The following is a 54,989-nucleotide window of genomic DNA, read 5'->3' on the forward strand; positions in this document are numbered from 1 at the left end:
TTGCCCAAAATAAGACGTTCAAAATAATGGGATTGCAAAAGCATAGCAAGGTACTGAATGAAACAGTAGAGAAGCTTTCGGACGAGAGCTCATACAAACAACTGTTTCATGCATACCGTGACGAAGAGGCATTACCTTCGGGAGAAGTACTGAAGGACATCATAGACCTGTGCCGCGCAATCCTGTTTCCGGGTTACTACGGGAATGCACGGATCAGCAAGCAAACCCTCCGTTTCCATACCGGAGTAAACGTAGAAACCCTGCACACCCTACTCTGCCAGCAGATCTATGCAGGACTTTGCCTGGCCGACACAAGTTGTACATCCTGTCCGGAAGAGAAAATACAAGCCCATGCGGAGGAACTTACCGAAGCATTTATCTCTACCCTGCCGGAAATGCGAAGCCTGCTCGCGACCGATGCCGAAGCCGCCTTCAACGGCGACCCTGCAGCACAGAACATCAGCGAAGTCATATTCTGCTATCCCGGATTCCGGGCAATCTGTAACTACCGCATCGCACACCAGCTCTATAAGCTACGTGTCCCTTTCATCCCCCGTATGATCACCGAAATGGCTCATTCCGAGACAGGTATCGACATCCATCCGGGAGCTGAAATCGGACACTATTTCTCTATCGACCACGGAACAGGAACCGTGATAGGCGAAACCAGTATCATCGGGAACCGCGTACGTATCTTCCAGGGCGTCAGCCTTGCCGGAGAGAAACTGCCCCCCGACGAAAACGGGAATGCTATCCGCGGCGTAGCCCGTCATCCGATTCTGGAAGACGACGTAACCGTCTATTCCAATGCCACTTTGCTGGGCAGGATACGGATCGGCAAGGGAGCTACGGTCTGTGGTAACGTATGGATCACCGGAGATATACCTCCCGGCGATGTTATAACACAAAATAAAGTAACTAAATAATATCTTTTCTTACAACGCACACAAATGAATAACGAGACATTTGAAATGGTGGCCAAAACCCTGTACGGGTTAGAAGAAATACTGGCCGGTGAGTTATTAGCTATAGGTGCCAACGACATAGAGATTGGCCGTCGTATGGTATCCTTCACAGGAGATAAAGAAGTCCTTTACAGGGCGAACTTCTGTTGCCGCACCGCCTTACGCATCCTGAAACCTATCTATCACTTTAAAGCAAAAGATGCCGATACGGTTTATAAGGAAGTAAAAAAGGTCGCATGGGAAAACTACATGTCACTGGATAAGACCTTTGCGATCGACTCCGTGATCTACTCGGAAGATTTCAATCACTCCAAATTCGTGGCTTACCGTACCAAAGATGCAATTGTCGACTACTTCATGGAGAAGCACAACAAGCGCCCGTCCGTACGTGTGAATAACCCCGACTTATATATCAACATACATATCTCCCACAACGATTGTACCTTGTCTATCGACAGTTCCGGCGAGAGCCTCCACAAACGCGGCTATCGTGTGGAACAGACGGAAGCACCGCTGAACGAAGTGCTGGCTGCCGGTATGATCCTGAAAACAGGCTGGAAAGGCGAATCGAACTTCGTCGATCCGATGTGTGGTTCCGGTACCTTGCTGATCGAAGCAGCCATGATCGCCCTGAACATCGCTCCGGGTATCCACCGCAAAGAGTTTGCTTTCGAAAAATGGATCGACTTCGACCAGGAACTGTTCGACCGTATCTATAACGACGAGAGCAAGGAACGCGAGTTCACCTTCAAATGCTACGGCTCGGATATCAACCCGGCGGCCATCGAGATCGCCCAGAAGAATATCCGCAGCGCCGGACTGGCTAAATATATCGACCTGAAAGTGTTGCCTTTCCAACAATTTACGGAAGCACCACAGCCGGGTATCATGGTAACCAACCCTCCTTATGGCGAACGTATCTCCACCCGCGACCTACTAGGTCTCTATACGATGATCGGCGAACGCATCAAACATGTATTCACCGGTTATAAAGTATGGATACTAAGTTACAAAGACGAATGCTTCGACAAGATTGGCCTGCGCCCTAATGAGAAAATGAAACTGATCAACGGTTCGCTCGATTGTGAATACCGTTGCTACGATATCTTTGAAGGAAAGAACAAAGACTATAAGAAAGCACTGAGCGAAGAAGGAGAAACACCATCCGACTCACGGCCCAAGACTGAGTTCCCAAGAAAAGAGTACGGAAGCCGGAACAACGACCGCCCATTCTCTTCAACACGCCCCAACATGAAGTACGACCGTATGGATAGTCCTGCCCGCCGCTTTGCCGCCGCTCATAGCGAAGATGAAGAAGAACGCGCAGCAGCAACACCCGGAAAACGTTATTTTGGAGAAGAGCGCAATGACGGGCGTCCGATGCGTAAGCAGTTTGGAGGCGAGCGCCCGGATCGCAAGCCTTTTGGCGAAAGACCGGCAAAGATGCGCTATAAGACGGAAGACGGAAAAAACGGCGACCGGAAGAGGTTCGACTCCAACCGGAAGCGCTTCGATGACCGTCCGGACAAACGGAATTTCGGCGACAGTTCCTTCAAGAAAACATTTAAAAAGAGAGAGGATGATTCAGAAGATTAAATCATCACTGCTACTTTGTGCATTTGTTTTATCTACACCTATAACATTGATGGCACAGGACAAACAGTTCACCTTACACGACCTGATCCCCGGGGGGAAAACGCACAGCCGTTTTGTTCCTGAGAACCGGTCGGGGTTACAATGGGCCGGCGACATGTATATATATGTAGAGAAGAACAGTGTAATAGGAGCCAAGCCAAAGCACTATCCCGAAATACGCGTCAGCCGCTCCGGACTGAACCAGGCGTTGCAGGCTGCCGGCCTCGATTCCGTGGCCCGTATGCCGTCGTTCTCGGTTCCTTATAAAGGGAAACAGATATTGGCCTTTACCCAGAAACAGCATCGTATCCATTACGATATGCAGGAAGGGAAAGTCGTTGCCGATTATCGACTGGATAAAGCAGGAAGCAATTACGAGTTCTGCCCGGCAAACAGTTACCTGGCATTCACGGACGGAAATAATATCAAAATCCTTTCACCGGACAATCAGACCAGCATTGTTACACGTGAAACAAAAGACGGTATTGTCTGCGGACAGGCCGTTCACCAGCGGGAGTTCGGTATTAACAAAGGGTTGTTCTGGTCGCCGAAAGGCTCTGCCTTAGCCTTTTACCGGATGGATGAAAGCATGGTAACCGATTATCCCATCGTAAATATCGATGCCCGTTGTGCCAAAGCGGAACCGCAAAAGTATCCGATGGCAGGCATGAAGAGCCATGAAGTAACCGTCGGCATCTATAACCTGGCGAACGGGGAAACTGTCTGGCTGCAAACCGGAACACCGAAAGAGAAGTATCTGACAAACATAGCCTGGAGCCCGGACGAGAAAAGTATCTATATCGCCGAGCTGAACCGCGACCAGAATGAAATGCACCTGGTCCGTTATTCCGCCCTGACCGGCGAGAAGGAGGCCGACCTGTTCACTGAAAAGAACGACCGGTATGTAGAGCCGCAACACCCGGTGCTCTTCCTCCCCAACGACCCGGATAAATTTATCTGGCAGAGCCAGCGCGACGGCTACAACCATCTGTATCTGTATGATACCAGTGGTAAGCTGCTCAAACAACTGACCAAAGGAGACTGGATCGTAATGAATGTTTTGGGCTTCGACCCGAAAGGTGAAAACCTGTTCATCACGTCCACACAACCACATCCGCTGAGTTCGTTTAGTTACGGGACACCGCTAAACATCAACGGCTGGCGATTGGAGATGAAGAAAGGAGAGACTCATCTGATATCCGGAGGCACAGGCTTACGGGGGGTACACAACCTCTCGATCAGCCCGGACGGGAAATATGCCATCGACAATTATTCCACTCCCGATGTTCCCCGAAAGATAGAGATCGTACAGACGAAAAACAGAAAGACGATAGAAACCCTACTGACAGCTGAAAATCCGTACGAAGGTTATGCCCTACCCGAGATCGAAGTCGGTACTATCAAAGCAGCCGACGGTGTAACGAATCTCAACTACCGCCTGGTCAAACCGGTCGGACTGGATGAAAACAAAAAATATCCCGCCATTATCTATGTGTACGGCGGTCCGCATGCCCAACTGATTACCGGCGACTTTATGAACGGCGTACGGGGATGGGATATCTATATGGCCCAACGCGGATACGTCATGCTGACGGTAGACAGCAGGGGATCGGCCAACCGCGGATTTGAATTTGAAAGTGTTATCCACCGCAACCTCGGTGTCAACGAGATGGCGGACCAGGTCAAAGGGGTAGACTTCCTCAAATCGCTCCCGTATGTGGATGCCGGCCGTATCGGTGTGCATGGCTGGAGCTACGGCGGTTTCATGACTACCAACCTGATGCTTTCATACCCGGAAATATTCAAGGTAGGCGTTGCAGGCGGTCCGGTGATCGACTGGAGCAACTACGAGATCATGTACGGCGAACGGTATATGGACCGTCCGCAGGATAATCCCGAAGGATATAAGAATGCCAACATGAAGCTGAAGGCAGGCAACCTGAAAGGACACCTCCTGATGATCCACGGCGACATCGACCCTGTGGTTGTATGGCAACACAGCCTGGGCTTCCTGAAAGCCTGCGTGGATGCCGATACGTATCCGGACTATTTCGTCTACCCGCGCCATCAGCACAACGTGACCGGCAAAGACCGCCCGCATCTGTATGAGAAGATTACGCGATACTTTGACGACTACCTTAAATAGTTGACAGTTGACAAGTGACAGTTGACAGTTAAGTTTCAAGGATGGCTTTAAGCTCAGTTCAATTGCCGTCTGCTTGAACTGAGGCTAAACATTCGATATTGCAATATAACAATAATAATAAATTACAACGATATGAACATTCTGTTATTAGGCTCCGGCGGCCGCGAACATGCAATAGCCTGGAAAATTGCTCAAAGTCCGAAAACGGACAAGTTATTCATTGCTCCCGGCAACGCAGGTACGGCTCAGGTGGGAACCAATGTAGCTATCAAGGCAGACGATTTCCAGGCCATCAAAGACTTCGTATTGGCCAACAATGTGAATATGGTAGTTGTAGGTCCGGAAGACCCATTGGTAAAAGGTGTTTACGACTTCTTCAAAAACGACGCTTCACTGGCAGGTATCCCTGTGATCGGCCCGTCGAAGGAAGGCGCGCAGCTGGAAGGCAGCAAGGATTTCGCCAAAGCATTCATGATGCGCCACAACATTCCGACTGCCCGCTATAAGAGTATTTCAAGCGAAAATCTGGAAGAAGGATATGCATTCCTTGAATCGCTGGAAGCTCCTTATGTGCTGAAAGCCGACGGACTGGCAGCCGGAAAAGGAGTGCTGATCCTCAACACACTGGAAGAAGCGAAAAAGGAACTGGCCAACATGCTGGACGGTATGTTCGGCGATGCCAGCAAGACAGTCCTTATCGAAGAGTTCATGACAGGTATCGAATGCTCCGTATTCGTCATGACCGACGGCACAAACTACAAAGTGCTCCCGGTAGCCAAAGATTATAAACGTATCGGCGAAGGCAACACCGGCCTCAACACCGGCGGTATGGGTGCTGTTTCGCCCGTTCCTTTCGCCGACGAAGCATATATGGCAAAGGTAGACGAACAAATCATCCGCCCGACCATCGAAGGACTGAAGGCGGAAGGTATCGACTATAAAGGTTTCATCTTCCTCGGCCTGATCAACGAAAACGATCCGAAGGTGATCGAATACAATTGCCGCATGGGCGACCCGGAGACGGAAGTAGTCATGCTCCGTATCCAAAGCGACCTGGTAGACCTGCTGGAAGGGATAGCCGAAGGTAACCTCGACAGCCGCACCCTGGTTCACGACCCGCGTGCAGCCGTTACAGTCATGCTGGTAAGCGGCGGTTACCCCGAAGCGTATGAAAAAGGCAAAATAATCTATGGACTGGATGACGTGCCATCCGACAATATCCTCTTTCATGCCGGCACCATCGCTGCCAGCGGACGTATCCTGACCAACGGTGGACGCGTCATCGCCGTCAGCTCATACGGAGCCAACAAGGAAGAGGCCCTTGCCCGCTCATTTGCCGGAGCAAAGACCATCCTATTCGACCGGAAGTATTTCCGTAAAGACATCGGGTTCGATCTGTAAGTAAGTTTAAATATTATCAAAAGTGAGCCATTTCAAAAGTTGACAGTTGACAAGTGACAGTTGACAGTTATGTCGGCTTTCAGCCGATTTATTTACCGAACGCGAAGCCCAACTGTCACTTGTCAACTGTCATCTGTCAACTGAAAAATGTTTCACATTTTTCTAATTCAGAATGAACAATACATACCATTACTCCCGCAGGCACAGTATATCAGGCACAGGCACTTTTGTGGTTGTGCTGGTGGCTTGTATTGCCTGCTGGATCGTAAGCTATTTCAACTCGGTCGGCTATCCGGTATACGGAGAGGTGACAGCCCCTCCCCTGTGGAATGCTATCTGCCAGGTATTGCCCGGCAAGGCTTTCACGTATACCATCGGTATGCTGTTGATGTTCGGGGGAGCCTTCCTGCTCCACCGTGCCAACTATATCCTGGTGCTGATCCGCGAAAAGACGCTGCTGCCTTTCCTGTTCTACGTACTGTTCATCAGCACCAATCCGGACTTCCTACCGTTGAAGTCCACCTCGCTCGGTGTATTCTGCCTGATACTCGCCATCTACCAGCTATTCACCTCCTACCACGACCCCCATGCCAAAAGCAACGCCTACAATACCGCCTTGCTGATCGGGATCGGGAGTTTGTTGTGGGTGCATATTCTTTGGTTCATTCCCATCTTCTGGATAGGGATGTATAATTTCAGGACACTGAATATCCGGACATTCCTTGCCTCCCTGCTGGGAGTAGGTACCGTTTACTGGTTCCTGTTCGCCTGGTGCGTCTGGTTCCGTGACTTTACGCCGTTCACCATCCCGTTTGCGGGCTTGTTTAAAATACGTTTCCTGATGGCTACGGGAATAGGGCTGCTCGACTGGATAGGTATTGCGGCCGTTGCCCTTTTAACAGCGGTTTCCGCCATCAATATCATTACGCACGAATATGAGGATGTTTTACGTACACGCCAATTCTTATCCTTCCTTATCGTCCTGTCGATATGGGCATTCGGGCTCTATTTCCTTTACGAACAAGCATCGGAAGAGTTTCTGGAAACAGCCTGTGTCCCGGCTTCGATACTGATCGCTCACTTCTTCACCGTGATGCGGGGCAGGATCGTCTTCTGGACATTCTATGCAACAATCGTGCTTTATTTTATCCTCTTATTTTTACGTATATGGAATTTCTGATAGAATACGGATATATCGGGGTGTTTATCGCCTCTTTCCTCGCTGCCACCATCCTGCCCTTCAGCAGCGAAGTCGTACTGACCGGCGTACTGCTGGCAGGTTCGGCCTACTGGCCCTGTATGGTAGCCGCGACCTTGGGTAATTTCCTGGGCGGCATGAGTTGTTACTGGCTCGGTATGCTGGGTAAAGTGGAATGGATTGAGAAATACCTCAAACTAGATGCCAAAAAGCTGCAAAAGGTACAAGAATGGATTGCGGGAAAAGGCTCGTGGATGGGCTTCTTCGTCTTCCTGCCGGGCATCGGTGACTTCATCGCAGTGGCACTGGGTTTCCTCCGCGCCAACATCTGGATCGTCGCCATCTCCATGTTCCTGGGCAAAGCCATCCGCTACTGGGTGTGGATGGAGTTCGTGTATAAGGTGCAAAGCATGTTTTAAAGGACTATAGTGAGAGGATACCCGACACTATAATCCTAATCTACCTGACACTATAAACCTATAGTGTCCAGCACTACTATGTTATCCGTAGCTTGAAAATTATTCAGCCAGCCACTGGTTCAGTTGAGTCAAGATCTTTTCCTTGATGTCTTCCGGCATATTACCGATACGTGAACGGTGGCTACCACGGGACTGGAAATAGACTTGCTCATTCTTCTTCCCTTTGAAAACCGGGGCATGGGCAGCGCTCCACGGATCGATCTCGCCATAGATGAAGATCATCTTCGGATCATTGTCTTTCAGGAAGTTATATATCTTATGATAAAGAGCCGGACGGAATTCTACCTTGTCTACCAGTTCTTTCGGAAGCATGATGCGGTTGAGGTATCCTTTGCTGCTCTCTATGGTCAGGTACTTTTTAAAGGGTTTGGTGTCATAACCGTAATAGCCCAGTTCGCGGGCAGCCTGTACAAAGAAAGAGATATTCGGCTGGTTCTCGGCAAAATAGTCGGGACTGCTGATATCCATCAGATGTTTGAACAGCGCTTCCGTATCGGCATGCACAGAAGGAATTACGGAAACCGATGTCCCCCACTGCCACAAGGCGAAAGGATATTCCAGTACGCAATAATCCAACACTTCTGCCATCGGGATACGGTATTCCAAGCCTTTTTCTTTGGAGAGCGCTTCGAGTAAAGGGAGCATTTCAGCTTTGCGGCTCAACACTTCTGTTTGAAAATTCTTTATCCTGTTACGTTCTTTCTTTGTGCCGACTTTACGGAGGAACGGTTCGTGACGACCGTCTTCCACTCCCTTACACAGCGGACCGACATACGGAACGGAGATATCGACATCATCGGGAAAGAAAGCACGGTAAAGCATGGTGGTCTGGCCGCCCTTGCTGATACCGGTACTGATCCATTTGCCGGTATAAAGCTGTTTGAATGTCTGGTTGACGTTATGCAGGTCGTAAGCGGAATTTTCGGCAGTCAGGTAATCCCAGTTGCAAGGTTCGGGAGTAGACTCCAGGAAATAACGGTACTCCACAAAGACCAGGTTGGCGTTCAACAGCTTCGTCAGCTCTTCCTCATATTTGGGATTGAGGGCATAGGCACCGCCGTAACCTTCCGTTACCAGGACAGTCGGACGATCGAAACCGACATGACCGATAACGACACGCTGGGTAAAGGTACCTGCTTCCGGGTGCTTCGGGTCGATGGGTTGGGTGATACGTACCAGGTACTTCTCCGGATAGACATCCGATTGGAGTTGTTCGATGTTACTGATCCCTTTCAGGGAGGCAAGCTTCTCTTTCAAATCGCCCGGTGAGGCAAAAGCCACCAGGGTACACAGAAAAGAGAGGAGCAGAAGATGAAATGTTCTTCTCATGGTTTATCTTTCTTGTTGTTTATAATTCTTCGTTTATTAGCGATCGTACGGATCAATCCTTCATATTTCGCCCGTTTTACGGCCGACCTGGCAAAGATACGATTATAATCTTCACGGGTAAAGTCCGCCAGGTCTTCTTTTTTAAAGGAAAGGAAAGCAGGCGACGGGGTAAAAGCCTCTTCACGGGTAGGAACAGCAAAACGGTTCCAGGGGCAGACCTCCTGGCAGGTATCGCAGCCGTAAAGACGGTTGCCCAGGCGGGAGGCAAGCTCCGAAGGGATATCGCCTTTATGTTCGATAGTGAGGTAAGAGATACATTTGTTCGCATTCAGATGGCCGGCAGACTCCAAGGCACCCGTCGGACAGGCGTCGAGACAACGGCGGCAGTCGCCGCAACGGTTCTCCTGAGGGCTGTCGTAATCGAGCTCCAGCGTAGTGACGATCTCACCGAGGAAGAAGAAAGAGCCTTTGCCGGGGATGATAAGATTGGTGTTCTTGCCGATCCAGCCAAGGCCGGCTTTCCAGGCCCAATAACGTTCGAGAAGGGGGGCGGAGTCGGTGAAGGCACGGGCTTCCGGAGCGAGTTCTATAGACGGAAGAAGTTCTTCCGTGATATATTGCCAGAGTTGGCGGAGTTTGTCTTTCAGTACGATATGGTAGTCTTTTCCGTAGGCGTAATAGGAGATACGGGGAGCATCGGGAGATTGTTTCTGTGCCGGATAATAATTAAGAGCGACAGAGATGACGGAACGGGCACCTTCGACCAATCCGGCGGGATTCAGACGGATATCGCGGTAGTTCTCCATATATTTCATCCCTGCATGATACCCTTCAGCTATCCAGCGGTCAAAAAACAAAGCTTCGGTGTCTGCGGAAGAGACCTCAGCTATTCCGCAGGCATCGAAGCCCAATTCTTTCGCTTTCTTCTTTATACTGACAGATAGATTCATTATCTACTCGAATACCTTGAACACATACCCTTCTTTCTGTAGCCATTCGATGGCACGGGGCATCGCTTCACGCATGTTCGTTTCGGCTTTGAGGGAGTCGTGGAAGACGATGACAGAGCCGTTGCGGGTATAGTTTTTTACCACGTTGAAGACACCGTTCGGCGTCATATGCGGACTGTAATCGCGTGTCACCACGTCCCACATGATAATCTTGTATTTCTTCCGCAAGGCTACCACCTGCGGGAAACGCATATGACCGTGCGGCGGCCGGTACAGGTCGCTGTGGATATATCCGGCAGCCTGCTCGATGTCATCCAGGTAATTCTTCGTCCAATATTGAAGTCCCTGAATATGATGGAAGGTGTGATTGCCTACCCGGTGTCCGCGATCGAGCACCATCTGATAAACTTCAGGGTGTTTGCGGACATTGTCTCCTACACAGAAGAAGGTCGCCTTCACACCATATTTGTCGAGTATATCCAAAACCCAAGGGGTAACCTCGGGAATAGGGCCGTCGTCGAAGGTGAGATATACACACTTCTCCTTGGCCGGTATCCGCCAGATTACCCCTGGAAACAGGACCCTGTAGAACCAGGGCGGTTGTTCTATAAACATATATTACTTATTTCCGCGAACCGAACCGTAAGCCATCCGGTAGTTGTCAAACTCTTCCTGATACTTCTTAGCAAATTCGGGGTTATAATGTTTGCTGACTGCCAGAACTTGGTTCATGACTGCCAGGTTATGTTCCAACTCTCTTGTCACAGAAGCCAACTGAGACGGTCGCAGACGGAAGAACCAGTCGATATTCCGCATGGCATTTTCTGCAATGACGGCAAAAATCTCTTCAGCCTTTTCTGTCTCATCCAGCGCATAATACAACTCACCGGTAGAAAGAGCCGTATAATCCAACGGAACATTTTCCGGCGGCAATACTTCCATACTCTTATTCAACACGTTCAACGCTTTCTCATTCTTGCCTTCCTTCAACAGGTCTTCAGCCAGTTTATTGAACAATGCCATACGGTAGCTCTTACACATACGCATCACGTTCTCATCGATATAAACACCCGGTTTATCTACACCACCCCATTTGAATTTGTTCATCACATTGTCGTACATCTTCTCTGTGTTGGTGTTTTTGTCCGCTTGCTTCGGAACGATCTGGTAAGCCAGACCTGTCTGTTCAAAGTAACCGTCCAGGCCGACGAACTGGTCGGGGTTCACTGTGATCGCATAGTAGATAGGACGTTCCCAGTTGTTGGTTTGCAACATATCCAGGATGATCAGTTCCTGTTTACCCAGCGCTGTCTTTCCTTTCAGGTTGATAGTCATCTCTGTCAGCAGATCGGTAGAGTCGGCAAGACCTTTCGCCAGTGCCGTAGCCGAATCGACTTTATAGATCAGTGTCTCTGAAGGAATATAATCGAGTTCCTGATTGAATCCCGGTATCTTCTTGAATTTCGGGTCATTGCTGCGTACGAAATTCAAACCTGTACTCAGGTCGATAGGTTTATCCATCATCGGAACGATATAGGCGGCATCACGTGTGCCTTGTATATAATCCGCACGATCCCATGAGATAGGCAGCGGAGCCGATTCGTAAGCCCGTTTCTTCATCTGGTCGATATACCAGTCTGTCTGCAGGTAACTGGTGTTACATACGCGGACATCGGTACGGATACCTTCCACTTCCTGTGCATACCACAACGGGAATGTATCGTTATCGCCATTGGTGAAGATCACTGCATTCGGTTCACACGATTCCAGATAGTTGGCACCGAAATCACGGCAAACGTAGCGTCCTGAACGATCGTGATCGTCCCAGTTCTGTCCTGCCATCTGGATAGGAACGAACAGGCATAATACGGTTGCAATGGAACCGGCAGCCACAGCAGGCAACTTTCCATACTTCTCGATCAGCTTGGCCAGTGCCGCGACACCGAACCCGATCCAGATACAGAACGCATAGAAGGAGCCTGCATACGCATAGTCTCGTTCACGCGGCTGATACGGTGTCTGATTCAGATAAAGCACGATAGCGATACCTGTCATAAAGAACAGGAAGAAAGTGATCCAGAAACTCTGGATACCCCGCTGACCGGAATAAGCCTGATACAACAAGCCCAGGATACCGAGCAGAAGCGGCAGCATATAATAGACATTATGTCCTTTATTATTCGCGATATCGGACGGCATGTTATCCTGCGGGCCGACAAGCACCTCGTCGATCGCCTTGATACCGGTGATCCAGTTACCGTTCATCACCTCGCCATTTCCCTGAATATCGTTCTGACGTCCGGAGAAGTTCCACATAAAGTAACGCCAGTACATGAAGTTCAGCTGGTAAGCGAAGAAATAACGCAGGTTTTCGGCAAACGTCGGTTTCATCACTGTCACATTCTCACCGCAACGGTTGAACTTCACCGGCTCCCCTCTGAACTGCGACCATTCCTTATAGGCCCCCACATGTGAATCGACATTGCTGTACATACGCGGGAAAAGCATATTCAACTCATCCACATATTCGTATTCAACATCGTGACGGGAAACGAAATATTTATCTTTCTCTTTCGGATCTTTCTTGATCACGCGGCTCCAAACGGCTTCACCTTCCTTGGTGACAGGAGCACAGTTACCACCCTGGTTCTCACGTTTTACCTCCGAGGCAAATGTCTGTCCGTAGATCAACGGTGTCTTACCGTATTGTTCGCGGGCCAGATAAGAACGCAGCGTGAAGATATCGCTCGGCGCATTCTGGTTCATCGGGGTATCTGCCGTTGCACGGATCATCGTCAGTGCATAAGAAGAATAACCGACAACGATCACCATCAGGCAAACCAATATAGTATTCAGCAATTTGATATTGACTTTCTTGCTCATGAACAGGTAAGCCGTCAATGCAGCTGTCAGGATCACAGCGATCACATAACCGCTACCGATAAACGGAACACCTACCAGCACGATCGCTACGATAAAAGCAATCTTCATACGCGTCGGATTTATCTCATCGCGCATCGTTTCCCAGATGGCCCAGATCAAGACGCCCGACAAAGCAATCACATACGCGAAGACGCCCGAATTGTAAGGCATACCCAGTACATTTACGAACAACAGTTCGAAATAACCGCATACCTCGACCAGTCCCTGAACGACCCCATACATCATCAATCCGACGATAGCAAAAGAAACCAGCAACGCATAGATGGTCCCTTTCATTGTAGGATTCGGGAATTTCTTATAATAATAAACCAGGACAATAGCCGGGATACAAAGCAGGTTCAACAGGTGGACACCGATACTCAACCCCATCAGGTAAGCGATCAGTACGATCCAACGGTCGGCATGCGGACGGTCGGCCGCCTCTTCCCATTTAAGGATCAACCAGAAAACCAATGCCGTGAACAGAGAAGAATAGGCATATACCTCACCTTCTACCGCACTGAACCAGAATGTATCGCTAAAGGTATAAGCCAACGCACCTACCAGACCGCTACCCATAATAGTGATCATTTTACCTAATGAGATTTCGTCCTCATCGTTCACCATGATCTTACGGGCCAGGTGCGTAATACTCCAGAACAGGAATAAAATGGTCAGCCCACTGAAGAGTGCCGACATCGAATTCACCATTTTTGCCACCATGGAAGTATCCGACGCAAGTTGCGTGAACAGGTTAGCCGTCAACATAAAGAACGGTGCTCCGGGCGGGTGCCCTACTTCCAGTTTAAAAGCTGAAGAAATGAACTCACCACAATCCCAGAAACTGGCAGTGGGTTCGATAGTCATCAAATAAACGGTAGAGGCGATCAGAAAAACAACCCACCCCAACACGTTGTTGATTAGTTTATACTTTCTCATGTTTGTATAAAGTGTGATAATTAAATTGTCAATATATGCTATCCTCACACGGACAGTCGGCCGCAAAGGTAAGCATTTACGTTTAATACCAACGCCTTAATACTCCATAAATTGTATTGAAGAGATTAGAATTATATTAAAAAAAACCTGATTTTTAAGTGACTGAAGATGACAATTGTATGACAGAAATGTCAGATAGCAAAAACCGCCATTCCATCGTTCATAACACCTCTCTCTTCAGAAAATCAGCAAGGTGAAGATGAATGATTCCTTCTACATCACTCCCTCTGTTAAATTCATCCAGGCTAACTACATATTTCGGATAGTTATCCTGGATAGTCATCAGATTACCAAACTCACGTTCACGCGTTTTTTCATCCGAGATAAGATAAGCATTACCCAATGCTTTCAGATAAGCAAATAAGTCTTCATCATTTCGGATCATGCGGAACTCTTAAAAGGTTTTATTCTTTTACTATATGTTCTATAATCTTCATATTTTTATAAGTTATGATTAAAAGTCCTTATTTCATTCTTCGACGATCATCCAATCCCCGATCGTCCGTGTGGCACTGTCAAAATTAATACCGACCTTCACAATGCGCCGCCCGTCTTTGTTATAAGGAATCGCATATTGCCTGCTCTCGATTTGAGCCAAAGCCTCTGCTGCTGTTCCGTCATATTTAAATTCTAATACATAGATAGCATCCCGCATTTTTATAACTACATCCGCACGACCGACAGCACTCTTTACTTCCGTTTCCACATACATCCCCATCAGGCGGAACAACAGGTAAAAGATAGTCTGATAATGTTTTTCAGTCTTGTTCTCCAAATCGTTCGGGATAGAAGCAAAGAAAGAGCGGGTACGCTCCAGGCAACTCTCGATATCACCTTTGCGCAAATCGCGTATAAACGAAACGACATAAAAAGTATTGCTCTGCCCCGGCAACCCGATATAGGCGGGAAGCAACGATTCGATAAAACCTTTACGCACCTCGCCATTGGGATATGCCAACCAATAAGTTTGAAAGTCCGGATCATATCCTTTTATCGTTAAATAACCGCTCTGATAAAGAACAGGTATAGGACTCGTGATACGTTCCGTCGGTGCGTCAAACTGCTCATCGGTAGCTTCCACCCCATCCAGTTCACGAACATCGAAGTCCACTTCCTGTAATAAATCGATGAGAAAGGTAGGTGTACCCGTAGAGAACCAATAATTCTTGTATTCTTTCGAATCAAAAGCATTGAACAAGCTGAACGGATTGTAAATATCCTCACACCGTTTGCTGAAATGATAGCCATCATATTGCCGCTTCAAATGATCGCGAGCCTCTTCAAAAGTCTCCCCATTAGCCGCAGCCATCCATTCAATATCAGGTTCCAGTTCCGTCAGCAACTCCTGTTCGGTAATACCGCATATCGTACTGAATTCATCGCGCATACTGATATTTTTCAAGTTATTCAGTTCACTGAAGATACTCATCTGGCTAAACTTGCTGATACCTGTGATAAAGAGGAATCGCAGGTATTGCCCCAGTCCCTTGAGCGGACTGAAAAACTTCCGCATCTCATTTCTAAGTTCTTGCTGCAAGGGTATATCGGAATTACTATCCAATAAAGGAGCATCGTATTCATCTACCAATACGGCAATAGGCTTACCGGTCTGCTCGTATGCTCTTCTTATAATCCCCTGCAGACGGGCCGCAGGCGTTGTTTCCTCTTCTTCCTTCCCATACTCCTTTTCCCAACGCAACAAAAAGAGATTCAACTGTTCCTGCAAATCGAACAGATTCGTATATTTCGTTAAACTGAAATCTATGTGCAGGATAGGATATATCTCCCAGCTTTTTTCCAATCGCTCCATAGCCAGTCCGGAGAAAAGTTCTTTTTTCCCCTGGAAATAAGCCTCCAGCGTAGAAACCAGCAGACTCTTCCCAAACCGTCGCGGGCGGCTCAGGAAATATACACTATCGGTATTCGCCAACCGATAGACCAGTTCGGTCTTGTCCACATACACACAATTCCGTTTCCTCAACTGCTCGAAATTCTGGATCCCGATCGGATAACGCCTGTAGTTCGCTTCCATATTCTTCAGTTTACTTATTTTGATATGATAACAAAGATAGTAATTTCAGGCATAAAAGACAAGTAATCTTTTCTTGACGATAAATCAACGTCAAATCCGATACTCGTACATTTGGGAATTCCCCGCCTTACCATTGAAAAACAGCACTTCCATAAGCACCTCCACCCAAATCATCTGCATTGTAGCTCCAACGAGTATTATTTCCATCAGGGTTATTGGCATACCACCAGTTTGTAAGTGTGGAGCCAACCGTCCCCGTCCAGCAAATATAATTCTCACCCTCCCTGAGCTCACCGGTTTTACAATGAAAGTTTAGCACATAGGGAGAAGCAGATCCGGGATACATACTGATATCTGTTCTTACCTGTGCTCCGCCGGTAAAAACAGCACTTCCTCCCTGATCGGAATCGATAGTCATATATGCGTCAGCACGTGTAGTTATTATATCTGGCTCATTCGAACTGATCTCATATTTAAGATTAGGTGCAGTTTTTTTAATAAGGGCGCCCTGACGTTCTGTAACCATCAGAACCTGTGAACACAAAGGATCATTCAATGCTTTCTTTATCTGTAGATTTATATCATACAACTCTCCTTTTAATTTTGAAATATGCCCCGGATAAATTCTCAACGGATCGGTCACCTCCTTACCTGCACTTAGTTCAAATTCATCTGATTCATTCACTAATATATAAGGCCGCAACAATGCGTAAGTCTCATCATAGCTCCTTGAAGAGTACATCTTTTCATCCTCATCAAACCTACACGCACTTAAAACAGCACACACCGCAACCAACAAAAGTAATAAAGGGAATTTCAAATTTAGAGTTTTCATGATCTGCCTTGTATTTAGGTTTACATTATGTAAGATGAGATTATATTCAAAACCGCTGCATACGTTGAAAATAAAAATATTCAGTTACTTTTTGAGTATATCTGGAGTCAACACAGCCCAATATTCATACAAAATTTTCGAGTGTAGAAGAATATTTTTATCTTTTGGGAGATATTTTCGAGTATGGAAGAATATTTTGCATTAATGCAGCGGTATAATTTCTGGAATGGGAATGTACCGGAATTAGGGTTTATCAGGTATAGTTATACTGATAAGATATATGGAAAGTGGTGCTTTACCGGAATTGTTTGTTTTACCCAACAATGAGACTAAACGGAATTATATTGTGCTATTAAGGATACTGTTTCTAATTATATAGGATACATCAAAGATACTTTTTTGATTCATAAGGCAGAGCGATATGATATAAGAGGTAAAGATACAATTTCCGGTAACTGTAAATATTATATTAACGACCTGTCTTTTAAAAATTATCTTTATCCCGGATTTGCTTATGGTACAGGATACAACGAACAGACAATCCGTCGCGAATATGCATCTTTAGAAGCCATTCCTGATAATTATGAAAAATATGTAGTTTCCCTTGATGATATTTCATTCCCTTTAAATCAGGGGATAAAACATATTCAGGCATGGAAACTGGTGAATGAGATTTATTAAAAGACAGCTTCTTAGTTAAGCACAAATTTACCGGGAACCATAAACCTCATTCGCTATCTGATAATTATTTCTTTATCTCTTTGCGAGCCTGGTCCAACATGATAGCTTTTCGGATCTTAAAATTTACTCGCAGAGATCCGGAAATATCCGCCCTTTGAAACCGTTTGATATCGGAGCCAGGACATGGAGGGCTGTTTCCCCTTTTCGTTTACTGATCAGACTATTATCTAAAGCAAAGAGGAATATACTTTTTCCTGTTTGATTCTTAAGCAACCGGACAATAACCTCTTTTCCACCCTCTTCTTCATTCTTCACATATAACAGATAGTATTCATCCGTTTTTTCCTTTTTAATAAGATTACCTTTTAGAGATATAGGATACAATGTTTTCTCATAAAAGGCTTTACAATCAGATTCATTCCCTGTCAAGCCTTGCAGAAAAAGGAATAATAAAAGTAATAGCTTCATATCAACACCAGTTTATAATTAGAAATTCTTAAATGTAGCGAACATAAGCACCGGATTATTATCTTCCGGCAGTTGAACAGTATTTTCAGTAACCATCGAATTATATTCTAAAGGAGTTAAAGGAATAACAAACTTATTCCCAACACAACACATTGGTATCTCCGAATAATGACATTTATAAGCCTCTGATTCCTGCTGCAAATATAGATGATCCGTTTCTTTATCTATCACCAGATGATATTTATTTTCTCCATATATAAATTCAGCATAAATATGTGATCCGGATTCCAGTAAATGAAAATAGTGAACAAAATTCGCATCGTTTAATTTATTCATGAATTCAAGAGCATCCTTCCATTCAGTATCTATAAAATCCTGACTCACCCATTTTCCGGCAAAGTCAAAAGAATAACGAGGTTTCATTTCCAAAGAGTCAATTGTATACACAGTAGGACTATATAATGGCAAACAAAGGATCTCACCATTTACATCCTGAAGAGTAACTCTTGAAGAAAAACAAATACTCAGAGGTTTATCATAAGGAAAATACTTATTGATTTCCCCGGTAAAGTCCTCTGAATTCACAGATACATTATATTGCCACTCTTTTTCATAAGAACAACGCTGAAAATCAAATGCATACTTTTCCCTATTTACTTGACAAAAATGTTGAGGTGTAGAAGATACTGGCAGTTTTGTTTCTCCTACAAACTGCCCTTCCTTATCAAAAGTGACGATTTTCTTCTGCATAGCATCTAAGATTTTGATTGTTCCATCATATTTATTTATAGCAATATCTATAATCTGCGCATATTCCCCTGGCCCATTACCGATTGCGTCTATTTTGGAATAATATGTTCCATCATCATTAAAGATAAAGACCATATTAGTCAATCCATCCCAAACTATATATTTCTCATTGAGATATAAGATCCGATTGATTTTGCCGATTTCAAGATCCTCCATTGTTTCCAAAGGGATATAAGTAACACTATCGAACATCGAATAAAAGTCACTTTTCTGAGCTTCATCTACATTTACTATGTATATATGTTCTGCATTTTTATTCTGAGAAGGACCGCATGAGAACAAAAAACAAAAAGTGATTAATAAAATTATATATTTTTGCATAAACCAAACAATGAATTTATTTTAATAAAAGGCTAATTTAATACATCAGGAAATACCTTCAATTTAAACTAGCCTTTTTAACCTTTAATCAGAGAACATTAGTAGGGACAACTTACAGGGCCAGGGCTTGTACAAGTCCAATCACAACCGAAATTAGTAACCCAATAGCCACCCGGAGTCCAACCAACTACTTCACATCCAGCTAATGCCTCTACATTTTCCAATGCTAACTCAGACAGTTTCACATCTTCTTTTTGCTGAATACTGTTCAATCCTGCTAACAATGCAATAGCAGCAATTGCAATAAAACCAGTTACTTTTCTTTTCATTTTTCAAATATTTAGTTAGTTAACAACATTATCATTGTCTCATTCATGAAACAATTTTCTATAATCAATTTATTTAAGATTAATTTCTCCCCAAAGACAATCCCCCCATTGATTTCTTAACTCAACAAAATAATCTTCCTCATCAAATCTTCTTAAATCAACTGTAATATAGTCCGTCTCCGAAGCTTGGATCATTTCTTCATAAAAAACCTTTCCGCCTTTCAATATATATATTGTTATATCGGAACGTTTAGTATTACTATGAATGGATAAAACACCCTCATTAACAAAAGCTGAGATCGGAATTGAAGGAGAAATGGAACGAGCACCTTCCTTCCAATTTCCACAAAAAGGAATACTTCTATTTCCCTCCGCCAATACACTCTGTAGCAATGGACTATTGAAAACAAATAATGTACACATTACCCAAGCAAGCTTTTTTTAAGCCTTTACCATAACGATAATTTTAATAATTTCTACTCTGCAAAGGTACGAGGTTTATATATAATACCAATGGATAGCAGGTGGACAGTCAAGAACGCTCTAAGGATTGATAATAAACACTTTTAAAGAATGAGTCAAAGATAAAATGTGGACAGCCTGTTTCTCTGCACTTCCAAAGGTAGGCTTCAATAGACATTTCACCCTCTAACGGAGTCGTCAGATGTTGATTGATCCGCTCTTTTAAACGTTGCCTACATTTAGTGACAGAAAAGAGATAATCAGAAAATAAAAACAAGATAGTCTTTTTAAGTATTTTCATTTTAGATAGCCAGTTTTAACCAGCTATCTAAAATGAATCTTTATAGAACAAATCAGAAATACGAATTTTTAATTTATCACTTTGTAATCATGCAAACTTATCAAAAATTATCCAATTGGACCTGGTGGCAAATAATGACCATATAAATTCATAACAACTAACTGATCATTAAATGTTATATATGACCTATTAGCAGTCCAAGTTGTACCATCCTTTTTCGTCATTGTAGGTTGATTATTTCTTGAATATGCATAGGATCCATACATCATTATAGAGTCAAAATCAAATTTTGATGACGCATAGCCATAAGGCCAAATGTCGAACTGATCTCTAGCAGGAATTTGAATATTCCTTTCATTTACTATTATATAATTGTCTCTCATTGGATGCTGATGCTCATGTAACATTCCTAATGCATGTCCAAGTTCATGCATAACAGTTCCTTTATTCCATCCTGCAATAGAAAGACTTAAAGTTTGTTTTCCACCTATTCGACCAAGATTTGAGTAGCTACCATTACCTATAATAATTTCGATATAATCTCCAGAACCCTGTCCCACTCTAAATAAAATATTACATGCACTTTCCCATTCATACATAGCATCATATATTATATTTTGATCTTCTAAAGAAACGTTAGAAGCAAATACAAAATAAACAACTTTATCTTGCCATATTTGGGATAATTCAGAAATAGAAATTCCACGAGATACATTCTTTTTAGCAAGTAATTCAACTTGTTTATCACTCAACAGTATATCACCACATACATATTGTTCATTTACTTTTGATAACTGCAGACCATTAGCAAGCCTTATGGTATCTTTTACTAGCGATTCAAATGCAATTTCTTGATAAATATTAACAGAATCACTTTCAACAGATAATGTTGATTTTACCAAGGTACCTATATCGGCTTCCAAAAGACTTTTTTCTAAAGGCAGATTACCATCACTACAACTCCATAAAAAAAATGAAGTAATACAAACTAAAACACTTTTCATATCTTATACAATTTAAATATTATAGTGGTAAATATATATATAAAAATAAGTATTATAAAAACAAATTAATTATGAAATTTTCGTTTTTTCCAATATTTTTCTTAGAACATATTCCTTCTCAAATTTTTCTGTCATTTTTTGACTATTATCATATGAATATACATTATATGTAACAACTGTTATTAATAAAGTATATTCGTATCCTAGCTCATATTCAAATCTGTCTATTACAGATTCAAATGGAATCCATTTATCCATATCTACATTTGCATATTTGATCAATATACACTCTTTCTTTGAGTTTAAAATTGAATCTTTAACAATTACTGTTTCAGGTGCAACAAAAATCGTATAAGTTTCAACCGAATATACACTTTTTTTATTATTTTCAGGCAAATCATTATCATTACATGAAACTAAACAAAAAATACCAAAAACTACTATTATAAATAATCTCATACGAATCATATATTTAATTGTTTATTTATATATATGATGCTTTTAGGAATTTATTTACTGCATTATATATGTTAAATTATATCATTTAGAGCTATATAATAATACTGGATTTAGTTTTTGTATTGCTATTTTTATCCAGCACAAATAATATTTATATATTTTATGCAGCTTTTTATCATACAAATGCATCTATTGTTATAGATAAACAAAAGAATAACATCATGAATAAACTGTATTTTCTATTATTAATTTTTCCTACAATTATATGTAGTTGTAATAAATCTGAAAATGAAGTAGAAACTTCCACTATTGTAACATTTGAAAAAAATCCAATTGTATTAAATTCTGATCTACAAGAGACAGAGATTCAAGCAAGTTCAACTTATTGGATTATGACTGTCACTGATAAAAATAATTCTATAATTGAAGGTGATACAATTAATGGTAGTTGGTATACGCTCATTAAAAAAAATGGCGGTAAGTCCATATTAATAAAAGTAGCCAACAATCCTGAAAAAGAGCGCAAACTGTCTATTGGAATAAAAAAGATCAACTACTATTCTCTTTTAACAATAATACAAAAAGCAGAAGAAAAATAATTTGAAATTCAATTCTTATATTTTTGTATATAAATAGACTTTCATTCTCTACGTGTATTTTTTAATTAAAAAATAATTGATTGATAAAATAAATAGTCTTATATAAATAGGACTATTTATCAAAAAATACATTTATTACATTCATATTGCTTTTGACAATTTCTCTTATTCTTATAGTTTTACAATATACCACCTCCACCGGGGTAATATGAATTATTATTTGATAAATATATCTGGACTTGATCATCAGTCAATGCCGGTTGTTGTGAATCTATTTGACTCATTGTTGCTGGTGTAAACCATGTATCACTGCCAAAATCAGAATCTTTTTGAATCCCCATCCCCCAATTACAATGGACCATCATAACTTCATTTGTATTCCAATTCATTTGTACGCCATCCCATACCCATACATGACCACTTGTTGTACCATGCATAACTCCTGCTGTGATATGTGGATTATTTTTCATGATAAGATCTGCCAATTTATTTATATCAATATTCTTGTGATATTTTGTTTCTACTGAATATCCTTGTTTATCAGCCAAGTATGTCCCAATTTTACGAGGATCATACAAAATCCCCACGGTTGGATAATAATCTATACCAAGTGCAATACCTATCTCTTTACATAATTGGCTAACCTCAAATTGAGCATCTTCTCCAGGAACTGCCACAAATGCAAATTTTGAAAAATTATAAACGTAAGGTTTTCCATTTGCCATAATATCTGATTTAAATTTTGAATAAAAAGTCACTACTTGCGCAGTTGCTGTTGCCGCGCATCCCACTGGAGCATGCCCCTTTAAGGTCGGATGTGCATTCATCACAGGAAAAGCTTTAATTTGGCTATTATAAGGATATTCCTGATGCCAATGAGTGCAAAGTAAAGGTCCATGAGTAGTTATATCAGGACGTGCACCATAAGTATGTATAGTTTCTGACGGATTTTTATAATAATTTTCAATATCATTTTTAACAATGAAAGGTATTGATTTTATAATATGAGCCAAAGGATAAATCCGGGCGGTATCACTAATATCCCCATGTGAATAGACATAAACTTTATTTATTCTTTCATCTCCTGTTGCAATTGAATAACCTAAAGTTCCGTCTGCTTCATGAAACTTCATTAAATACAAATCAACACTTACCGAATCAGGAATTTGTGGACCATTTGATTTAGTATTTGTTTCATGATTCCATTTAAAATGATAAGTTGTTTTTATTGATTCATCTACGATAATGCTATTTTCAGACTTTGTTAGAGATGAATTTCGAAGAGACTTGCTAAACTTGTTAAGAAGATCAAGTGTTACGCTTTCTACAAGAGAATTTTCCGCAATAGAACCTTTTAGAGATACTTGAGATAATTCTTCAACTTCTCTTTGATTACAACTGCAAAACAATAATACCATCATAACTGGCATTAATTTAAATATAGTCTTCATACTTTAATATTTTGAGTTCATAATAATACAAACTATTCATTTAAAAACAACTCTCCCCAAAGACAATCAGCCCATTGATTTTTCAATCCAATAGAATAAGTTCCAGATTCAAATTCACTCAAATCAATTGTAACACAATCAGTTTTCGATGCCGGAATCATTTCTTCATAAAGTACCTTTCCGTCTTTCGATATACATATTGTTATATCAGAACGTTGAGTACTACTATGAATGGATAAGACACCATCATTAATAAAAGCGGAGATTGGAATTGAAGGAGAAATGGAACGAGTATCTTCTCTCCATTCTCCCCAAAATGAAACCCTCTTGCTCCCTTCCGCTGATATACTCTGTAGTAGTAAACAACTGAAAAAAAGAAATACACACATTGCCCCAACAGGCTTTTTGAGGTTCTTTGCCATAACGATAATTTTATAAATTTCTACTCTACAAAGGTATGCGGTTTATAATAGAAACAGATAAAAATAAACGGACAGCAAGTGGACAGACATGAACAGCCAGAACGCTAATATTAAGGCGTTTATCAATATCAAGCAATCACAAAATGTGGACAAGGTGTTTCCTAGTACTTCCAAAGGTAAGCATCAATGGACCTTTCTCCCTCTAACGGGGTTTCCAAATGCTGATTGATCCGCTCTTTCAAACGTTGCTTACGCTTGGTTACGGATGAAGGTGAAATAGCTAGTAATTCAGCCATAATGGAATTATTCAATTGTAATTTTATCAGGCAACAAATCAAAAGGTCATCATTCGTTAATGAAAAGTCTCTCCTCAACCGGTCAATCAGATTCGGATAAACGATATTCATTGAATTAAAGATTTCAGAACATCGGAATTCATCGATATATTCCGGATTGGATTTTAAACAATTAAGTATATTTATATGCTTAATCAATTGGGAACATAGATATCTTTGCCGCTCGGACAAATAAGTATTTTCAGTAACCAAGCGTTCATACGTTTTTAGTTCCTCCCCTTTTTCTTTTAAATGGGATACATATTTCTCTATATCTCTCTGTAATATTTCATTTTGAGACTGCAATGAAACATTGTCTTGGCGGATTTGTTCAATTTCCTTCACCTGATCATTTATATGTTCCTGTGAGCCTATATGTTCCTCAATCTGGAAAGATAAGGCTTTTATAAGAGTTTCATTTTCATGAATTATATTTTCATTTTCATGTAAATGGTTTATACGTACCTCCAACTGTTTTCTATTTTCTTGAATTGTACGTTCCTTCTTGACCAACTTATGTTGATAAAAACATATTAATATAGATATTATTATTAATAATATTATCGATCCCCATAACAACTTGTTTTCTAACTTATTATTGATATTCAATAACTTTTCCTGTTCATACTTTGCTTGAATTTCCGCAATCTCTGAACTGCGATTGATATTATCAACAGAATCTTTATAAACCCAATATTGCTCATTATACTGAATTGCATCTTCATATTTCCCTAAGTCTCTACATAAATAATATAAAGTTTGTGTTGCATCTTGTTTTGTATAAAGATTAGTAGTATTCAATGCTTTTTCTAAATAAAAATATGCTGAATCAAATTGTCCCATGCAATAATAAGTTTCTCCGATTCCTAAATAAGTTTGTGGCAAAGCAGAAATGTTATGTTTTTCTTCTATCTTCTTTGATTTATCAAGATAATACATACATGAATCAAGCATGGATAAAGATCTGTACACAGTCACGATTTCCCCATAAGCCAATGTTAAAGCTTTCAAACTTCCTGCCTGTTCTGCAATTCCTATTGCTTTTTTATAATAATCTAATCCTTTAGTCCAATCATTGTTAAGCGTAGAAACACGTCCCAAACAAGAATATGAGTTGGAAATCAATGTGCTATCTTTCAATTGAATTGAATAATCATATGCATTCTCATAAGCTTTCAATGCCAAGTCCGCCAAACCACGATAAGCATATAATGTACCTAAGTGAATATTTATCAAACAAAGCAACCTATAATCCGTCGTATTCTTTGCCGCATCCCTCGCTCGTAAATAATAGTCAGTAGCTTCCTCCGCATTATTCAGATCATGGTTAACCCGCCCTTCATAATATAAGGCAGTCGCTTTCCTCACCGGATTATCCTGTTTTTCAAAATAAGTCAGTGCAATATTGATCAAAGAATCAGAAGTATGCTTTACATAGTTTTTATCACGTGCCTGGGTAATCAACAAACACCACGTAGCATATTGAAATTTATCTGACGGAGAGGGCACTTCCATTGAATCCAATACCGCCAACGCACTGTCCGGGAAACGCTGCATAAGCGACTCTGCATAAGACAGTTCCGGTAATAACTCTTTTGGCTGTTCAGTACACATCACGAAAGAGAGCAGACAGAATACTATATAAGATAGGTATCTCATCGCTGCACGGCATAATTGTTATAGCCTCAAAGATAATGAAACAATTCAATCCAAAGCTATTAATAATCAATTTTTTCAATACAGTCACAAACTAATTATCTGAGTTCAAAACATGTTTTTTGAAACTTACTTTAATTTCTTTTGAATATTCATCACTTAAAAACACTCGTACAACGGCAGTCTTTATTATAAAGTATTTGCGTAGTATTGGTTTTGACGTGAATAATGATCTGTTTGCCGACAACTCTTGGTACTTCCGCAATGCGTTGGTGCGTGCAAATTACAGAAATATACGAAAAGGCGTTGAACCGGATATGAGTTTCTTAGTTTTGTTTTTCAGGAATCTGATGATGGGAGAAAATAATGAGTTGAAAAATAGAACTATGATTATCAATCCATCTCAACATGTTGACCGAACAAGCACCGAACAAGCTAACCGAACAACTTGCAACTAATCGTAATTCTTATAAAAGATTCCCTCCATTATCAAAATGTCACTACTCTACCAGGTAAATCGGATTAATATACCGGATAAATAAAAATACCCCAGCGGGTAATATTTTTTAACGTATCAATCCGTTTACAAAACACTTAAATAATAATCATATTGTCATTTGTAAGAAATATAACGAAAAGGGACTTTACGCCATCCGGTATTCCATAAAATATTCGAATCTCAATACTTAATCCGATACTTATCCAATACCTCTTTATAATTATCCTGCGCAGTCAAACAAGTATCCCGCAAATAGTCTTTGATATGATTCCACTGTTGTAATCCCCGATAATAGAACATTTTCAATTCTTCGGTGATAATAAAGGGAACATGTCCGTTTGCAAGGCATTCTTTAAACAGGATCAGGCGACCGACACGTCCATTACCATCCTGAAAAGGGTGAATCACCTCAAAACAATGATGCCAGTCCAAAATGTCATCAAAAGATTTCTGTTTTTTCGAATTATAGGCTTTCAGCAGTGCCTTCATCTCCTTATGAACGTTCTCCGGCAGTGTTGTATCAGCACCGCCAACCTCATTGGGCAAACGTTTATAATCGCCTACGGCAAACCAATCTTTCCGGCTATCCGATGTGCCGGATTTCAGAATATTGTGCAATTCTTTAATGAAAGTCTCAGATAAAATCTCCTCAGCCCTGTCAAGGATAAGATCAATACACCGAAAATGGTTGGTGGCCTCGATAATATCGTCCACATTGATGCTTTCATCAGTTACTCTGATGGTATTGGTCTCAAAAATATAACGGGTTTGGTCATGAGTCAGACGACTGCCTTCGATGTGATTCGAGTTATATGTAAGATCGATCTGCGTTTTGTGATAGATACCGCCTTTCAATTTCATCTGCTTTTGTTCGCGCAACACGGCAAGCAAAGGCATAATCTTCACTTTCGACTTTTTCTGTAAAGGTAATTCCGCATCTTCCGGTATGTTCCATGTCTTGCCAGTAAGGAATGCACCCTCAATTTTTCCGACAGCGCAATAATTACGTGCCGTGCGCTCTGAAACACCGTACTTTCCTGCAAATTCTCCGACTGAAATATATTTCATATTCAAATTCTATCGGCAAGTTTTACACCGATTTTCACTTCAAAGATAACATATCTTGCCGATACCGGCAAGATATGGAAATAAGGTATAGTATAAATATTCCATAATTATACCTACCCTGAGTACAATTCCTGCTATTGCATCGTATATTTGCCCTCAACCTTTTTTCAGGCACGCATGTCATGTATGTATTAACTGCTGATAATAAATAAAATAGGAACAAATGAAACAAAAACGATCTTTTATCTTTTTCCTGCTGAGCTTCTTCTGCCTTTTCCAACTGGCGGCACAACAGGAACTGCAACCGTTACCTATCGATCCGCAGGTTCGCTACGGTAAACTTCCGAACGGTTTGACGTATTATATCCGTCATAATGAATTACCAAAAGAACGGGCCGATTTCTATATCGCCCAAAACGTCGGTTCCATTCTCGAAGAAGAAAATCAGCGCGGGCTGGCACATTTCCTGGAACATATGGCATTCGACGGTTCCAAAAACTTCCCGAATAAGGGAATGGACGAATTTACTGAAAGCATCGGTATGCGTATGGGTGAAAATTTCAATGCTTATACCAGCTTCGATGAAACGGTTTATATGATCATGAATGCCCCGGTGACTCGCGAGAGTGTAGTGGATTCCTGCCTGCTGATCCTACATGACTGGTCCGGCTTCATCACGCTTGCCGATTCGGCCATCGAAAAGGAACGTGGTGTGATCCGCGAAGAATGGCGTACCCGCCAGGATGCACAAATGCGTATCTGGGAACAGCAGTTGCCGAAAATTTATCCGAACAGCCGTTATGCCAACCGCATGCCGATCGGTACGATCGACGTGATCAACAATTTCAAGCCGGACGAATTGCGCGCCTATTACCATAAATGGTACCGTCCCGACCTGCAGGGTATCATCATTGTTGGAGATATAGATGTCGACAAGGTGGAAGCCGCTGTAAAAAGAATATTTGCCGATATCCCCGCTCCTGTAAACCCCGCTCCGCGCACCATGTTCGAGGTTCCGGACAACGATATGCCGCTGATCTCCGTCGCGACAGACAAAGAGGCATCGAACACGATCCTCTCTATTTCATATAAACATGAAAAAATGCCGCAGGATATGTACGGAACGATTGCCGGACTGGTGAAAGATTATATCCAGAACATAGCGGCAACGATAATGAACGAACGCTTCAACGAAATGGTGCAGAAAGCCAATCCGCCGTTTGTTGCGGCTCAGGCTTCAGACGGTGATTTCATGGTTTCCAAGACAAAAGGAGCCTGGACAGTTGCAGCCCTGGTTAAAGATAACGAGGTAGACTCGGCCATGAATGCTTTGGTAACAGAGACAGAGCGGGTAAAACGTTTCGGCTTCACTCCTTCAGAGTATGACCGCGCCCGTATCAACGTGCTGAAAGACTACGAATCGCTCTACAATGACCGCGACAAACAGCGTAACAGCACTTTCACCAATGAATATGTCCGCCACTTTACCGAAGGAGGATATATTCCCGGCATCGAAGCCGAATATGCATTGATCAACCAGGTTGCACAGGCTGTTCCGGTCGAACAGATCAACAAATATATACAGGATATGATCGGTGACAGAAATATCGTTATCAGCCTGACCGGTCCGGAAAAAGAAGGTATCACCCTTCCTACAGATGAAGAACTGCTCCGCGATTTTATGAAGGCGCAACGCATTCCTGTAGAAGCCTATAAGGAAACAGTCTCCAACGAACCGCTGATCGCTGAACTCCCTGCTCCGGGTAAGATCACGGAGACAAAGGAAGACCCGCTGTTCGGTGCCACGATCCTGACATTGGGTAACGGTATCAAAGTGGTATTGAAACACACTGACTTCAAGAAGGATGAGATCCAAATGACGGCAACCAGCCCGGGAGGAAGTACTTTGTTCGGGAATAAGGACATCGACAACCTGAAAGTGTTCAACGACGTGATCGGCCTGGGTGGTCTGGGTAACTTCTCTGCGACCGACCTGAGCAAGATGCTGGCAGGTAAGAAAGTATCCTGCTCCACTTCGTTGGGAATGGACAGTGAGAACGTAAACGGTTCGTCCACTCCTGCCGACCTGAAAACGTTATTCGAACTGATTTATCTCAACTTCACGGCTCCACGCATGGATGAAGAGGCATATGCTTCTTTTGAAAACCGCATGAAGGCACAGTTGAAGAATCTGGAACTAAACCCAATGGTCGCTTTCAGTGATTCGTTGACTAAAGCGATTTACGATAATAATCCGCGTGCCATGCGTATCGACGCTGATGATTTCAAGAATATCAGTTATCCGCGTATCATGGAGATGTATAAAGAACGTTTCGGCGATGCTTCCGGTTTCGTTTTCACTTTTGTAGGGAATATCAACATAGACAACATCCGCCCGTTGGCTGAACAATATTTGGCAACCCTTCCGGCAAATGGAAAGATCGAACAGGGTAACCCTAAAGAAGTACCTCCCATCCGCAAAGGCGATTACGTAAACCGCTTCAAACGCCCGATGGAAACCCCGAAAGCATCCGTCGTGAATCTCTATTCCGGACAGATGGATTACAATCTGGAAAATATCCTTACGGCAACCATGTTGAAACAGGTTCTCGACTTGGTATATACAGAAAAAGTACGTGAAGACGAAGGTGGTACTTACGGTGTGCAGACTTCCGCCCGCATCTCTTCCTTCCCCAAAGGACAGACATTCCTGCAAGCTTATTTCGATACCGACCCGGACAAACGCGAAAAGATGAACACGATCGTCCGCAACGAGCTGAAACGTATTTCCGACATCGGCCCGACTCCTGAATATTTCAAGAAGACACAGGACAACATCCTGAAACGTCATGCTGAAAACCTGCAGGAAAATAGTTACTGGCTGAATACGCTGGACAACTATTATTACAAAGGATTCGACGGGGAAACAAAATATGTTGAAACGGTCAACAGTATCACTCCTGCCAAAATACAGGCCTTCGCTAAGAAACTACTTGGCCAGGGAAATAGTATCAAGGTGGTGATGGAGCCGTAAGACTATAATAACATCTTCGCCAAATTTAAAATAAGATAGTATCTCATACGAGTTCTGTCATATTTTAAATTTGGCGATTTTATTGGAATATCGTTCTCCTTATTTTACTTTTGTAGTGAAAACTAAAATAACGAGTACATAAAATAATTAGGAAATCGATCAACCAACGTTTTAAAAGAGATTACAGGTGGAAAATGTGGACGGATCTATATCTTAAAAAAACATGTAGAGATATTCAAATAATATAAAACTACGAATATGAGAGCTTTATCTTACTTATTTTCTATCCTTATTGTCTTTTTGTGTATCAGCTTTAATGGATATTCGCAAGAATTGACAACCGAACTAAACACTGGTTATAAAGTGGGAGATTATGAAGTGTTTGTATTTGCCGAAGGTTCAGGAGATGCCGAGACGGGCTTATTGATAGACGCGTCAGCAGATATAACAGCTAAATATGCTCCAAACGGAACCTTCCCGATCGCAACAAACGTTGTATTGATAAAAGGGAAAGGCAAAGTATGGCTCATAGACACTGGCTACGGATGGAAAATTTTCGAGCATATGAAGAACCTTGGTGTTGAATGCCAGGATGTAGACCAAATACTGTTGACACATATGCACGGAGACCATGTCGGAGGAATGCTGTTGGATGGAAATCCATTTTTCGTAAACTCATCGATAGCCGTAAGCGACAAAGAACTGGCTTATTGGAGCAGTGAAGTAGAAATGAACAAATTCCCGCCCGACCAGCGCGGAAATTTTCATACAGTGCAGAAGATAAAGGAACAATACGGTACAAAAGTCAAAACAGTACAAGCTCTTGCGCTCGACGGGGATTACGGCGACGGCATCTTCCCGATAGAGGCCTACGGACATACCCCGGGACACATAATGTACCTCATCTCCGATGGCGGCGAAAAGCTGTTGGTATGGGGAGACCTGACACATGCCCTGGCTATACAGATGCCACACCCCGAGATATCTATAACCTATGACGTCGATCCCGACATAGCACGAGAAACGCGCCTGAAAGTGCTGGAATACCTAGCCGACAAGGACATCGCCGTAATAGGGATGCATGTTCCGGTTCCACAGCCGGGAAAGATTGTGAAAGATGAAATTTCCGGAGGATACAAGTTTTTATCAAAACTAAAATAGCGTATCCAGCTGTTTCATATGAAAAGAGTACAAACAATCTCTTTTTCGGTTTTTAATTAATCCCATTCTAGCTTCCGCACTCGAATATTTCACAGTGAATATCACTGCGAAAAGAACTGATTGAAGTACTTTCTTAATAATCAGATTTATTTTTTATCTTTGACCCTGTAAACCTTCAATCGAGTAAAATGTACATCCGAGTAATTCTCTGTCTGCTACCACTTCTCACCCTATCCGGGAATATCTCCGGAGAAACTCTGTCTGCCGGAACTGAAAAAATGTTGAACAGCCTGGATTCGTTACTGGCTAAAAAAGAGGCTTTTGTCATTGCCAAAGAAAAGAGAATCGAGGACCTGAGGAAAATGGAGATGAAAGTTGCGACAGAAGAAGAGCAATACTGGATGAACAAATTGTTTTACGAAGAATACATGGTTTATGACAGCGACTCCGCATTTAGTTATATCAATAAAAACCTGGAAATAGCACAGCGGCTGAACAATCCCCAATGGGCTGCGCAGTGGAAGATCGAACAATCGTTCATCCTGACAGCCACCGGTTTCCTGAAAGAGGGGCTGGATGCACTGAACGAAATAAAACCGGAAAACCTGTCGCCCTATTCCAGAACGGACTATTACGGACAAATGATGTATCTCTATTCCCATTACGGACAATATTCCGGTGAAAATTCAGAACAGAGTACTCTTTATTATGCAAAAGAAAGGAATTATCGGGATTCTATCTTCGCCAGTATTCCCGACAACCATCCCTATGGCTTATGGTACAAAGGATGGCAATATAACAAAACCCCACAGGCTGCTGAAGTAAAAGAACAATTGACACAAGTACTTGCTTCTGCTTCTTTCGACTCCAGGAAAGATGCCATGAATGCTTATATCCTGGCAATCATGTATAGAGACGAAGGTAACGAAGATGAATATTTTCGTTACCTCATTTTATCAGCCATGGCTGATATCCGCTCGGCGAACCATGATATCGCTTCCCTGGAAGAACTGGGAAAGATCCTTTACGAAAAAGGGTCCATAGACCGTGCCTATTCATATCTCAACTATTGTCTGGGATGCGCACAATTATATAAAAACAGGATACGTATGATCGGTATTTCTTCCGCTTTGGATGCCATCCACAAAACATACGAACAAAGGAACAGGAAACAGGAAGCCGACCTGCGCCAGTATCTGTTCATTGTCAGCACATTGCTATTGGTCCTGCTTGCAGCCGTATTCCTTATCGGATCACAAATGAAGCGGCTGAAAGAATCACGCAAGAAGCTGAACAGCGCCAACCTGGACCTGAACAGGCATGTAGAAGAACTCGAACAGGCTCATAAACAGCTGGCGGAAGTGAACAACCAGCTTCAGTCGCTCAATGAACAGTTACTGGATGCCAACAACAAACTGACGGAATCCAATTATGTCAAGGAAGAATATATAGGTTACGTGTTCAACATCTGTTCCAGCTATATCAGCAAGCTGGACGAATACCGGAAGAATATCAACCGGAAGATCAAAACGGGCATGGTAGAGGAAGTCAAGAAGATGACGGATGCCTCGACTCTGGCAGCTAACGAACTGAAAGAGTTTTACAGTAACTTCGATGCCATCTTCCTGCATATCTATCCGGATTTTGTCTCTGATTTCAATGCTTTGCTACAACCGGACAAACAGATTATCCCCCGGGAAGGAGAATTGCTGAACACTGAACTCCGCATCTATGCCCTCGTGCGCCTGGGTATCAGCGACAGCGTAAAAATTGCCGAGTTCCTGCATTGTTCCCCACAGACCGTTTACAACAACCGGCTGAAAACACGCAGCAAAGCTGTCGTTCCTAAGGAGCATTTTGCAGATATTGTAAAATCTTTGGGAAAAATAGAACGCTGAAAACGGCTCAGAAAGCCTCCTTTACCTACTATTGAAACTTACTTTTTTCGAATAGCCACACATATATAACCAGTTAATAATAAACAATATACAATTTAACCGAGTTTACTTCTCCCGCTTACCAGGCTATTGAGCCTTGCAGATTGCACTTTACTTTTGCAAGTACAAAAAGTGTAAAAACAATTAGTATGTTAACTTTAAAAATGTATGTATCGTATGAAAGACATTTTAGCAAAAAGGAGGCATTATAAAGGGATCATTCCTTTATTCCTATGCCTGTTATTATTCCCAGTATTTGTGTTTGCCCAGAAAGTGACTGTCAACGGACAGGTAAAAGATCACCTGGGAGAACCGGTCATCGGTGCGAATATCGCGATAAAAGGTACTACGACCGGAGCCATAACGGATCTGGACGGTATGTTCAGTATTCCAGATGTAGAAGTAGGTGTCACGGTGGATATCTCTTTTATCGGTTATTTATCCCAGTCTGTAAAGGTGTCGGGAAATGCTCCTATATTCATTACATTGGTAGAAGACAACCAGGCACTGGATGAAGTGGTCGTTATCGGCTACGGGGTTCAGAAGAAGAGTGTGGTAACAGCTTCCATCGCCCGCGTTTCTGCCGACGACCTGAGTTCAACAGCTCCTGTACGTGTGGATAATGCACTGAAAGGTCTGGCTTCGGGGGTACAGGTAACGACTACGAATGGTCAGCCGGGAGCAGCAGCCAAGATACGCATCCGCGGTACAGGTACTATCAACAATTCCGATCCGCTCTATATCGTAGACGGGATGGCTATCGACGGCGGGATCGATTATCTGAACCCGAATGATATCGCCTCTATCGAAGTATTGAAAGACGCAGCTTCAGGTGCTGTGTATGGTGCACGTGCCGCCAACGGTGTCGTTCTTGTAACGACAAAAAGTGGTAAAGAAGGGAAGGTAAGAGTCACTTATGACTTTTCTTTCGGCTGGCAGCGTCCCTGGAAAGAACGCGATATGCTGAATGCCACTCAATATGCGACCCTAATGAACGAAGCCAGCAACTATGCAGGCGAAGGCGATATGTACCAGAATCCGTCGCAATACGGTATCGGAACCAACTGGCAGAAAGAAACGTTCAACTACAACGCTCCGGTACAGAACCACCAGGTAAGCGTAAGCGGTGCCGGTGAAAAGGTCAATTATTTTCTTTCACTCGGTTATTATAACCAGGAAGGTATCGTAGGCGGCGATTACGACCGTTCCAACTACAAACGTATGACCATGCGTACCAATTCGACCTACACCTTATTCGACGAAAGCAAGACACGCAGCTGGCTGAATAAAATAGTGATCGGTGTGAATGCCGCTTATTCCCGCATCAACAATACGACCATCGAGACGAACTCGCTGACAGGTTCCGCGTTGGGTAACGCGATGTTCCTTTCTCCTATCATGGGGGTATATGCCGATGACGAGAGTGCACTGTATAATCAGTATGCGGACGAAATCAAACAATATGGCGACCTGGTGAGAGATAAGAAAACCGGACGCCTGGTAACCATTCCAAGCAAAGATTTCAATGAGATAAGCAATCCGCTCGGATATCTGTCCCTGCCGGGAGAAAAATTCAATTCAGACAAGTTCGTAGCCAATTTCTTCGCCGAACTGACACTTTGGGATAATCTGAAATTCAAAACATCCTACGGGACCGACCTGGCATTCTGGGGAACCGACGGATGGAGCAAACCGTATTACCTGGCAGTAAACAGCCATAACGACAAATCGAAAGTATGGTCGGAAATGAACCGCGGCTGCACCTGGCAGCTGGAAAATATCCTGACGTACGACAAGACATTCGGAGCTCATTCATTCTCAGTCGTACTGGGACAATCGGCAAAGAAATATACCGGCCGTAAAATAGGCGGTAGCGCATACGACATGATTGCGGAACTGGAAGATAAAGCGAATCTCGACTTTACAAGCGGCCTGGCTTCCGACGGTAAACGCGATGTATACGGCGGTATGTTCGATCCTTCCACACTGGCTTCTTACTTCGGCCGTATCAGCTACAACTACAACGAACGTTATATGTTGCAGATGACCGTACGCCGCGACGGATCTTCCAACTTCGGGCCTAACAACAAATGGGCTACATTCCCTTCCGTCTCTTTGGGTTGGAACATCACGAACGAATCCTTTATGGAGAAACGTCCGGACTGGTTGACCAGTACGAAACTCCGCCTGTCATGGGGTAAGAACGGTAACGAGAATATCGGAGCATTCCGCTATACAGCGAATGTGGCAACCGGCAATAACTATGTATTCGGCGGCGGATCAGGCCAGCAGATTATTATGGGTAGCAAACCGTCGGGCACTCCGAATGCCGACCTGAGATGGGAAGAGTCAGAACAATACGATGCAGGTCTTGACTTCGGATTCCTGAATAATTCACTGACAATCAGTGCCGATTATTTCAATAAGAGAACAAACGGCATGTTGAAGGAAATGAGTATCCCTTCTTACCTGGGTGAATCCAAACCCTGGGGTAACGTAGGTTCTATGGAAAATTCGGGCATTGAAGTGGACCTGGGATATAAATTCAATACAGGCGACTGGAACTTCAAAGTAGGTGGTAATATCAGTTACCTGAAAAACAAACTGATCAACTTAGGAAACTCCGACGGTTTCGAAATGAAAGACAATGTACACCAGTTGGGTAATGTCAGCCGCGCAGAAAACGGGGAAGTCTATCCGTTCTTCTACGGTTACAAAACAGCCGGTATCTTCCAGAACCAGGCACAGATCGATGCCTACGTGAACAACAAAGGCGAGAAACTGCAACCGAATGCCGAACCGGGTGATGTAATTTTCATAGATACGAACAAGGACGGGACTATCAGTGATACGGACCGGACGAAAATCGGTAAAGGTACTCCCGACTGGACATACGGCCTCAACTTCCAGGCTTCCTGGAAAGACATCGATTTCAGCATGCTGATCGCCGGTTCTATCGGTAACGATATATTCGATGCTACCCGCCGTATCGACTTGAGATATGTCAACCTGTCTGGCGAGATGATGGATCGCTGGCATGGAGAAGGAACTTCTAATACAGTTCCCCGCTTCACCTGGGCAAACAACAATGACAACTACCGTGTATCGGACCTGTATATCAAGAACGGTTCATACATGCGTCTGAAAAATATCCAGTTAGGTTATACCTTACCGAAAGACCTGACTTCAAAGGCATTCATATCCAGCCTGCGCATTTATGTAGCGGCAGAGAACCTGCTTACACTGACGGGATACAAGGGATTCGATCCTGAAATTTCCTACGACGCTTCTGCCGGTATCGACCGTGGAATCTACCCGCAGGCACGTACATTCACCGTTGGTTTGAACCTTAATTTCTAACATTAAAAAGACAAGACAAATGAAAAAGATAATAACGATTTCTTGTGTAGCTCTCACCCTGTTCGGAGCTACCTCATGCGGAGATGATTTCTTATCCGTTGATCCTTCCAGCAGTTTACCTATCGACGGATATTACAATACGGAAAGCCGTATCATGGAGGCAGTGACCGCTGCTTACGATCCGTTGCAATGGTATGACTACTTCTCAGGCTGGGCACCTCTAAGCCTGGTATACGATTGCATGAGCGACGATGTTTACGTAGGTGGCGGCAGCACCAGCGACCAGGGTGAGATCCACCTGATCTCGCAATACCTGTCGGACCCGATCAAGACGATCAGCGGTGCATGGACTACCAGCTATTCGGGTATCAACCGTTCAAACCTTGTGATTGCCGATGTCGAAGCTTCGGATATGTCCGATACGGATAAGAAAAAACTGATCGCAGAAGCCCGCGTACTGCGTGCCTGGTATTATTCTGTCCTGTGGAAATTATGGGGAAATGTTCCTTATTATGATGTAAACCTGATTTTCCCGTATATCGCAGAGCAGAAAACAGCGAAAGAAGTGTACGACCTGGTGGAAGCAGATCTGGCTGAAGTACTCGACAGCAAAGTGCTTCCGATGAAACAACCGGCCGAATGGGCAGGACGTGTCACACAGGCTATGGCTTCGATGGTATATGCAGAATATGTGATGTACCAGCAGGATGAAAGTAAGTATGCAAAAACATTGGGATATATGAAAGATATCATTTCTTCCGGCGAATATTCCCTGCAGCCGTTCGAAAATCTCTGGGAAACAGAGTTCGAATGGAATAACGAGACGATCTTCGACATCAATTATATAGCCAAAGGCGGTAAAAGAACCTGGGGTGATGCCAACTTTACCGGAGGCACCGTAGTTCCTGCCATGATCGGTATCGACGGACTGAGCGGCAGTCCCGACTATGTTAGCGGCTGGGGATTTGAAGCAGTGGCCAAAGAGGCTTACGATGCCTACGAGGAAAATGACAAACGCCGTGACACCGGTATTCTGAATATGGATAAATATATAGCAGACAATGCGGCAAAAGGGATAACAGTTACTTACGGAGGCCGTTATCAGAACACGGGATTGTTCCTTCGTAAATACCTGGGACGCATTGGGGGCAATGCCGGTTGTGTAGGTGATCCCGACCTGAACTGGGATAACAATCTCCGTATCTACCGTTACGCAGAAACATTACTGAACGCAGCCGAACTGGCAGCACGCACCAACGATACAGGTTCTGCCAAAAGCTACCTGAACCAGGTCCGCGAACGTGCCAGAGTAGCTTCGATCGATCCGACACTGGATAATATCCTACAGGAACGCCGCCGCGAATTCGTTGGTGAAGGCAAACGCTATTTCGACCTGGTCCGTTTCGGCAAAGCGGAAGAAGTTTTGAAGCCCAAAGGTGGAAAAGTACTGGATAAGAAAGGCGGATCGTACGTGAAAGACGGTATCCCCGAACGCGTTCAATGGACGATAAACAAGAAATATCTTCCCATCCCGCAGAGTGAAATAGAAGCGGCCAAAGGGACTATCGTTCAAAATCCGTATTAACAGTTACCATGTAGGGGCGGCGTTTATCCGCCCTTTACAACAATAATATAACAACCATGAAAACAGTAAGATCAACGATATTCTACACCGGTCTGATGGCTCTTATTCTGACGGCGTGCAGCCAGCCTTCCGGAACTGGTAAAGATTCTCTTATCGAAAAACAGGTAGAAGAACTACTCGGCAAAATGACCTTACCCGAAAAGATCGGTCAGATGAACCAGTTGAGTCCGTTTGGCAGCATGGATGAAATTGCAGGGCAGGTTCGCCAAGGAGAGATCGGGTCGTTACTGAATGTGACGGACCCTGAAAAAGTCAATGAGATACAGAAAGTAGCGGTGGAAGAATCCCGGCTGGGTATCCCCCTGTTAATATCGCGTGATGTCATTCACGGATATAAAACAATATTCCCAATACCCCTGGGACAGGCCGCTACTTTCAATCCTCAAATTGTGGAAGACGCTGCGCGTGTAGCCGCAATAGAAGCATCAGCCGACGGTATCCGCTGGACATTTGCCCCGATGATCGATATCTCACGCGATCCCCGCTGGGGACGAATCGCTGAAAGCTGTGGTGAAGATCCGTACCTGAGTTCCATTATGGGTGTAGCTATGGTGAAAGGTTTTCAGGGCGATTCCCTGAACGATCCGACCTCCATCGCAGCCTGTGCCAAACATTTTATCGGCTACGGAGCAGCAGAAGGAGGACGCGATTACAATTCGACGTTCATCCCGGAACGCCTGCTGCGTAATGTCTATTTTCCTCCGTTCGAAGCAGTAGCAAAAGCCGGATGCGCTACCTTTATGACCTCCTTTAATGATAACGACGGCATCCCTTCCACCGGAAATTCCTTTATTCTGAAAGAGGTGTTGCGCAACGAATGGAAATACGACGGCATGGTAGTTACCGACTGGGCTTCGACATCCGAAATGATCTCCCACGGCTTCTGTAAAGACGAGATGGAAGCGGCCTTGAAATCGGTTGATGCCGGCATCGATATGGAAATGGTCAGTGGTACCTTTATCCGTCATCTGGAAGAGCTTGTAAAAGATGGGGAAATACCGGAAGCGACCATTAATAATGCAGTACGCAACATCCTTCGTCTTAAGTTCCGTCTGGGACTGTTCGACAATCCTTATGTAAACACAGACCAACATGTAAAATATGCACCTGAACATCTAGCCAAAGCCAAAGAAGCAGTAGAACAATCGGTTATCCTGTTAAAGAACGACCGGGAAACCTTACCTTTCACCGATAAGATCCGTACCATTGCGGTCGTAGGTCCGTTAGCGGATGCCCCTCACGACCAAATGGGTACCTGGGTGTTCGACGGAGAAAAAGCACATACTCAAACCGTACTGACAGCCTTGAAAGAAATGTATGGCGACAAGGTTCAGTTTATCTACGAACCCGGATTGGGATACAGCCGCGACAAGAACACAGGCAATATCTCCAAAGCCGTAAGTGCAGCCACACGTGCGGACGCCGTATTGGTATGCGTAGGAGAAGAGTCTATCCTCTCGGGGGAGGCCCATTCTTTAGCAGATTTACATCTGCAGGGAGCGCAAAACGAACTGATAGCCGTCCTGGCAAAGACAGGGAAACCTCTCGTAACGGTTATCATGGCAGGTCGTCCGCTGACGATCGAGCAGGAAGTAAACCTGTCCGATGCCGTTCTCTACGCCTTCCACCCGGGAACTATGGGCGGTCCGGCTATTGCCGACCTGCTTTTCGGAAAAGTGGCACCGAGCGGTAAAACACCGGTTACCTTTCCGAAGATGGTAGGACAAATACCCGTTTACTATGCTCACAATAATACAGGCCGCCCCGCATCCCGCCAGGAAACGCTGATCGATGCTATCCCGCTGGAAGCCGGGCAGACTTCACTGGGCTGTACCTCTTTCTATATGGATGCCGGTTTCGATCCTCTGTTTCCCTTTGGTTACGGATTGTCGTACACCACATTCGGATACGACAACCTGCAACTGGCCAACGATAAGCTGGCTGCCAACGGAACACTGGAAATCAGTTTCGACCTGACCAATACCGGTAAATATGACGGGACAGAAGTGGTACAATTGTACGTACAAGATACCTTTGGCTCTGTTACCCGTCCGGTCAAAGAGCTGAAAGGTTTCCAACGTGTTCCCCTGAAGCAGGGTGAAAAGAAAACCGTCACCTTTTCTCTTCCTGTCGAAGAGCTGGCTTTCTGGAACATAGACATGCAGAAAGTAGTGGAGCCGGGTGAGTTCAACCTTTGGGTCGGCCCCAGCAGTGCAGAAGGATTACAAACAACATTCACAGTAGAATAACAGATATGAAAAAGAATCTATATTTAATGATCATGCTTTTGCTGGTATCCTGTACCGGATGTCAGCAGGACGCAACAACAGGTACGGACACGACCGATATGCCTCCGGAGGCATTTATGCGCATATCCGGAGCAGACCTGATTACCCCCAAGGGGCAGAAGTTCTTTATCAAAGGGACCAATCTCGGTAACTGGCTGAATCCCGAAGGCTACATGTTCGGCTTTAGCAAGACGAACTCACCGGGACGGATCAACCAGATGTTGTGCGAAATGGTCGGACCTGATTTCACCGCAGAGTTCTGGAAATCATTCAAAGACAATTATATTACCCGCGACGATGTGCAGTTCATCGCCGGGACAGGTGCCAACACGATCCGCCTCCCCTTCCATTATAAACTCTTTACCGATGAGGATTATATGGGGCTGACAGCCAACCAGGACGGTTTCGCCCGCATAGACAGTGTTGTCAACTGGTGCCGGGAAACCGGTTTGTACCTGATCCTCGATATGCACGATGCCCCGGGCGGACAGACCGGTGATAATATCGATGACAGTTACGGTTATCCCTGGCTGTTTGAAAGCGAAGCCAGCCAGCAACAGTTCTGCAATATCTGGAAAAAAATAGCTACATACTATAAGAACGAACCGGTTATTCTGGGATACGAACTGGCCAACGAACCTATCGCTCCTTATTTCAGCAATATGGAAGAGCTGAATGCGAAACTGGAACCGTTGTATAAACGGGCTGTCTCGGCTATCCGTGAGGCAGATACCAACCACATCATCCTGTTGGGAGGTGCCCAGTGGAACGGTAATTTCCGTCCGTTTACCGATTCCACATTCGATGATAAGATTATGTACACCTGCCATCGTTACGGCGGAGAAGCGACAAAGGCCGCTATCCAGGAAATCATCGATTTCCGCGACCGCGTGAACCTGCCGATGTACATGGGAGAGATCGGTCACAACACGGCAGCCTGGCAAAACGCATTCTGCCACGTCATGCAGGAGAACAATATCGGCTGGACCTTCTGGCCCTATAAAAAGATTGATGACTCATCTTTTGCCGGTATCAAAGCGCCTAAGAACTGGGACCGTATCATAGCCTTCTCAGAAGCTCCCCGAAGTACCTACCAGGAAATACGCGAGGCCCGTCCCAACCAGGAAGAGGCAAAAGCTGCCCTCATGGAATTTATAGAGAACAGCCGGTTACAGAACTGTATCATTCAGAACGAATATATCCGCTCACTAAGTTTAAAAGCACAATAAAACAACATGAAACCGATTAAGTATATTGCTTGCTTCCTGTTGCTGCTGCCCTCTTTCAGCCAGGCGCAACAAAGCATTCCGGTTTATCTGGACAACAACAAACCGATGGAAGAACGTGTAGAAGATGCCCTGTCGCGTCTGACACTCGAAGAAAAAGTGGCGCTGACACATGCGCAATCCAAATTCTGTTCGCCGGGGGTGGCACGCCTGGGCATTCCGGAATTCTGGATGACCGACGGCCCTCATGGCATTCGTCCCGAAGTATTATGGGATGAATGGGAGCAAGCCGGATGGACCAACGACTCTTGTGTCGCTTTCCCGGCACTGACCTGCCTGGCTGCTACCTGGAATCCGGAAATAGCTTTGTTGTATGGCAAGAGTATCGGCGAAGAAGCCCGCTACCGTAACAAAACAGTGTTGCTGGGTCCCGGTGTAAACATTTACCGCTCACCACTGAACGGACGTAACTTTGAATATATGGGTGAAGACCCTTATCTGGCCGGAAAGATGGTGGTTCCCTATATACAAGGTGTTCAACAGAATGCCGTGGCAGCCTGTGTGAAGCATTATGCACTAAACAATCAGGAAGTAAACCGTCACACAACCAATGTAATTGTAGATGACCGTGCTCTGCACGAAATCTATCTGCCAGCCTTCAAAGCTGCTGTTCAGGAAGGAAAAGCCTGGGCAATCATGGGCTCTTATAATCTGTACAAAGACCAGCACGGTTGCCATAACCAATATCTGTTGAATGACATTCTGAAAGGTGACTGGGGTTTTGACGGCGTTGTCGTTTCCGACTGGGGAGGCGTTCATAATACGCAGGAAGCCATAACCAACGGGCTCGATATGGAGTTCGGTAGCTGGACTAACGGATTATCCAACGGGGCAAGCAATGCTTACGATAATTATTACCTGGCAGATCCCTATCTTCAGCTGATCCGGGAGGGTAAAGTCGGAACGAAAGAGCTGGACGACAAGGTAAGACGTATCCTTCGCCTGGCTTATCGCACGAATATGGATAAAAACCGTCCTTACGGGTCACTTTGCTCGGAAGCACATTTTACCGCAGCCCGCCAAATCGGGGAAGAAGGTATTGTCTTGCTGCAAAACAAGAACAATGTACTCCCTATCGACCTGAACCGTGCAAAGAAAATAGCCGTTATCGGTGAAAATGCCGTCAAAATGATGACCGTAGGCGGCGGTTCCTCTTCCCTTAAAGTGAAATACGAATTATCTCCGCTGGATGGTATCCGGAAGAGAGTGGGTGACAAAGCCGAAGTTGTTTATGCACGTGGTTATGTAGGCGATCCGAGTGGTGAATACAATGGGGTGAAGTCCGGACAGGATCTGGATGACAACCGTTCGCCGGAGGAATTAATAGCCGAAGCCGTAGCTGTAGCCAAGGAGGCCGACTATGTGATCTTTATCGGTGGTCTGAACAAGAGTGCGCATCAGGACTGTGAGGACGCGGACCGCAAGGAACTAGGCTTATCTTACGGACAGGATCAGGTAATAACAGCCCTGGCTCAGGCGAATAAAAATCTGATCCTGGTAAATATTTCAGGGAATGCCATCGCCATGCCGTGGGTGAAAGATGTTCCGGCCATCGTACAGGCGTGGTATCTGGGATCGGAAGCGGGAAATGCCATTGCTTCGGTATTAGTCGGTGATGTAAATCCATCCGGTAAGTTACCGTTTACCTTCCCTGTCTCTTTACAGGACGTAGGTGCACACCGGTTAGGCGAATATCCGGGTACTCCCAGAAATGACGGTAGTAACATAGTAGACGAGAAGTACAACGAAAGTATCTTCGTCGGCTACCGTTGGGCAGACAAGCAGAAAGTCAAACCGCTCTTCAGCTTCGGCCACGGCCTTAGCTACACTACATTCGAATATGGAAAAATAACAGCCGACAAGAAGACGATTACGAAAAATGAACCTATCACTTTCACCCTGACCGTAAAAAACACAGGTAACCGTGAAGGGGCAGAAGTCGTACAGCTTTACGTCAGCGACAAAAAATCATCACTCCCCCGCCCCGTCAAGGAACTGAAAGGTTTTCAAAAAGTTTACCTGCAACCGGGAGAGATGAAACAGATATCCTTCACCATCGGTACCGATGCCCTGAGCTTCTTTAATGACGGCAAACATGAATGGGTTGCCGAACCCGGACAATTCGAAGCCTTGGTGGGAGCATCCTCGACCGATATTCGCAATAAAGTCGCATTTGAATTGAAATAACCAATCCCCCTTTTCTATATTTTATCCGGGTATATTACTTAACAGTTTATACCCGGACTATTTTATGTGTGTCTTTACTGGATTACAAAACCACCTTCACACCTTTATTCCCCAAGCGGACTACATAAACACCTTCCGGCAAACGGAAGGTCAATTCCTCACCGACATGAACATCGCGGAACACTTTCAAAGTACCGGCGGCAGAATAGACAAAAAGCTTCCCGTCGAAAGCGGGCAGGACATGTAAAGTACCGGCGACGGCCCACACACGCGAATGGATGTTTTCGATCGTTTCGTTGGCTACTGGGGCAAGTTTTTTTTCGATACCTTCGATATATATATTCACATCCGAACTTATATATTTGATGATATAAGCTCCGTCGCTGCTGCGCGGCGTAATTGTTTCGCCACGGTCGGTTGTGACAACCGGGTTTGACTGATTATACTCCTCATCAAGCGTAAGGTAGAAACGGAAATTATCCCAGGCTTCCACCTGAAATTCTCCGGACGACGGGTCGGTTACGGCACCTTCCACCTCCGGGAGGAAGACTGAATAATATATCGGATCTTGTGCAGGAGGTACATAATCCACGGCAAAGTTCGCCTGTAAAGTAAGGTCTTTATCGACGGTAATGGTACGCGTCGCATCTGCCACATCGTCACTCCATCCGGTAAAATGATAGCCGGAGTTGGGCCTTGCACGCAAAGTAAGCGGTGTACCGCCATAGTATTTGCCATCAACCGGTGCAGGAGTAGACGATATATCCACAGACCCCATCTCCGGATCATTAAGGGTAATGGATATGGAGAATGGACCGATATCCCTTATATTGCTAAAACTTCCCCATCCATCAGCTTTCTGATAGCTATCGATTGAACCAGCGGGGACATATACAGTAGTCGTAGCAGGAAGATCATAAAATGTGCCATCAGTAGCAGGTGGAGTCTTTGCTAGAGAAATGAGACTTTCAAGCCCTGTGCAAAACGCAAATGCTCCTGTTCCTATCGCTGTAACAGCCTCCGGTATGAAAACAGAAGTTATATCATTCTTATTATAAAACAGATGATCAGCAATAGTATATGAACTTATACCCGGCAACGATTCCGGCAGTGCAAGTGCAGTGGCTGTACCCGTATATTTGAGCAATTCAGCCTTCTGCCCCGAGCTTTCCGTATAGACGATATATCTATAATCGCCTTGTTCTTTAATACAGCTTTCTTCTTCTTTCGTATGGATTACTTTTGCATAACAGGTTATGCCGCCGTTGCCGGAATCTCCAGCCGTCAGGCTAAGGGTACTGTAATTATATATCTCTCTGAGGCTATAACATCTCTCAAAAGCATTATCTTCTATAATGGCATTAAATGATTTTCCCAAAGTAACAGAAAGAAGGCCAGTACAATCCCAAAAGGCACGACTCGCTATCCTTGTAACTCCATCGGGAATCGTTATTGAACCATTTTCTATTTGTTGCGGACACATAATAAGAGTCGTTCCGTCCTTGTTATAAAGTATGCCGCCGAATGAACTATAACTTTGGTTACCGGCAGCTACCGAAATACGCTTCAATGCAGGAATATTAAGAGCATAGCTACTTATGGAGGATACACTTGCAGGAATGTTTATCTCGGTCAATGAAGTATTCTGAAAGGCATAATCCTCTATCTCAGTCACATTTTTGCCAATTGTTACCGAGGTCAAACCTGTACAATCACTAAAGGCTCCATATTTTATTGTAATAACTTCATCAGGTATTTTCATTGACGTCTTTTCAATTCGCTGCGGACACCGGATAAGTATCTTTCCATCTCCACTATAAAGCGCGCCGCCGGATGAACTATAATTCCGGTTACCGGCAGCCACCGAAATGCGCTTCAACGTCGGAATATTAAAAACACCGGCAGCTATATCGGATACACTTGCCGGAATGTTTATTTCGGTCAGCGGGATATCCTCAAAAGCGTCCCCTTCTATCGTAGTCACATTTTTACCAACAGTTATCGAAGTCAGGCCTGTACAACTTTTAAAGGCTCTATCCCCTATTGCAGTGACTTTATCGGGAATCTTTATTGAAGTCTTTCCAATTTGCTGCGGACACCTGATCAGTTTCTTCCCATCCCCACTATAAAGTATACCGTCGGATGAACTGTAACTCCGGTTACCGACTGCTACCGAAATACGTTTCAGCGTCGGAAGATCGAAAAGCCTCCCCATCTCAGAGACACTTGCCGGAATATTTATTTCGGTTAATGGGGAACCGTAAAAGGCATCTCCCCCTATTGAAACGACCTTTTCACCCAAAATTACCGAAGTCAGAGCTGTACAAACAGAGAAAGCCAATTTATCTATCGATGTCACACCGTTGCCTATAGTTACCGAAGGCAGGTTTGTGCAACCACTAAAGGCAAAGAGGCCTATCGAAGTCACGTTATCGCCCATTGTTACCGAAGTCAGACCAGTACAATTCTCAAAGGCATTATTCCCTATCGTAGTCACCTTATAAGTAATCCCATCTTTCGTTACCTCATCAGGTATGTTCACGACCCCGGTATATTGGCATTGAGCCACCCTCAACTCATTCCCGTCAGGACCCGCTTTTGTTATATAGTAACAAATCGTCACCCCGTCTTCATTTTCTGCTTCAAAATAATTCTCCAACACGAATGACACAGTCGTTGTATTACCGGCATTGTCAGTAGCGATAGCTGTATGAGAGCCGGAAAAACTGCTGGCAGAATAAGTTCCATCGGGAAGGGATACCTCCACACCGTCTATCGTAACTTTCTTTACTCCACTAAGGCCGTCGACGGCTGTCAGGGTATAGGATAGAAAATTGGCGTCGACCGCCAGCTTCGGAGGAGTCTTATCGAGACAGACTGAAACAGAGTGATTGTAGGTCACTCCGGTCGTAGTACGTGTAAGGATATAAGAGATCGTCCGGTCGAGGCCTTCCTCTTCCCATATAAGTGTTGCCGGAAGCTTGCCGGTTTCCCCTGAAGAGAACGGAACAGGCTGTTGCAGAGAAATGCCAAAACCTTCCGGGGCAGTAAGGACGATATTCTCTTTATGCCAGTTTCCGATATTGGCAGCAGGAACGATAGCCTCGACTTCAGCCACTTTGCCGACCAGGGGGCTATATTCTACATCAGCCGTAAAATCGAGGGTATACTTTGCTTTACCTTCATCGGTCAAATCGAGCGTGCCTTGGGTAATATGCGTTCCGTCTTTAGCGAGTTTCCCATCATTCAACGGCTCGTCGGTTGCAAGAATATTCGCTACTACCGCATACTCCGGTGCCTCATCCTCATATAACTTCTGTCCGGCTCTTGGGGTAATAGAAAGTCTGCGTTTTCCGATCTTATAAACGACCGTGATATCGTGGGAAACATGATTGGCAGCCGTAGCCACATAAATGACCGAAGTTCCTGTACCTGTATCCGTCGCGGCATCAGGTGCACCTGTCACCCGGCCGTCAGTGGCCAGCGACAGGTTCAACGGATGCAAATTTCCGCCTTTCAGGCTAAAGGAAATAGTGCCGCAGGGTTTACCTGCATCAGTTGTAATAAGGGCGGCGAGGTCATTTGCCAGTTCGGAACCATACGTACCTACCACTTCGGAAGAAGCAGTAACCGTAAAGTTATTTGCCGACCAGCGTGCATAGAACTTGGTAGCTGCCGTGATCGTTTTCTCTCCGATAGCAGTGCCACCGGTCAACTCCTTCGTATCATACCATCCTTCCAGGGTATAATACTCCCGTACCGGTGTCGGAGCTGTTGCTTTTTCGCCACTTTTTATCAATTGTACCGGAAAATCACCTGTTGCCCCGTTCAAGTCAAAGGATACAGAGAACACTGTTTCATTCTCCTTATTGGATACGGGACCGGATATCGTTCCGCTACCGGTAATTTCTCCGTTTACCTGCAACGATCCTTCATTGGCCAACCCGCCGTTTTCTTCTACCGTAAGCGTAGCACCTTCATTAAAAATCAGGCTTTTGCCTGATGGTACAACCAGTTTTGCATCATCAGGGATAATCAGCGTCTCCCCCTTATCGAGGGTTATGTCTACCGGAAGTTCTATTTCGCCGCATACCGTAGCCGAACCGTCTTGAAACACAAAGCCATTGTAATGATCCGGCTGTATTCTGGGGGCGTCTTTCAGTGTCGCATCAGGGCCGATAATCAGGTCTTTTATGTCAGACTTTTGATTACTGGAAAAAAGGCCGCCCCGTCCTATATCCGAAGAACTGTATACTCCTCCTTTGCTTTTTATTTCTCCTCCGGTAATCGTTACTTGTCCCTGAAATGAAGTTACTACATCATTTCTCCATAGACCATTCCCTATACCGGACGCCGATTCACCACCCTGAGCTTCTATTATACCTCCGGTTATCGTAATACTTCCGCAGGTAGAGTTCTTATCATTACCGGAATCGCCTGCGCCAATGCCGGCAGAGCCGATTTTTCCTTCCGCTTTAACCTTTCCACCGGAAATAACAATCGTCCCGCCGGTAGAGTTATGCCCGTTACCGATACCGGCCCCGGATTGACTTGTTGCCGTTATATCTCCTCCTTTAATCAGAACATCACCGCATCCGGAGGCACCTCCTCCAATTCCGGCACCAGTACTTTCCGAAGAGGCAGTAACAGTACCACCACAGATAATAATCTTTCCGGTATTTTCATTCCTGTTTCCTCCTATTCCGGCACCGGCAGCACCAGAATAATTTACACATTTAGCAGTCAAATCATTTCCTTTATCACTCTCTGCCGTAATTTCGACTACTGCAGTTTCCGGCACACGGAGACCTGCATAAACATTGCAGCCTATAACGGTATTAGATCCTTTTAATATCAATCTGGCATGGCTGTTCGCAGCCAGTGCGAAAGCAGCTTGCCAGTAAACCGACATACGATTAATATTAATACCATCCAATGTTATGTTTAACGGGGTTTCTTCCGTTCCTCCATTTATAATGATACAAGCATCCGTCGCTGTAGCCGGATCCGTGTTTTTTACCGTAGCATCACTTGTAATAGTAAGGATCTTATTATTCCATGTATACGTTCCGTTTACTGTAAACGGATTGTTTTCTTCTGCCTGCCCTGCCCGACTCAGGCACAGCACGAATAGTATCAATAAGTATATTCTTCTCATACGGGTATCTCCATGTTATTATATGATTATTTTAAACAGCTCATTCCCCAGGCGAACCAGATAGACACCTGCCGGTAAACGGAAAGTCAGTTCCTCACCGACCCGGGCATTGCAGAGCACTTTCAAAGTACCGGCGGCAGAATAGACAGAGAGCTTTCCATCGAAGGCGGGCACGATATGCAGAACATCTGCCGCACCCCATACACGTGAATGGTTGATTTCGACCGTTTCGTTGGCAACCCGGTCAGGGTTCTTTTCGATACCGTCGATATAGACCTGTACGTCCGAACGGACATATTTGATGATATAAGCTCCGTCGCTGCTGCGCGGCGTAATTGTTTCGCCACGATCGGTTGTGACAATCGGGTTTGACTGATTATACTCCTCATCGAGCGTAAGGTAGAAACGGAAATTATCCCAGGCTTCCACCTGAGACTCGCCTGAAACCGGATCGGTAACAGCACCTTCTATTGCAGGAAGGAAAACAGAATAATATACCGGATCAGGTGCAGGAGGCACATAGTCCACAGCAAAATTCGCTTGCAAAGTAAGTTCCTGGTCGACGGTTATGGTACGCATCGCATCTGTCACATCGTCACTCCATCCGGTAAAATGATAACCGGAGTTGGCCCTTGCCTGCAAAGTAAGAGTCGTACCGCCATAGAATTTATCACCTACCGGTACAAGAGTCGCTGATATGTTCACAGAACCCATCGCCGGACCATTTAGGGTAACGGATACGGAGAATGGACCGAGATCCTTTATATTCATATTGCTAAAACGATTCCATCCTTCAGCACTCTGATAGTTATCGATAGAACCACCCGGGACATATACAGGAATCATACCCTGTATCCCATAAAATGCATACTCATCAGCAGCAGGTGGATTCTCTGCAAGAGAGATAAGACTTTCAAGACTTGTACAATAAGCAAATACTCCCATCCCTATCGTTGTAACAGCCTTCGGGATGACAACAGAAGTAATATCACGATTATCCATAAACATATGCTCGACAATTGCATACGAACTTATATCCGACAGTGATTCCGGCAACACAAGCACGGTGGCCGTACCCGTATATTTGAGCAATTCGGCCTTCTTCTCCGAGCCTTCGGTATATTCGATATATTTATAATCGCCTTGCTCTTTAATACAACTTACTGCTCCTTCTTCCGTATGGATTACCTTTGCATATCTGGCCATACCTCCATTGCCGGAACCTCCTGCCGTCAGGCTAAGCTTATTGCTGTAATTATATATCTCTTGGAGGTTATAACATCCTTCAAAAGCCTCATCTGCTATATCAGCATTAAATGATTCTCCTAAAGTAACAGAAAAAAGACTCGTACAAGATAGAAAGGCATGATTCAGTATCCTTGTGACTTTATCAGGAATCGTTATAGAACTCATTCCGATTTGTGACGGACACAGAATAAGAGTCTCTCCGTCCTTATCATAGAGGATGCCATCGGGTGAACTATACGTCTGATTATCTTTATCGACCAGAATACGCTTCAGTGTCGGAACAGTAAAAGCATCCGTCTCTATATAAAATACACTTGCAGGAATAGTTATTTCTGTCAACGATGTATTTTTAAAGGCATTAGTTCCTATCGTTGTCACTTTTTCACCAAGAGTTATCGAAGTAAGACCGCTGCAATAGCTAAAAGCACCAGGTCCTATCATAGTGACTTCTTCGGGCATCGCTATCGAACTGGTCTCGATTTGTGGCGGACATGCAATAAGGATTGTTTTATTCATGCCATAAAGTATACCCCCTGATGAACTATACGCCTGATTATTTTCATCGACCGAAATACGTTTCAGTGTCGGAATAAGAAAAGCACATTCACCTATATTGCATACTTCGGCCGGAAGATGTATCTCTGTTAATGAGGTTTCTCTAAAAGCATTCGTTCCTATTGTTTTTACATTTTTACCAAGAGTTATCGAAGTAAGGCCGCTGCAATAGTTAAAGGCACCAGGTCCTATCATAGTGACTTCTTCGGGCATCGTTATCGAACTGGTTTCAATTTGTGGGGGACACAGAATAAGGGTTGTTTTGTCTGCGTTATAAAGCACACCGTCCAATGAACTATAATTCTGATTTTCAGGATCGACCGAAATACGTTTCAGTGGTATAATTTCAAAAGCATTATTACCTATATCTGAGACACTTGCAGGAATATATATTTCTATCAATGAAGTATTTACAAAGGCATTAGCTTCTATCCCCGTCACTTTTTCGCCCATAGTTACCGCAGCCAAATTGTGACAACCAGCAAAGGCTAACTCTCCTATTAAAGTCACGTTTTCTCCAATAACTATTGAAGGCAAATTGTAACAATTTGTAAAAGCAGCATATCCTATCGAAGTCACATTGCTACCAATAGACACCGAAATCAGACCTCTGCAATCAGCAAAGGCAAAGTCATCTATCTTTGTCACATTTCCATCGATTGTCACGGAAGTCAAACCTGTACAAAATTCAAAAGCCCTCACTCCGATCGCAGTCACCTTATAAGTGATTCCACTATTCGTTACTTCATCAGGAATCTTTACAACCCCGGTATAATTATCATTCACCCCAAAAAGATCTTCTTTATAGGTCACCTCCACTTCATTCCCGTCAGGACTCGCTTTTGTTATACGGTAATAAATCGTCACTCCGTCGTCATTTTTCGCTTCAAAATCATATCCCCAAACCATTACCGGAAGAAGCCAGGCGAAGAAGATTAGTAGTAAATGTCTATTTTTCATTCTTATATATTATAGTTTATGCCGATCGATTTAATTTTAACATATTTTCATAAGAGGTGTATCAACACAAGTGTTGAGTCGAGTGTCAAAGCCGGTGTTGAGTAGGGCACCAGCACAGGTGTTGAGGTAGGTGCCGGGAGAGTTGTCGAGGGGGATGCCGACACCGGGACTACGATAGGTATAGGCACCGGGGCTGGCATCCCCCTTAAGAGAAGCTCACTCGATCTCAGGTCTGTCGCCACCGCCCGGGTTGGTACCCACCGTAAGGAGGATCGGGAGCTGATAGGTACGCGGGTCTTTCACCAGCGAATAACCGGCCCCAGCCTGGGTCGTAATGCTCAACAGGTATTGACCGTCGGCCAGTTGAGGAATTTGGATAATGATCTGCGAAATCGTGTTGGTAACGATCAGATCCACTTTAACCGGTGTTTTATCGGCACCGTCGGGAGTGAAATAAACGCCAACCGACGGGTCCGCACCCTTCAGCAGCAGGCCAGAGCCGGAGATGATGGCCGGGGCACCCGGTGTAAGCGTCGTATTCACCGACTTCGATGTCGAATCGGTAATGTCGTTGATAACCGGACCGGTCTTGGCCACTCTGAATTGGGGAACCAGGTTTTTGAGCAGGTCCAACAAAGGTTTGCCGGGAGTGAAAGTAACACCGAACTTGTGTTTTTCCGGATCGAAAACTGCAGATTCTCCAAAGGATCCGGTCAAATTGAGCAGGAATTGCCCCACTCCATCGACGAGGCTCTTGCCTTCAGCGATAGCCTCGACCTTGATCTTATCGGACATTCCAAGGATATTGACGATAGTTTCTTTCCGGTATTCGGTACGCTCTTTTACGATGCGCCCGGCAATATCTTCATTGCGTAAGGTACCGGTGATAGCTACTTTTCCGGAATAGTCGCCTACTTTCTCGGTTAACAGATTGTCGTATAAGTCTACGGGGAGAATAGTTTTTTCTGCCATGATAGTACAACTTAATATTATGCCTGCTGGTTGGGCAAGGCGTATCCTATAATAAAAAAGTACTGCCAATCCATCCTTTTCTAAAGGTAGAAACAGGGGGATAAAAAACTATCAGATTTACCTGTTTCCAGATACATAATAGTATTCATTCGAAGATATAATAATAGACTCAGAGTAGCCTACAGCTACCTATCACTCTGATTTCTGTACAATATCTTTCCTCTGGTTCTTATCATTAAGTCTGTTTAGAACTATGGCAAACATTCTTTTCAATAGGTTATAAACAATAAATGGGTGGAAATAATCCACCCATTTATACTGATTTTTCTATGTTTTCGCAAAATTGACGAATAATTATTTCTCCCTAATATGATACCCTAGGGGATAAATTGGGTATAATTATCCATTCCCAATACCTATATTTCTTCGTCTTATTTATGTACATCCTATGATTTTTACGGGTACTAGTCATGTTTTATCCGCTTATTTCATTATATTTGCAGGCATTACTACCATAGTTCTAAACAAACTATCGCTTACCCGTTGGTGGAATTAATTAACTTCAAATCTTTCTATAACTTCTCTATCTCCTCAACCGGCAATCCTGTACATCTTGCAATGTCGGTAATTTTCATACCCATACATTTCATATTGGCAGCCGTCTGATGCAAGGCTTCCGCTTTTCCTTTGACTTTTCCTTTGGCTTCCCCTTCAGCAAACCCCTCGATCCGGCCTTCCCATTTGGCGGTATCGAGCACGTCGTTCTGGATCATGATCACATTCAGATGCTCGTCATACGCATGACGTTCCTGCGAAGACATCGAATAGTATTTCAACTTTTCACGTGCTTCACGAAGGCCCGGCGTTGTCGTGTCAGGACGAATCGTACCGTCTTTCAGGTATTTGATCCATTCGTCCAGAGGTGTCGAGGCAACTTTGTCGAATTCGTTTACACGGATCAGGATGTACTCGGGGAAGATCTCAGCCGGCAGGCGGGTGATGACGGCATCACGGTCGCGCATGTTGATTCGCAGGCGGTCGCCGGTATGCACACCCGTGAAATGATTCTGCCCGTGGTAGAAATAATCCGTACCCACACCGAGATCAAAATAAAGGATACTGATGGAGTACACTTTTTTCACTTTCTGATAACCTTCACCCAGCGAGATATGCTCGGTGATGGCTTTGGCCACGCCGTAAAGGATACGTTCGAGATAGTGTACTTCACGAGTGTTCTGGATTTCGACGATGATGATCTCACCTTTGCTGTTCAAGGCTTTGATATCGACACGATTGAATTTGTCGTCGGCACTTTCCTGATTGCTTTCGCTTTCGAGGATTTCGAGGATACGGACCTCTTCACGCAGCATGACGGTCAGGAAGCCGTCGAGCACACCGAAGTTGGCCTTCTGACGCAATAAGCGTTTGATGGCCCAATCGAA

The 54,989-nt window shown here is 44.1% G+C and carries 37 protein-coding genes and 1 pseudogene; 17 read left to right on the forward strand and 21 right to left on the reverse strand.

From position 1 onward, the window contains the following. The first annotated feature begins 26 nt into the window (after positions 1-26). From DWW23_RS10525 to DWW23_RS10550, 6 genes are all read left to right on the forward strand, one after another. Positions 27-926, forward strand: coding sequence for a serine O-acetyltransferase (locus tag DWW23_RS10525; protein ID WP_122353236.1), 900 nt, complete (start codon positions 27-29; stop codon positions 924-926). Positions 927-950: 24 nt separating this feature from the next. Next, positions 951-2,561, forward strand: a complete 1,611-nt coding sequence (locus DWW23_RS10530; RefSeq protein WP_370449253.1) for a class I SAM-dependent RNA methyltransferase — start codon at positions 951-953, stop codon at positions 2,559-2,561. After that, positions 2,545-4,746, forward strand: a complete 2,202-nt coding sequence (locus tag DWW23_RS10535) for a DPP IV N-terminal domain-containing protein (protein ID WP_122353237.1) — start codon at positions 2,545-2,547, stop codon at positions 4,744-4,746. The genes DWW23_RS10530 and DWW23_RS10535 overlap by 17 nt, the downstream gene beginning before the upstream one ends. Positions 4,747-4,878: 132 nt before the next feature. Continuing rightward, complete coding sequence (purD, locus tag DWW23_RS10540; protein WP_122353238.1) at positions 4,879-6,147, forward strand: phosphoribosylamine--glycine ligase; 1,269 nt, start codon at positions 4,879-4,881, stop codon at positions 6,145-6,147. A 172-nt stretch (positions 6,148-6,319) separates the two neighbouring features. Further along, positions 6,320-7,327 (forward strand): hypothetical protein, encoded by a 1,008-nt coding sequence (locus DWW23_RS10545; RefSeq protein ID WP_122353239.1) that lies wholly within the window; start codon positions 6,320-6,322, stop codon positions 7,325-7,327. Next, on the forward strand, positions 7,315-7,764 hold the full coding sequence (locus tag DWW23_RS10550; RefSeq protein ID WP_122353240.1) for a YqaA family protein: 450 nt from the start codon (positions 7,315-7,317) through the stop codon (positions 7,762-7,764). The genes DWW23_RS10545 and DWW23_RS10550 overlap by 13 nt, the downstream gene beginning before the upstream one ends. 99 nt (positions 7,765-7,863) lie before the next feature. Here DWW23_RS10550 and DWW23_RS10555 read toward each other — a convergent pair whose 3' ends face one another. From DWW23_RS10555 to DWW23_RS10585, 7 genes are all read right to left on the reverse strand, one after another. After that, positions 7,864-9,153, reverse strand: a complete 1,290-nt coding sequence (locus tag DWW23_RS10555; protein ID WP_122353241.1) for a S28 family serine protease — start codon at positions 9,151-9,153, stop codon at positions 7,864-7,866. Then, the gene (gene queG, locus DWW23_RS10560) at positions 9,150-10,103 is read right to left on the reverse strand and encodes a tRNA epoxyqueuosine(34) reductase QueG (protein WP_122353242.1); all 954 of its coding nucleotides are present in this window, start codon (positions 10,101-10,103) and stop codon (positions 9,150-9,152) included. Before queG ends, DWW23_RS10555 begins: the two co-directional genes overlap by 4 nt. Positions 10,104-10,106: 3 nt before the next feature. Further along, the gene (locus DWW23_RS10565) at positions 10,107-10,718 is read right to left on the reverse strand and encodes a polysaccharide deacetylase family protein (protein ID WP_122353243.1); all 612 of its coding nucleotides are present in this window, start codon (positions 10,716-10,718) and stop codon (positions 10,107-10,109) included. Between the two features lie 3 nt (positions 10,719-10,721). After that, positions 10,722-13,964, reverse strand: coding sequence for a DUF2723 domain-containing protein (locus DWW23_RS10570; protein WP_122353244.1), 3,243 nt, complete (start codon positions 13,962-13,964; stop codon positions 10,722-10,724). A gap of 220 nt (positions 13,965-14,184) precedes the next feature. After that, entirely contained in the window at positions 14,185-14,409 is a 225-nt protein-coding gene (locus DWW23_RS10575) for a hypothetical protein (protein WP_122353245.1), read from the reverse strand. A gap of 84 nt (positions 14,410-14,493) precedes the next feature. Then, the gene (locus tag DWW23_RS10580; RefSeq protein ID WP_122353246.1) at positions 14,494-16,056 is read right to left on the reverse strand and encodes an ATP-binding protein; all 1,563 of its coding nucleotides are present in this window, start codon (positions 16,054-16,056) and stop codon (positions 14,494-14,496) included. A gap of 127 nt (positions 16,057-16,183) precedes the next feature. Next, on the reverse strand, positions 16,184-16,891 hold the full coding sequence (locus DWW23_RS10585; protein ID WP_122353247.1) for a hypothetical protein: 708 nt from the start codon (positions 16,889-16,891) through the stop codon (positions 16,184-16,186). A 277-nt stretch (positions 16,892-17,168) separates the two neighbouring features. Here DWW23_RS10585 and DWW23_RS10590 point away from each other — a divergent pair. Beyond that, positions 17,169-17,572 (forward strand): annotated as a pseudogene (locus DWW23_RS10590) (ATP-binding protein); the annotation flags it as partial. Positions 17,573-17,695: 123 nt separating this feature from the next. Here DWW23_RS10590 and DWW23_RS10595 read toward each other — a convergent pair. From DWW23_RS10595 to DWW23_RS10620, 6 genes are all read right to left on the reverse strand, one after another. Continuing rightward, complete coding sequence (locus DWW23_RS10595) at positions 17,696-18,040, reverse strand: hypothetical protein (protein WP_122353248.1); 345 nt, start codon at positions 18,038-18,040, stop codon at positions 17,696-17,698. Positions 18,041-18,058: 18 nt separating this feature from the next. After that, positions 18,059-19,171: a 6-bladed beta-propeller gene (locus tag DWW23_RS10600; protein WP_122353249.1), complete on the reverse strand. Its 1,113-nt coding sequence runs from the start codon at positions 19,169-19,171 to the stop codon at positions 18,059-18,061. A gap of 98 nt (positions 19,172-19,269) precedes the next feature. Further along, positions 19,270-19,500 carry an NVEALA domain-containing protein gene (locus DWW23_RS10605; RefSeq protein WP_122353250.1) on the reverse strand — a complete coding sequence of 77 codons (231 nt, stop codon included), beginning with the start codon at positions 19,498-19,500 and terminating at the stop codon, positions 19,270-19,272. A 69-nt stretch (positions 19,501-19,569) separates the two neighbouring features. Then, a complete protein-coding gene (locus DWW23_RS10610; RefSeq protein ID WP_233564307.1) occupies positions 19,570-19,923 on the reverse strand; it encodes a DUF3244 domain-containing protein in 354 nt (117 codons plus the stop codon). A gap of 447 nt (positions 19,924-20,370) precedes the next feature. Continuing rightward, positions 20,371-21,267, reverse strand: a complete 897-nt coding sequence (locus DWW23_RS10615) for a M12 family metallopeptidase (protein ID WP_122353251.1) — start codon at positions 21,265-21,267, stop codon at positions 20,371-20,373. A 69-nt stretch (positions 21,268-21,336) separates the two neighbouring features. After that, a complete protein-coding gene (locus DWW23_RS10620; protein WP_187576754.1) occupies positions 21,337-21,726 on the reverse strand; it encodes a DUF4377 domain-containing protein in 390 nt (129 codons plus the stop codon). Positions 21,727-21,947: 221 nt separating this feature from the next. On the opposite strand from DWW23_RS10620, the gene DWW23_RS10625 reads away from it, so the two are divergent. Then, a complete protein-coding gene (locus DWW23_RS10625) occupies positions 21,948-22,325 on the forward strand; it encodes a hypothetical protein (protein WP_122353253.1) in 378 nt (125 codons plus the stop codon). Positions 22,326-22,504: 179 nt separating this feature from the next. Here DWW23_RS10625 and DWW23_RS10630 read toward each other — a convergent pair whose 3' ends face one another. The 3 genes from DWW23_RS10630 to DWW23_RS10640 all read right to left on the reverse strand — a co-directional run bounded on the left by DWW23_RS10630 (position 22,505) and on the right by DWW23_RS10640 (position 26,147). Next, positions 22,505-23,776, reverse strand: a complete 1,272-nt coding sequence (locus DWW23_RS10630; protein ID WP_122353254.1) for a C10 family peptidase — start codon at positions 23,774-23,776, stop codon at positions 22,505-22,507. Positions 23,777-23,808: 32 nt separating this feature from the next. Next, positions 23,809-24,198: a DUF3244 domain-containing protein gene (locus tag DWW23_RS10635; protein ID WP_122353255.1), complete on the reverse strand. Its 390-nt coding sequence runs from the start codon at positions 24,196-24,198 to the stop codon at positions 23,809-23,811. A 161-nt stretch (positions 24,199-24,359) separates the two neighbouring features. Continuing rightward, complete coding sequence (locus tag DWW23_RS10640; protein ID WP_233564308.1) at positions 24,360-26,147, reverse strand: lipopolysaccharide assembly protein LapB; 1,788 nt, start codon at positions 26,145-26,147, stop codon at positions 24,360-24,362. Between the two features lie 164 nt (positions 26,148-26,311). Here DWW23_RS10640 and DWW23_RS10645 point away from each other — a divergent pair, with 164 nt between their 5' ends. Beyond that, positions 26,312-26,647, forward strand: coding sequence for a hypothetical protein (locus tag DWW23_RS10645; protein ID WP_233564309.1), 336 nt, complete (start codon positions 26,312-26,314; stop codon positions 26,645-26,647). Between the two features lie 221 nt (positions 26,648-26,868). Here DWW23_RS10645 and DWW23_RS10650 read toward each other — a convergent pair whose 3' ends face one another. After that, entirely contained in the window at positions 26,869-27,756 is an 888-nt protein-coding gene (locus DWW23_RS10650) for a Fic family protein (RefSeq protein ID WP_122353257.1), read from the reverse strand. A gap of 223 nt (positions 27,757-27,979) precedes the next feature. On the opposite strand from DWW23_RS10650, the gene DWW23_RS10655 reads away from it, so the two are divergent. The 8 genes from DWW23_RS10655 to DWW23_RS10690 all read left to right on the forward strand — a co-directional run bounded on the left by DWW23_RS10655 (position 27,980) and on the right by DWW23_RS10690 (position 44,654). Further along, positions 27,980-30,790: a pitrilysin family protein gene (locus DWW23_RS10655; protein WP_122353258.1), complete on the forward strand. Its 2,811-nt coding sequence runs from the start codon at positions 27,980-27,982 to the stop codon at positions 30,788-30,790. 258 nt (positions 30,791-31,048) lie between these two features. Next, a complete protein-coding gene (locus tag DWW23_RS10660; protein ID WP_122353259.1) occupies positions 31,049-31,951 on the forward strand; it encodes an MBL fold metallo-hydrolase in 903 nt (300 codons plus the stop codon). Between the two features lie 188 nt (positions 31,952-32,139). Next, complete coding sequence (locus tag DWW23_RS10665) at positions 32,140-33,849, forward strand: DUF6377 domain-containing protein (protein WP_122353260.1); 1,710 nt, start codon at positions 32,140-32,142, stop codon at positions 33,847-33,849. A gap of 216 nt (positions 33,850-34,065) precedes the next feature. Then, positions 34,066-37,248, forward strand: a complete 3,183-nt coding sequence (locus DWW23_RS10670) for a TonB-dependent receptor (RefSeq protein ID WP_122353280.1) — start codon at positions 34,066-34,068, stop codon at positions 37,246-37,248. Between the two features lie 19 nt (positions 37,249-37,267). Continuing rightward, positions 37,268-38,833, forward strand: coding sequence for a RagB/SusD family nutrient uptake outer membrane protein (locus DWW23_RS10675; protein WP_122353261.1), 1,566 nt, complete (start codon positions 37,268-37,270; stop codon positions 38,831-38,833). A gap of 56 nt (positions 38,834-38,889) precedes the next feature. Next, entirely contained in the window at positions 38,890-41,142 is a 2,253-nt protein-coding gene (bglX, locus tag DWW23_RS10680) for a beta-glucosidase BglX (protein WP_122353262.1), read from the forward strand. A gap of 5 nt (positions 41,143-41,147) precedes the next feature. Then, the gene (locus DWW23_RS10685; protein WP_122353263.1) at positions 41,148-42,410 is read left to right on the forward strand and encodes a glycoside hydrolase family 5 protein; all 1,263 of its coding nucleotides are present in this window, start codon (positions 41,148-41,150) and stop codon (positions 42,408-42,410) included. A 6-nt stretch (positions 42,411-42,416) separates the two neighbouring features. Then, positions 42,417-44,654 (forward strand): glycoside hydrolase family 3 C-terminal domain-containing protein, encoded by a 2,238-nt coding sequence (locus DWW23_RS10690; protein WP_122353264.1) that lies wholly within the window; start codon positions 42,417-42,419, stop codon positions 44,652-44,654. 82 nt (positions 44,655-44,736) lie between these two features. On the opposite strand, the gene DWW23_RS10695 is transcribed toward DWW23_RS10690, so the two are convergent. The 4 genes from DWW23_RS10695 to DWW23_RS10710 form a co-directional block, all read right to left on the reverse strand. Then, on the reverse strand, positions 44,737-49,812 hold the full coding sequence (locus DWW23_RS10695) for a leucine-rich repeat protein (protein WP_122353265.1): 5,076 nt from the start codon (positions 49,810-49,812) through the stop codon (positions 44,737-44,739). An 18-nt stretch (positions 49,813-49,830) separates the two neighbouring features. Next, complete coding sequence (locus DWW23_RS10700; RefSeq protein WP_122353266.1) at positions 49,831-52,575, reverse strand: leucine-rich repeat protein; 2,745 nt, start codon at positions 52,573-52,575, stop codon at positions 49,831-49,833. 216 nt (positions 52,576-52,791) lie between these two features. Continuing rightward, a complete protein-coding gene (locus DWW23_RS10705) occupies positions 52,792-53,547 on the reverse strand; it encodes a DUF4469 domain-containing protein (protein ID WP_122353267.1) in 756 nt (251 codons plus the stop codon). A 572-nt stretch (positions 53,548-54,119) separates the two neighbouring features. Further along, positions 54,120-54,989 (reverse strand): Rpn family recombination-promoting nuclease/putative transposase (locus DWW23_RS10710; RefSeq protein ID WP_122353268.1); only part of this gene is annotated, 870 nt, incomplete at its 5' end.

It is taken from the genome of Parabacteroides sp. AF14-59 (assembly GCF_003479515.1).
GTDB classification, from domain to species: Bacteria; Bacteroidota; Bacteroidia; order Bacteroidales; family Tannerellaceae; genus Parabacteroides; species Parabacteroides faecis.

Excerpts from the sequence above, each read along its gene's own strand:
- DWW23_RS10650 (WP_122353257.1), bottom strand. The coding sequence starts at position 27,756 with ATGAAATATATTTCAGTCGGAGAATTTGCAGGAAAGTACGGTGTTTCA.
- DWW23_RS10670 (WP_122353280.1), top strand. The coding sequence starts at position 34,066 with ATGAAAGACATTTTAGCAAAAAGGAGGCATTATAAAGGGATCATTCCT.
- DWW23_RS10660 (WP_122353259.1), top strand. The coding sequence starts at position 31,049 with ATGAGAGCTTTATCTTACTTATTTTCTATCCTTATTGTCTTTTTGTGT.
- DWW23_RS10535 (WP_122353237.1), top strand. The coding sequence starts at position 2,545 with ATGATTCAGAAGATTAAATCATCACTGCTACTTTGTGCATTTGTTTTA.
- DWW23_RS10675 (WP_122353261.1), top strand. The coding sequence starts at position 37,268 with ATGAAAAAGATAATAACGATTTCTTGTGTAGCTCTCACCCTGTTCGGA.
- DWW23_RS10640 (WP_233564308.1), bottom strand. The coding sequence starts at position 26,147 with ATGTGTACTGAACAGCCAAAAGAGTTATTACCGGAACTGTCTTATGCA.
- DWW23_RS10600 (WP_122353249.1), bottom strand. The coding sequence starts at position 19,171 with ATGCAAAAATATATAATTTTATTAATCACTTTTTGTTTTTTGTTCTCA.
- bglX (WP_122353262.1), top strand. The coding sequence starts at position 38,890 with ATGAAAACAGTAAGATCAACGATATTCTACACCGGTCTGATGGCTCTT.
- DWW23_RS10555 (WP_122353241.1), bottom strand. The coding sequence starts at position 9,153 with ATGAGAAGAACATTTCATCTTCTGCTCCTCTCTTTTCTGTGTACCCTG.
- DWW23_RS10570 (WP_122353244.1), bottom strand. The coding sequence starts at position 13,964 with ATGAGAAAGTATAAACTAATCAACAACGTGTTGGGGTGGGTTGTTTTT.
- DWW23_RS10610 (WP_233564307.1), bottom strand. The coding sequence starts at position 19,923 with ATGTGTACATTATTTGTTTTCAATAGTCCATTGCTACAGAGTGTATTG.
- DWW23_RS10530 (WP_370449253.1), top strand. The coding sequence starts at position 951 with ATGAATAACGAGACATTTGAAATGGTGGCCAAAACCCTGTACGGGTTA.
- DWW23_RS10615 (WP_122353251.1), bottom strand. The coding sequence starts at position 21,267 with ATGAAAAGTGTTTTAGTTTGTATTACTTCATTTTTTTTATGGAGTTGT.
- DWW23_RS10620 (WP_187576754.1), bottom strand. The coding sequence starts at position 21,726 with ATGAGATTATTTATAATAGTAGTTTTTGGTATTTTTTGTTTAGTTTCA.
- DWW23_RS10575 (WP_122353245.1), bottom strand. The coding sequence starts at position 14,409 with ATGATCCGAAATGATGAAGACTTATTTGCTTATCTGAAAGCATTGGGT.
- queG (WP_122353242.1), bottom strand. The coding sequence starts at position 10,103 with ATGAATCTATCTGTCAGTATAAAGAAGAAAGCGAAAGAATTGGGCTTC.
- DWW23_RS10700 (WP_122353266.1), bottom strand. The coding sequence starts at position 52,575 with ATGAAAAATAGACATTTACTACTAATCTTCTTCGCCTGGCTTCTTCCG.
- DWW23_RS10665 (WP_122353260.1), top strand. The coding sequence starts at position 32,140 with ATGTACATCCGAGTAATTCTCTGTCTGCTACCACTTCTCACCCTATCC.
- DWW23_RS10695 (WP_122353265.1), bottom strand. The coding sequence starts at position 49,812 with ATGAGAAGAATATACTTATTGATACTATTCGTGCTGTGCCTGAGTCGG.
- DWW23_RS10705 (WP_122353267.1), bottom strand. The coding sequence starts at position 53,547 with ATGGCAGAAAAAACTATTCTCCCCGTAGACTTATACGACAATCTGTTA.
- DWW23_RS10635 (WP_122353255.1), bottom strand. The coding sequence starts at position 24,198 with ATGGCAAAGAACCTCAAAAAGCCTGTTGGGGCAATGTGTGTATTTCTT.
- DWW23_RS10545 (WP_122353239.1), top strand. The coding sequence starts at position 6,320 with ATGAACAATACATACCATTACTCCCGCAGGCACAGTATATCAGGCACA.
- DWW23_RS10565 (WP_122353243.1), bottom strand. The coding sequence starts at position 10,718 with ATGTTTATAGAACAACCGCCCTGGTTCTACAGGGTCCTGTTTCCAGGG.
- DWW23_RS10585 (WP_122353247.1), bottom strand. The coding sequence starts at position 16,891 with ATGAAAACTCTAAATTTGAAATTCCCTTTATTACTTTTGTTGGTTGCG.
- DWW23_RS10625 (WP_122353253.1), top strand. The coding sequence starts at position 21,948 with ATGAATAAACTGTATTTTCTATTATTAATTTTTCCTACAATTATATGT.
- DWW23_RS10550 (WP_122353240.1), top strand. The coding sequence starts at position 7,315 with ATGGAATTTCTGATAGAATACGGATATATCGGGGTGTTTATCGCCTCT.
- DWW23_RS10690 (WP_122353264.1), top strand. The coding sequence starts at position 42,417 with ATGAAACCGATTAAGTATATTGCTTGCTTCCTGTTGCTGCTGCCCTCT.
- DWW23_RS10580 (WP_122353246.1), bottom strand. The coding sequence starts at position 16,056 with ATGGAAGCGAACTACAGGCGTTATCCGATCGGGATCCAGAATTTCGAG.
- purD (WP_122353238.1), top strand. The coding sequence starts at position 4,879 with ATGAACATTCTGTTATTAGGCTCCGGCGGCCGCGAACATGCAATAGCC.
- DWW23_RS10525 (WP_122353236.1), top strand. The coding sequence starts at position 27 with ATGGGATTGCAAAAGCATAGCAAGGTACTGAATGAAACAGTAGAGAAG.
- DWW23_RS10595 (WP_122353248.1), bottom strand. The coding sequence starts at position 18,040 with ATGAAGCTATTACTTTTATTATTCCTTTTTCTGCAAGGCTTGACAGGG.
- DWW23_RS10655 (WP_122353258.1), top strand. The coding sequence starts at position 27,980 with ATGAAACAAAAACGATCTTTTATCTTTTTCCTGCTGAGCTTCTTCTGC.
- DWW23_RS10685 (WP_122353263.1), top strand. The coding sequence starts at position 41,148 with ATGAAAAAGAATCTATATTTAATGATCATGCTTTTGCTGGTATCCTGT.
- DWW23_RS10630 (WP_122353254.1), bottom strand. The coding sequence starts at position 23,776 with ATGAAGACTATATTTAAATTAATGCCAGTTATGATGGTATTATTGTTT.
- DWW23_RS10605 (WP_122353250.1), bottom strand. The coding sequence starts at position 19,500 with ATGAAAAGAAAAGTAACTGGTTTTATTGCAATTGCTGCTATTGCATTG.